The sequence below is a fragment of the Streptomyces sp. NPDC048352 genome, from assembly GCF_040651895.1.
GTDB lineage: Bacteria > Actinomycetota > Actinomycetes > Streptomycetales > Streptomycetaceae > Streptomyces.
Window position 1 is genome coordinate 1 of the sequence record NZ_JBEZKZ010000026.1, and the last position, 57671, is coordinate 57671.

Consider the following 57671-nt stretch of genomic DNA (forward strand, 5'->3'; position numbering starts at 1 on the left):
TCGGACGCGAGCTGCGTCCACTTCTGCGGGGACTCGGCCAGGGTGCGGTTGAGGAGCGTGAGGATGTGGGCGTACTCCTCGGAGTCCGCCGTCGAGGGGTCCGGGGCCGCACCGGCCTTCTCGAACTCGACGCCCTTGTGGACGAGGAGGGTGGCGTCACCACCGTCGTCGAGGATCATGTTCGGGCCGCCGGTGGGAGTGTTCGGCCAGGTCAGCGCCTGCTCCGTGCACCACCAGTACTCCTCCAGCGTCTCGCCCTTCCAGGCGAAGACCGGGACGCCCTGCGGGTCCTCCGGGGTGCCGTTCGGGCCGACGGCGATGGCCGCGGCGGCGTGGTCCTGCGTGGAGAAGATGTTGCAGGAGGCCCAGCGGACGTCGGCGCCCAGGGCGACGAGCGTCTCGATCAGGACGGCCGTCTGCACGGTCATGTGCAGCGAACCGGTGATCCGCGCACCGGCCAGCGGCTGCGTCTGCGCGTACTCCTTGCGGATCGACATCAGACCCGGCATCTCGTGCTCGGCCAGGGTGATCTCCTTGCGGCCGAAGGCGGCAAGGGAAAGGTCGGCGACCTTGAAGTCCATGGGTGCTGCTCCTCATGGGTCGAGAGGTGGGTACGGCTGAGCCGTGCACGGGCATGCCGGTGCACTGAGCACAGTCCGCCGCGGGGCCCTCTCTCCCCTCGGCCGGTCACGAGGACCGCCCGACCGCCATCAGCAGCGACGCCTGACACTGATGACGAATCTACACCGATCGGCGCGGCGGACCCCAGTGGGGACGGGAAGAAGTCGGCTTCGCCGTGACGGCCGCCCGGCGGAGCGTTCGGGGCCTTTCGGACTTCTGATCCGCCCTCGCGTGGTGGACGATGCCGGTGGACCGGATCGTACCCGCGGTCTCGCGGACCCTGCGGCGTGAAGGAGATTCAAGTGACCAGTCCAGCCGGCCCTCCCGGTGACGGCGGTGCGAGCGGGCGCGGGCACCCGAAGCTGCTCGCCGTCACCGCGTGCCCCACGGGGATCGCGCACACCTACATGGCCGCCGAGAAGCTCCAGCAGGCCGCGGCCGAGCTCGGCGTGGGCCTGAAGGTGGAGACCCAGGGCTCCATCGGGGCGGAGAACGTCCTCTCTGACAACGATGTCAGAGAGGCGGACGGGATCATCATCGCCGCCGACACGGAGGTCGACCGCGGGCGCTTCGCCGGCAAGCGGGTCCTGGCCACCTCAGTCGCCGACGGCATCCACAAGCCGAAGGAGCTGATCGAGCGCGTACGGAGCGCGCCGGTGCAGGCGGGCGCGGAGGCCTCCGGCCGTACGGGCGGGGTGGGCGGGGGCGGCCGCGAGCGCAGTGCCGCGTACAAGGCGCTCATGAACGGCGTCTCCCACATGATCCCGTTCGTGGTCGTGGGCGGGCTGCTGCTCGCCGTGTCGATCGCGCTCGGCGGCCACACCACGCCCCAGGGGATCGAGTTCGACAAGGACTCGTTCTGGTTCCACGTCAACGCGCTGGGCGGTCTCGGCTTCAAGCTGATGCTGCCGATCTTCTCCGGCTACATCGCGTACGCGCTGGGAGACCGTCCCGCGCTGGTGCCCGGCATGATCGGCGGCTTCCTCGCCGCCGATGCCGTGAACCTCTACGGCGCGGACGCGAACGCGGGCTTCCTGGGCGCGATCGCGACCGGTTTCCTCGCCGGCTACCTCGTCGTCTGGATCAAGAAGGTGAGGGTCCCCCGGTTCGTCCGGCCGATCATGCCGATCATCGTGATCCCGATCGTGTCGACGCTCACGCTCGGGTTGTTCTACATCTACGTCATCGGGCAGCCCATCTCCTGGGTCTTCACGCACCTGACCGACTGGCTGAACGGGATGACCGGCTCCAGTGTGATCGTGCTCGGCGCCCTGATCGGTCTGATGATCGCCTTCGACATGGGCGGCCCCGTCAACAAGACGGCCTTCCTCGTGGCCGTGGGCCTCATCGGCACCAACGACGCCGTCATGGGCATGGCCGCCGCCGCGATCCCGGTCATGCCGCTCGGCCAGGGCCTCGCCACGCTCCTGCGCCGCGGGCTCTACACCGGGCAGGAGCGGGAGACGGGCGTGGCGGCCCTGTTCATGGGCTTCTTCGGGATCTCCGAGGGCGCCATCCCGTTCGCCGCGGCGCGGCCGGCGCAGGTCATCCCCGCGAACATGCTCGGTGGTGCGGTGGCCGGTGCGGTCGCCGGGCTGTCCGGGGTCGAGGACTCGGTGCCGCACGGTGGTCCGGTCGTCTCGGTCTTCGGCGCCGTCGGCGGGGTGGCGATGTTCTTCGTCGCGATCGGCGTCGGGACGGTGGTGACCGCGCTGACGACCAACGCCCTGATCGGGATCACGGCGCGCCGGGGCCGCGCCGCCGCACCGGTGGGGGCCGGGGTGCGCGCGCCCGTGCCCGCCGCGGCCGGACCCGCCGCCGCCGCGGACGAGGAGCCGGAGGTGCTCTCCGGGTACCTGACCGCCCGGACCGTCAAGACGGAGCTGGCCTCGGGCACCAAGGAGGAGGCGATCCGGGAGATGGCCGGGCTGCTGGCCGCCGCCGGGCACGTCCGGGACGTCGAGGAGCTCGTACGGGTGGCCCTCGCCCGGGAGGCGCAGGGCACGACGGGGCTCGGCGAGTCGATCGCGATCCCGCACGCCAAGACGGACGCGGTGACCCGGCCCACCGTCGGGTTCGCCCGGTCCGGCGGGGGCATCGAGTGGGGCGCGCTGGACGGCACGAAGGCCCGGCTGGTCTTCATGATCGCGGTGCCGGAGGCCTCCGCCGGTGACGAGCACCTGCGGATCCTGGCGCTGCTGTCGCGCAAGCTGATGGACGGCGGCTTCCGCACCCGGCTCCAGTCGGCCCCCGACGGGCCGGCCGTCCTGGAGGTGCTCGGCGAGATCCGCTAGGGGGTGTCCGCACAGTGGCGCCGGCCGCCCGCAGGGCGGGCGGGACGGTGCGGACACCCCCTGGGCCCGCGCAGTGTCCGAATCGGTATGTACGGACTTGGCACACCAGGGCCCCGGCGGCGTCGGCGGCTTCCGCGTCGACCTACGATGCAGGGCAGGTACAGCGGAAGGGACGAAATGGAACACAGGCCAGGACGCGGACGCGGCATCGCGGCGATCGTCCTGCTGGTGCTCGGAGCGGTCATCCTCGTCGGGGTGACGGTGGCGAAGGCCGTGGCCCCGCCGTCGCGCTACACGCAGGGCAAGGCGGTCGGCTGGCACATGGCGCCGACCTACACCGACGGAGAGAGCATCTACCTGGAGCCGGTCGCCAAGGGCGCGCTGCGGCGTGGCGACGTCGTCCTCGCCTCCGTTCCGTGGTCCCTGCACAAGACGCAGATGAACCGGGTCATCGCCGTGGGCGGGGACCGCATCCGCTACAAGCCGAGCAGCAAGATCACCGGCCAGTACCGCCTGGTGCTGAACGGCCTGCCGCTGGACGAGCCGTACCTGGAGCAGTGGAAGAACCCGTCGGCGGTGGGGTTCGACGTGACGGTGCCCAAGGGCTACGTCTTCCTGATGGCCGACAACCGGATGAACTCCGACGGCTCGCAGTACGCGAACAACGGACCGGTCCCGGCGAGCAAGGTCGCCTCCAAGGTCGTGACGTACCCGATGGCGAAGCTGGCCGTGTGGGGGCAGCTGGCCGGTGTCCTGGTGCTGGCCGTGGGCGCGGCGTTCGGGTTCGCCTCCCGGCGGGCGCGCGGGCGGGCGCCGCGGGCGGCGGTCCCGGCTCCCGCGAGGGCCCCGGAGGCCCTGAAGCCGGCCGCCCCCGCCGAGGCGGCCGCGGCCGGGGAGCGCGCGGACGTGCCGTCGTGACGGCGGACGGACGCAGGGCGTACGAAGGCCCCCGCAGCCGGTGAGCTGCGGGGGCCTTCGCGTGCGTCCGGGGCCGGTCAGTGGCCTTCGGCCTTGCCGAGGCCGACGGCCTCGGGGCGGTAGATGTCCGGCTCCAGGTAGATCACGCGGGCGATCGGGACGGCGGCGCGGATGCGGGCCTCGGCGGCGTTGATGGCGTTGGCCACCTCGGACGCGGTGTCGTCGTGCTGCACGGCGATCTTGGCGGCGACGAGGAGTTCCTCGGGGCCGAGGTGCAGGGTGCGCATGTGGATCACGCCGGTGACGGTGTCCCCGTCGACGAGCGCGGCCTTGATCTTCTCGACCTCGGCGGTGCCGGCGGCCTCACCGAGCAGCAGGGACTTCGTCTCCAGGGCGAGCACGATGGCGATGACGATCAGCAGGACACCGATGCACAGGGTGCCGATGCCGTCCCAGACCCCGTTGCCGGTGAGCAGGGCGAGGCCGACGCCGGCGAGGGCGAGGACGAGGCCGACGAGCGCGCCGAGGTCCTCCAGCAGGACCACGGGCAGTTCGGGCGCCTTGGCGCTCTTGATGAACTGGCGCCAGCTCTGGCTGCCGCGGGTCTCGTTGGACTCCTTGATGGCGGTGCGGAAGGAGAAGCCCTCCGCGGCGATCGCGAAGACGAGGACGCCGACGGGCCAGTACCAGGCCTCGATCTCGTGCGGGTCGTGGATCTTCTCGTAGCCCTCGTAGATGGCGAACATGCCGCCGACGGTGAAGAGCACGATGGAGACGAGGAAGGCGTAGATGTAGCGTTCGCGCCCGTACCCGAAGGGGTGTTGGGGGGTCGCCTCGCGCTGGGCCTTCTTCCCGCCGAGGAGCAGCAGGCCCTGGTTTCCGGAGTCGGCCACCGAGTGGACGCTTTCCGCGAGCATCGACGAGGAGCCGCTGAAGAGGAACGCCACGAACTTGGCTACAGCGATGGCGAGGTTCGCGGCAAGTGCCGCCACGATCGCCCTGGTACCGCCCGACGCGCTCATGGGTGCTGGATTCCCTTCCTAGCCACTGACTACGGCCGCACATTGTTGCAGCTGCCCGTGCGGCCGACGTTGAATCAGATGACGACGGTGGCGCGGAAGACGGTACCCGTACCGGACAGTTCGGTCTTTTCGCCTGCCGGGACGAAGACCGACTCGCCGGGGGCCAGGGCGAGTTCGCCGACCCGGGGGGTGCCGGCGGTGCACAGCAGGATCTGCGGGGCGCCGTCGGGGAGGGCGCGGGGGGCGCCGCCGGGGGCCAGGACGTGGCGGGAGAGCCGGAACTCGTCGATCAGGGTCTCGTAGACCTCCTCGCCGTCGCCCTCGGGGCGCAGGACGCCGGGGGCACTCGGCTCGAAGACGACGACCTTGAGCAGCTCGGGGACGTCCACGTGCTTGGGCGTCAGTCCGCAGCGCAGCACGTTGTCGGAGTTGGCCATGAGCTCGACGCCGAGGCCGTCGAGGTAGGCGTGCGGGATGCCGGCGCCGAGGAACATGGCCTCGCCGGGCTGGAGCCGGACGTGGTTGAGGAGCATGGCCGCGATCACGCCCGGGTCGCCCGGGTAGTCGTGGACGAGCCCCGCGTAGGGCGCGTACGGGCCTCCGAGGCGTTCGGCGGCGGCAGCGGCCTCGGCGACCGTGTGGGCCATCTCGGCGCGGTCGGCGGTGAGGACGGCGGTGAGGACCTCGCGCAGGGCCGCTTCTTCGGGGTGGGCGTGCAGCAGGTCGACGTACGGCTTGAGGGAGTCGACGCCGAGCCCGTCGAGGAGGGCCGCGGCCTCCAGCGGCGGGCGGAATCCGCACAGGCCGTCGAAGGGGGTGAGCGCGCAGATCAGTTCGGGCTTGTGGTTGGCGTCCTTGTAGTTGCGGTGGCCCGCGTCGATGGGGACGCCGCGGCGCTCCTCGTCCTCGAAGCCGGCCCTGGCCTGGGCCAGATCGGGGTGGACCTGGAGCGACAGGGGGGCGCCGGCGGCGAGGAGCTTGAGGAGGAACGGCAGGCGGGGGCCGAACTTGGCGACGGTGGCGGAACCGAGCTCGCCCTCGGGGTCGGCGGCGATGACGGCGGCCAAGGTGGTCTCGCCGGCTCCGCGGTCGAGGCGCGAGGGGGCTCCGGGGTGGGCGCCCATCCACATCTCGGCCTGGGGCTCACCGGTCGGCTCGACTCCGAGGAGGGCCGGGATCGCGGTGGTGGATCCCCACGCGTAGGGGCGGATCGTGTTGGTCAGGCGGTCCATCGTCGTCGTCTTCCTGGATCTGGATGTGGTGCGGGCACGGGTGTGTGCCTCAGCTTTGTCCCCGGGCTGCCAGCGCGAGGTAGGCGGTGGCGAAGTCGGTGACGGCGAGGAGTTCGGCGAGCTGTTCCAGCTCGCCGCCCTCCTCCGGTTCGAGCTCGCTGACGGCCGTGTCGTGGCTGAGGGCGAGCTCGCGCGCGGCCGGGGCGGCGGTGAGGCCGCCGGCGGGCCGGTCGCGCAGCAGGACGATGCGGGCGCGCAGGGCCTGGGGATCCTCGACGCGGTCCCGGAAGAAGTCGTCGGGGTCGGCTCCCGCGGCGAAGGAGCCGGCGAGCAGCACCCCGTGGGCGGGCAGCGCCTCGGGGAGGCTGGCGGCGAGCGCGGGGCGTCCGGCCAGCTCGGCGAGGGTGGCGGCGAAGCGGCGGCCGGCGGGGGCCGCCGTGTCGCCCTCGCTCCAGATGAGGGGCAGCGAGTCGGCCAGCTCGGCGGCGAGGGTCTTGGCGGGGTTGGAGTACGTGACGATGGCCGGACCGCAGCGCTCGGCGGTGCGGTCGAGCCGGTCGGCGGCGCGCTGGAGGGCGTCGGGGGCCGCGCTGACCAGGCCGAGCTTGTCGAGGAGGACCAGCAGCGGGGTCAGCAGCGCCCAGAGGGCGCCGGGGCCGGCCGCGGCGGACTCGTCGTAGTCCTGGTACGGGGCCTTGGCCATCGGTACGAGGACCCCGTGCGCGCCGTCCACGGCCTCGCTCAGCGGTGAGCGTTCGGGGGCCACGGCGACCACGGTGCAGCCGCGCCGGTAGGCCTGCTCGGCGAGGACCGCGAGGCCGGGCTCGGTGCCGTCGGTGGTGGCGAGGAGCAGCAGGTCCACCGGGCCCACCCAGCCGGGCAGCGCCCAGCGCAGCGCCCCGGAGGCGTGCGCGACGCCGGTGGGGTGCAGGCGGGTGACCGGGGCGGCGGCTCCGGCGAGGGCGCCCAGCAGGTCGGCGACGCCGGTGGCGGCGGTGCCGGGGCCGGCGATGAGCACGGCGCGGGGGCGCCCGTCGGGGCGCAGGTCCGCGAGGCCGGCCTCGGTGGCGTGCCGGGCCGCGGTGCGGACTCTGGCCCCGGCCTCGGCGGCGCCGCGGAGCAGGCCGCGGCGGTCGGCGCGGGCGAGATCGTCCGGCGCGTCGAGGAGTGACTCGTCGAGCATGGGGGCCTCCGGCGGTGTTGACGGATCCAGGCTGGTCGAGCGGCGGAGCGGGGCCGGGTCAGGCCGGGCGGCGGGCCTCGTCCACGAGGAGCACCGGGATGCCGTCGCGAACCGGGTAGGCGAGGCCGCAGTCCTGGCCGGTGCAGATCAGCTCGGGTGCGGTCTCGTCCGCCGAGTTGTCCTGGAGGGGAGCGTGGCAGGCGGGGCAGGCGAGGATCTCCAGCAGGCCGGCTTCGAGCGGCATGGGGCGGTTCCCTTCGGGGATGCGGATCGCGGGTCGCGGATTGGGCGAGGTCAGCGTACCGCCGAGTCACCTGCGGTGCGGCTCGAAGGGGGGCGGGCGCCGCCCGTCGGCCTGGGCCGCCCTGCCGGGCGGGGTTCCCCCGGTCCGGGTGCGGGTCGGTTGCGGGGGCTCTGCCCCCGGACCCCCGCGCCTCACACGCCGGCGGGGCTGGATTGCGAGGCGGCGGGGCCGGGGCCCCGGGGCGGGCCCCGGAACCCCGTGACCGCCGGCCGGGCGTTACGCGCGGACGAGGGCGAGGACCTCGTCGCGGATCTTGGCCAGGGTGGCCTCGTCGCGGGCCTCCACGTTGAGGCGCAGGAGCGGCTCGGTGTTGGAGGGGCGCAGGTTGAACCACCAGTCGGCGGCGGAGACCGTGAGGCCGTCCAGCTCGTCGAAGGTGACGCCGTCCTGGCCGGCGTACGCGGCCTTGACCTCGGCGGTGCGGGCGGCCTGGTCGGCGACGGTCGAGTTGATCTCGCCGGAGCCCACGTAGCGGTCGTACTCGGCGACCAGCTCGGACAGGGTGCCCTGCTGCCCGCCGAGGGCGGCGAGGACGTGGAGCGCGGCGAGCATGCCGGTGTCCGCGTTCCAGAAGTCCTTGAAGTAGTAGTGCGCGGAGTGCTCGCCGCCGAAGATGGCGCCGGAGGCGGCCATCTCGGCCTTGATGAAGGAGTGGCCCACGCGGGTGCGGACGGGGGTGCCGCCGTTCTCGCGGACGACCTCGGGCACCGACCACGAGGTGATCAGGTTGTGGATGATCGTGCCGCTGCCGCCGTGGCGGGCCAGCTCGCGGGCCGCGACCAGGGCGGTGATGGCGGACGGGGAGACGCCCTCGCCGCGCTCGTCGACGACGAAGCAGCGGTCGGCGTCGCCGTCGAAGGCGAGGCCGAGGTCGGCGCCCTCGGCGAGGACGCGCGCCTGGAGGTCGACGATGTTCTTCGGGTCGAGCGGGTTGGCCTCGTGGTTCGGGAAGGTGCCGTCCAGCTCGAAGTACATGGGGACGAGGTCCAGCGGGAGGCCCTCGAAGACGGTCGGGACGGTGTGGCCGCCCATGCCGTTGCCCGCGTCGACGACGACCTTCAGCGGGCGGATCGCGGTGAGGTCGACCAGGCCCTTGAGGTGCTCGGCGTAGCCGGTGAGGGTGTCCTGCTCGGTGATGGTGCCCGGGACGGTGCCGGCGGGGATCTCCGGGGCGCCCTCGTCGGTCCACTTCTCGGCGAGCTCGCGGATCGTGGCGAGGCCGGTGTCCTGGCCGACCGGGGCGGCGCCGGCGCGGCACAGCTTGATGCCGTTGTACTGGGCCGGGTTGTGCGACGCCGTGAACATGGCGCCGGGCAGGTCCAGCTTGCCGGAGGCGTAGTACAGCTGGTCGGTGGAGCACAGGCCGATGAGGGTGACGTCGACGCCGCGGGCGGCCGCGCCCCGGGCGAAGGCGGCCGACAGGCCGGGCGAGGAGGGCCGCATGTCGTGACCGACCACGATCGCCGTGGCGCCGGTGACCTCGACGAACGCAGCACCGAACAGTTCTGCCAGGGGCTCGTCCCACTCGTCCGGTACGACGCCCCGTACGTCGTACGCCTTGACGATGTTCGAAAGATCTGCGGCCACTGCCTGCCCTCCTGAAGGTCCTGTGCGGTGAAGCAAACCTACCCTGTACGGAGAGCGGCTTTTCAGACGATCCGCGTGTCAGGAATCGGGCGAACGCAGGACCCGCAGGTGTCCACGGCGGGTCTCGCCGGCCACCGGGGCCCCCGGCCCGCCCCCGCCGGCCTCGGCGGCGCGCTCGGGCGGACGGGCCGCCTCGCGGACCGCGTTGGCCAGGGCTTCGAGGTCGTCGCCGCTGGGGCGCGACGGGCCGGAACCGTCCGACAGGCGCACGACCTCCCAGCCGCGCGGGGCGGTCAGGCGCTCGGAGTGCTCGGCGCACAGGTCATAGCAGTGGGGTTCGGCGTAGGTGGCGAGCGGGCCGAGAACTGCGGTCGAGTCGGCGTAGACGTACGTCAGTGTGGCGACGGCAGGGCGGCCGCACGCGGTGCGCGAACAGCGACGTACAAGGCTCACGACGTTGGACGGTACCGCACTCTTGACCGGGCCGCGACGACTCTCCCCCCGGCCGCTCCCCCGTGTCGTACTCCGCCCGTGTGGTGCGGCGGGTGACGAAGAGGGGCATCGAGTCCGTAATGCGGCCCGATCTTGGCCGGATCGTTCGGGCGGTGTCACCGCGGCGACACCGGGTCGTGACCGTATCGGGTCCTGCCACGGGTCCCGGGCTACGCTGCGGGGGTGACGGACAGTGCGCTTCCCCCCCGCCCCGCGGCTCCCGCCGCGGCCCCTTCCGAGCCGCGGCCGCGGCGGCGCGACCGGCACGGCCGGGGGATGCGCGGGCCGCTGGCCCCGCCGCAGGTGCCGCTGGCCGCGAGCCGGGCCGAGCTGTTCGGGGACCTCGTACGGGATTCCGTGGAGCGGCTGGAGCGGCGCTGGCCGCAGCTGGCCGAGGTGGAGTTCGTGATCGCGGACGTGCCGGGGCCGCCGGGCGGTCCGGACGCCGGATGGAACGACGAGGCGGTCCCGCTGGGCGGCCTGGTGGAGGCCCGGGACGGGAAGCCGGCGCGGATCGTGGTGTTCCGGCGGCCGGTGGAGATCCGGGCGAAGACGCGGGACGAGCGGGCGCTGCTGGTGCACGAGATCGTCGTGGAGCAGGTCGCGGACCTGCTCGGGCTGTCACCGGAGACGGTGGACCCCCGGTACGGGCAGGACTGACCGGGTACCGGGGCGCCCGCCGGGCGGCTTCAGCGGAGCAGGATCGAGGGGTCCTCGACGGCCCGGGGCACCGAGACCGTGGAGCGGTCGTCGGTGAAGGCCTGGACGGTGAACATCGGGATCCCGTCGTGCGGCAGGGTCAGCGTGCGGGCCGCGTGGACGGGGCCGCCGGAGAGGGTCTCGATCGTCAGGGCGTACGGGCCCTTGCCGCCCGAGGGGGCCGGCGCCGGTACCACCGCGCGGGTGGTGCCCGCCTTGACGGTGATCTCCTGGACGGCCGGCTGACCGCCCTCGGTGCCGGCGGAGGCGGTGACGCGGACCGTGGCGTCGGCGCCCGAGGCGGTGAGGGTGAGGGCGGTGGCCTTGTCGTCGGCCCGGTTGTCGGCGACGGTGGCCCGCTCGCCGACAGGGGCGCTCGCCGGGACGAAGCCCAGTTCCTGCTTGGGGGCGGTGCCGCGGACCACGCGCAGGGCCGCGACCACGGGTACGGCCTTCCCCGGGTCGGCCGGGGCCAGCAGCAGGGAGCCGGCCTCGCCACGGGTGACGTCGCCCAGGTCCAGGCCGGCGGTCATGCCGGCCTTCACGTGGAGGCGCTCCTTGCCGGCCGGGGTGAGGCGCCCGCCCGGGCCGGACAGCCGCACGGTGAGGTCGGCGTCGTCCTCGCCGGGCGCGAAGGCGACCAGCCGTACGGAGGTGGCGTCGGCCGGGATGCCGGGCAGCACCAGGGTGTCCGCCGGGCCGGCGGAGGCCGGCAGCCAGTCGGTGCCGACGCCGTCCTCGGCGGCCTGGGCGGAGGCGCCGACCCGGCCCGAGCCCGTGGTGACGTGCGCGGTGACGTCCGTGAGCCGGCTGTCGGGGAACAGGGTGGACAGCGACACCTTGGCGGTGGACCGGGCGTCGACCCGGAACACGGCGGCGACGGCCCCCGGCTTGTCCTTGACCAGCCCGTCGGGGCCGTAGAGCTTGATGTCCACCTCGGCGACGGTGTCGTCCGGGTTGGTGAGGTGGATGTAGTCCTGGCGGCCCTTGGCGGTGCTGACGCCGGGGAACCAGAAGTCGGTGCCGGGCACCGTGCAGGAGAGCCCGAGCAGGCCCCGGGTGTGGCCGACCGCGACCTTGGTGGTCTGCTGGGCGGTCCAGCCGGGGGCCAGCGCGCCCTCGGCGGCGCCCGTCAGCCCCGGCGCCTCCGCGCCGGAGGCGGTGGCGGAGACGGGCTTGCCGGGTTCCCTGGGCTCCAGGACCGCCTTGCCCTCCCTGGTGGCGAGGCGGGCCGTGCCCGCGCCGCCGCCCTTGCCGGGGGTGAGGGAGGTGTACGTGGTCTCGGCGATGTCCGACGAGCTGGGCTCCGGGCACACCAGCACGGACCGCTCCACCGGCCTGCGGGCGGCGTCCGCCCGGCCGGCGCCGCCGGCCGGGGTGGCGGCGGGGGCGGTGAGGAAGGCCAGGCCGGTGACGGCCGCCAGCGCCGCCGTCACGGCCGCGAGCGTCAGGGGGGCGCGCTGCTTCACTGCTGGTGGCTCCCGTCCGGACGCGGGGCGTGCTGTCCGTAGGTGTCGTACTGCTGGTCGTACTCGTACGGGTGGGGCTGCTGTTGCTGGGGGAAGGGGGGCTGCTCCCCGGGGTGGTAGGGGGCGGCGTACGGGCCGTACGCGTCGTACGGCGGCTCCTGGTGCTGCTGCTGTCCGTACGGGTGGGGCTCCTGGTAGGCGTACGACTCCTCCCCGTACACCTGCTGCGCCGGGATCTGCGCGTACGGGTCCACGACCGCCTCGGCGGCGGCGGTCTCGGGCTCCGGCGCGGCGGGCGCGGCCGGCCGGCGGGCACGGCGGCCCCGGCCCGGCTCGCCGGGGCGCTCCCCGAGGGGGGCTTCGGGGGCGGTCTCCTCGGGGAGGTCGTCGTCGAGGCGGGCACGGCGGCCCGGCAGGGCCATCACCAGCAGCACCAGGGCGAGGAAGCCCTGCGCCCAGTGCCAGGCGTCGCGGGGCAGCGCGTCCTGGTGGACGACGTCGAGGCGGCCGGCCCCGGCGGGCAGCGCGAACCCCTGCGCCCAGCCGTCGACCGTCTCCGGCGCGAGGGCCTTGCCGTCGAGGGTGGCCCGCCAGCCCGGGTCGGCCCGGTCGGCGAGGCGCAGCGTCCGGCCCTGCGGCCCGGCGGGAACGGCGGCGTGGACCTCCACGGGTCCGGCGTCGACGGTGATCGGCGCCTGGCCCTGCCGGCCGGGGACGATCACCACGCGGGAGGGCAGCCGCTCCACCTCCCACAGGGCGGTGCCGTCGTTCTGGTGACGCTGCTTGAGGCCGGGCGTGGCGTCGAGGATCCGGCGCATGGGGGCGGAGCCGCCGGGCGGGATCATCACGTACCGCACGGCGAAGGCGCTGAGCTGTTCGGACTGGTTGGCGCCGGAGCCGGAGACGAGGCCGGCGACGGCTTGGGCGAGGCGGGGTTCGGGGCCGGCCGCGGCGAGGAGTTCGCCGTCGCCGAGGCGGGCGCCGGAGTCCCGCACCAGGGCGTAGGAGACGGTGGCGGGCGAATCGCCGCCGAGGACCAGGGTGCGGGTGCGGTTGGAGTCGTTGGAGTCCTCCGCGACGATGGCGGGGACCTGGACCGGATCGCGCCGCCGAAGCGGTCCGTCGGCCCCGGCCGCCGCCCAGGAGGCGGCGAGGAGCAGGGGGCCGACGGCGGCGGCGAGGGCGGTCAGGGCGGCCAGCGGCTGGCGCCAGCCGAAGCTGCGGGCGGCGACGCGTTCCTTGGCGCCGTCCGCGCCGAGCACGGCGGCGGCGAGCAGCGCGAGCCCGTACAGGAGGCAGCCGGGGCCGGCCCAGCCGGTGCGGTTGAGCAGCACGGCGAGGAGCAGCCCGGCGAGGGCGGCGGCCCAGGCGGCGCGGACGGCGAACCGCCGGTCGGCGCGCAGCAGGGCGGCCAGGGCGGCGAGCAGGGTGCCGGCGAGGAAGGCGGTGGCGGCGGTGCCGGGCCCGCCGGGGTTCGCGCCGAGGAGGCCGAGGGGGGTGGCGGAGCCGGTGCCGTAGGGCAGTCCGGCCTCGCGCAGGAAGCGGCCGGGGTGGGTGAGCAGGCCGAGCGACCAGGGCGCGAGGACGGTCAGCGGTACGGCGAGGGCGGCGAGCAGGCGGGGGGCGTACGTCTTCCAGCGCGCGCGGCGCGCGAGGAGCGCGGCGGTGCCGAGGACGGCAGCGAGGGGCCACACGACGGGGGTGAAGGCGGTGGCCAGGGTCAGCAGGAGGATGTACGTCCACACCGCGCGCCGGCCGCCGCCCGCTTCGGCGTCGGTGAATCCGCAGGCGGTGACGGCGGAGCGGGCGAGGAGCGGCAGCAGCACGGCGAGGACGGCGGTGCCGAGCCGGCCGCCGGCGAGCGCTCCGGTGACGGCGGGGAGGAAGGCGTACGCGACGGCGGCCCAGGCGCGCAGCAGCCGGGAGGTGACGAGCGGGCGGGAGGCGAAGTAGGCGGTGAGCCCGGCGAGCGGGACCGAGCAGACGAGCAGCAGCGTCAGGGCGGCCTGGGTGGAGCCGAGGAAGAGGGCGGACAGGCCGGCCAGCACGGCGAGGTAGGGGGGCGCGCCGGCGGTGGTGCCGGTGCCGACGGGCTGCCAGTCGACGGTGTAGGCGTGCCAGAGGGCGAGGCCGCCGTCGGGGGCCGGGAGGAGGGCGCCGCCCATCAGGCTGCCGCCGCCGATGAGGGCGCGGCAGGCGACGAGGGAGACCAGGAGCAGGCCGGCGAAGAGGACGGGTGCGGGGTTGCGGGCGATCCGCCGGAGCCGGCCGGGCCGGCCGGGGTCCAGGTAGTCGGCGTCGTCGCCGCCCGGTCCGGATTCGAGGGCTCCGCCGTGCCGGCCGGCGGGGGCGGGGTCGCTGTCGTGGCCGGAGCCGAGGTACGCGGCGAGCTGTTCGGCGCTCGCGCGCAGGGTTGCGCCGGGCGGCGGGAAGAGGGGGCGCAGTTCGGCGGCGGGGACGGCGGGGCGGCGGCGGGCCTTGCGGGCGGCGCGCAGGCGTCCGGGGCGCAGGAGGGTGGCGAGCAGGCCGGTGATCTCGTCCACGGCCTGGCCGGGGGCCTTGCCGACGAGGTAGCCGAGGGTGCGCAGCAGGGTGCCGAGGACCAGGCGCAGCAGGACGTAGGGCAGGGCGCGGCCGGGGGTGTTGGCCAGCATGGTGTGGACGGCGCCGGCCTTGTCGACGCGGTGGGGGCTGACGGCGGAGCGGCCTGCGCAGTCGACGGTGCGGCGTTCGCGGGCGGCGGCTTCGGCGTGGCGCAGGACGGCGTCGGGGGCGACGAGGACGGTGTGGCCCGCGCTGTGGGCGCGCCAGCAGAAGTCGACGTCGTCGCGCATCAGGGGCAGGCGGCGGTCGAAGCCGCCGAGGGCGTCGTGGACGTCGCGGCGCACGAGCATGCCGGCGGTGGAGACGGAGAGGACGGGGCGGACCTGGTCGTGCTGGCCCTGGTCCTGTTCGCGGCGGTCGAGGCCGGTCCAGCGGCGGCCGCTGCGGGCGATGGTGACGCCGGCTTCGAGGAGCTGCTTGCGGTCGTACCAGCCGCGCAGTTTGGGGCCGACGACCGCGGCGTCGGGGTTCTCGTCGGCGACGCGCAGCAGTTCGGCGAGGGCGTCGGGTTCGGGGGCGCTGTCGTCGTGGAGCAGCCACAGCCACTGGACGGGTTCGCCGTGGGGCAGTTCGGGGAGGTCGTAGGTGTCGTCGCGCCAGGTGCGGCTGACGGGGTCCCAGCCGCTGGGGCGCTTGAGGTACGGGAGTTCATCGGGGGTGAGGGTCCCTGCGCTGCGGGCGGCTTCGCCGACGGCGGCGCCGAAGCCGGTGCGGCGGGCGAGGTGCAGGACGCGGTCGTCGCCGAAGGCCTCGGCGAGCAGCCGGGCGGAGTCGTCGGCGCTGCCGGTGTCGGCGGCGACGTGGTTCTGCGCGGGGCGTTCCTGGGCGAGCAGGCCGGCGAGGGTCTCGGGCAGCCAGCGGGCTCCGTCGTGGGCGACGAGGACCGCGGTGACGACGTGCCGGGGGAACTCGGGGGTGCCGGCCGCCTGGTGGGACGCCGTCGAGTTGCTGTGCAGGGACATCGCGGTACTAGCCCTCCGGCCTGGGGGTCCCCCCGGAGGTCCGGGGGAGGATCCGGGGGTGGTGTGCCCTCGGAGGCTGCTGGACAGCGCCCCACACTAACGGCTGGGAAGGGGCGGATCCGCCGCGTCGGGGGAAGGCCTGGAACGCGACGGTCCGCCTCCTGCGGGGAAGGTGCGGGAGGCGGACCGTTTGCTCGGTCTGTTGTGGTGTCCGTTGCTGTTCTTGCTGCTCTGCGACCGTTTCCGACCGGCGTTTCAGACCGCCGGGCGGGGCCGCCCGATCAGACCGCCGCCTTTTTCAGCCTGCGCCGCTCGCGCTCGGACAGACCGCCCCAGATGCCGAATCGCTCGTCGTTGGCGAGGGCGTACTCGAGGCACTCGGAGCGGACCTCGCAGGCGAGGCAGACCTTCTTGGCTTCGCGGGTGGAGCCGCCCTTCTCGGGAAAGAAGGATTCGGGGTCGGTCTGCGCGCACAGTGCGCGCTCCTGCCAACCGAGCTCCTCGTCCGCCTCTTCGACCAGCAGTTCCTGAAACAGCTCGGTCATGTGCGCCCCTCGCTCTGTCTGTGCGTCCCCGTGATGTTGCCGTTACTGATCACCGAGTAACGACACGAGTGAAATTACAAGTGTGTGGCTCCTGTGCAGTCAAGCCGAGATCTGCTATTGGGGCCCTTATTCACTCTGCGGAACCAAGCCTATACAGAAAGTGTTCATATCGCCAAAAATCGTGACACAAGCCACACACTCTCCGTGGTCGCCGCCTTCGTCCGTGGTCGACGCGTCACCCGGTGGAGGGGTTGCGATTCGGCCGAAGATGCAGCGGAGATCACATTCCGATCACGAGTGGCGCCAACGGGTTTGAGGGTGGAATCCCGCATGGCTCGCAGCGGCACATGCCCTGAAGGTCGATGCACAAACCTTTCTCCGGACGGGGTAACCGGATGAGGTGAAACTTGTCTCGCAAACCGGACATTGAGTTGACAGTCCGGCCCCCCTCCCGGTCTCCTTGTCCTCATGTCAGCGCCCGCAGCCGCCACCCGGACCCCCATTCGTGGGTTCCTGCGTGCTGCCCAGGTTCGCTGTTGCTGTTGCAGCTGTTGATGCCCTCGGAGCCCCGGCTCCCCTGAGCACCGGCCCTCCCCCCAGCAACCGCCCCGCACGACTGACATCCGTCGAGGACTCCCCGATGAACAGCGCCCGCGCCACCGCCGTCCCCGCCACCTCCTCCCCGGCCGCTCCCGCCCCGGCCGCCCCGGCCTCCGCCGTCGAGAGCGACCTCCAGATCGCCGGCGACATCCTCGCCGTCCAGCACCTCCTCCAGCCCGCCCGCGAACACCCCGTCACCGTCGCCGAGTTCGCCGGCCTCGCCCGGTCCATCGCCGAGGACCGCGCCGGCTGGGAACACCTCGTCCGCTACGACGCCACCACCCGCTGGTACCACCGCCTGCGCACCGGCCCCGGCTACGAGGTCTGGCTGCTCAGCTGGGTCCCCGGCCAGGGCAGCGGCCTGCACGACCACGGCGGCTCCTCCGGCATCCTCACCGTCCTCGAAGGCGAACTCGTCGAACACACGGCCCACGGCGGACGGCTCAGCCACCGCGCCGGCTCCCAGCGCGTCTTCGCCCCCGGCCACGCCCACGAGGTCGTCAACGACACCCTCGACGGAGCGGTCAGCCTGCACGTCTACTTCCCCGGCCTCACCGAAATGCCGATGCACAGCTGCTCCCCGGCCCGCGGGGAGCGCGTACCGGCCTGACAGACTGCGGTGCATGCGCATTGTTGTTCTGGCCGGCGGCATCGGCGGCGCCCGTTTCCTCCGCGGACTGAAGTCGGCGGTCCCCGACGCGGACATCACGGTCATCGGCAACACCGGTGACGACATCCACCTGTTCGGGCTGAAGGTGTGCCCCGACCTGGACACCGTGATGTACACCCTCGGCGGTGGCATCAACGAGGACCAGGGCTGGGGCCGCACCGACGAGTCCTTCACCGTCAAGGAAGAACTCGCGGCGTACGGGGTCGGACCCTCCTGGTTCGGCCTCGGCGACCGCGACTTCGCCACCCACATCGTCCGTACGCAGATGATCGGCGCGGGCTACCCGCTCAGCGCCGTCACCGAAGCCCTCTGCGACCGCTGGCAGCCCGGCGTCCGGCTGCTGCCCATGTCCGACGACCGCGTCGAGACCCACGTCGCCGTCACCGACCCCGCGACCGGCGAACGCCGGGTCGTCCACTTCCAGGAGTACTGGGTCAAGCTGCGCGCGTCCCTCGACGCCGAAGCCGTCGTACCCGTCGGCGCCGAGCAGGCCAAGCCCGCACCCGGCGTGCTCGAGGCCATCGCCGCCGCCGACGTCATCCTCTTCCCGCCGTCCAACCCCGTCGTCTCCATCGGCACCATCCTCGCGGTGCCCGGCATCCGCGAGGCGCTGGCCGCCGCCCCGGCGCCCGTCGTCGGCCTCTCCCCCATCGTCGGCGGAGCGCCCGTGCGCGGCATGGCCGACAAGGTGCTCGCGGCGGTCGGCGTCGAATCGACGGCCGCCGCCGTCGCCGCCCACTACGGCTCCGGCCTCCTCGACGGCTGGCTCGTGGACACCTCCGACGCCGCGGCCGTCACCGAGGTTGAAGCCGCCGGCATCCCCTGCCGGGCCGTGCCGCTGATGATGACCGACACCCCCGCGACCGCCGCCATGGCCCGCGCGGCCCTGGAACTCGCGGAGGCCGCCGGGTGAACGTCCCCTCCTACGAGGTGCGGGCCGTCCCCGGCATCCCGGAGGTGCGGCCCGGCGACGACCTGGCCCGCCTCATCGCGGACGCCGAGCCCGGCCTGCGCGACGGGGACGTCCTGCTGGTCACCTCGAAGATCGTCTCGAAGGCCGAGGGGCGGATCGTACGGGCCGACTCCCGCGAGGAGGCCATCGACGCCGAGACCGTACGCGTCGTCGCCCGCCGGGGGCCGCTGCGGATCGTCGAGAACCGGCAGGGCCTGGTCATGGCCGCGGCCGGCGTCGACGCCTCCAACACCGAACCCGGCACCGTACTGCTGCTGCCCGAGGACCCCGACGCCTCGGCGGCCGCCCTCCGGTCCGGGCTGCGGGCCGCGCTCTCGGCCGACGTCGGCGTCATCGTCACCGACACCTCCGGCCGGCCCTGGCGCACCGGGCTCACCGACATCGCCATCGGCTCGGCCGGAGTACGCGTCCTGGACGACCTGCGCGGCGGCACGGACACTCACGGCAACCCGCTGAGCGCGACGATAGTGGCGACCGCCGACGAGCTGGCCGCGGCCGGCGACCTCGTCAAGGGCAAGGCCGCCGGGCTGCCGGTGGCCCTCGTACGGGGCCTGCCCCACGTACTCGGCGAAGGCTCCTCGGCGGCCGACCTCGTCCGCTCCCCCGCCGACGACATGTTCCGCCTGGGCACCTCCGAAGCCGTACGGGAAGCCGTCACGCAGCGCCGCACCGTACGCGCCTTCACCGACGAGCCCGTCGACCCGGGCGCGGTACGCCGCGCCGTGGCGGCCGCGGTGACCGCCCCCGCCCCGCACCACACGACGCCCTGGCGGTTCGTCCTGCTGGAGTCGGCCGCCGCACGGCGGGAACTGCTCGACGCGATGCGGGACGCGTGGATCGCCGACCTGCGGCGCGACGGCAAGTCCGAGGAGTCCGTCGCCCGGCGGATCAGGCGCGGGGACGTGCTGCGCAACGCGCCGTACCTGGTCGTGCCCTGCCTGGTCACCGACGGGGCCCACGACTACGGCCACGCCCGGCGGGACGCGGCCGAGCGGGAGATGTTCGTCGTCGCCATGGGTGCCGGCGTGCAGAACCTCCTGGTCGCACTGGCCGGGGAACGGCTCGGGTCGGCGTGGGTGTCCTCGACGATGTTCTGCCGGGACGTCGTGCGCAAGGTGCTCGCGCTGCCGGACGACTGGGACCCGATGGGGGCGGTCGCGGTGGGCCACCCGGCGGCGTCCGCCGCCGAACGGGCGGCCCGGCCGGCGGAGGACTTCATCGAGGTCCGCTGACCCCGGCCCGGCTAGAGGCGGCCGATGTCGGTGCGCGGCATCCGGGGCACCCGGCGGGGCGGAGTGCGGCCCGCCAGCAGCACGAGGCGGGCCGCGCGGTGGCGCTGGCCCTCGTACGGCGCCAGCAGCTCCAGCATCCGGGCGTCGTCGGCGTCGCGCTCGTCCGCCAGGGCGAAGCCGATGATGCCGGGGAGGTGCAGGTCGCCGGTGGTGACGGCGTCGGGCGCGCCGTTGCTGCGCTGGAGGGTCTCGGCGGAGGTCCAGGGGCCGATGCCGGGAACGGCCTCCAGCCGGGCGGCGGCCGGCCCGAGCTCCATGGCGGCAGCCTCCTCCAGGCGGTGGGCCACCCGGGCGGCCCGGACGATGGTGGCCGAGCGCTTCATGTCCACCCCGGCGCGGTGCCAGTCCCAGGAGGGGATCAGCGCCCAGTCCCGGGCGGCGGGCATCACGTACAGCTCCCGCCCCATCGGCCCGGGCGCGGGCTCCCCGTGCCGGCGGAGCAGGCGCCGCCAGGCGCGGTAGGCCTCGTCGGCGGTGACCTTCTGCTCCAGGACGGTCGGGATCAGCGACTCCAGGACCAGCCCGGTGCGGGTCAGGCGCAGGCCGGGGCGGCGGCGGTGGCTGGCGTGCACGAGGCGGTGCCGGGGGACGAAGGCGCCGGGGTCGTCCTCGGCGCCGAGCAGCGCGGGGAGCCCGTCGAGCAGCCAGTCCCGGCCGGGGCCCCACGCCTCGGCGTCCGCCCCCTCGGGGGTGGCGGTGACCCGGAGCGTGGCCGGTCCCTCGGGGGTGCGGGTGGCGCGCCAGACGGAGCCGTCGGGAGTGGTGCGGAACGCGGGGTCGCCCGGGCCGCGGCGGAGCGGGCCGAGGACGAGCCCGAGGTCCACCGGCGCCCCGGCCCGCCAGCTCCGCACGGCGGCGCCCGCCCCTGCGGGACGGGACCGGCCCGCAGGCACAGCGGTGTGGCCGCCGCGGACGGTGGTACGGGTGAGGGGGGTGAAGCGGCCGGCCATGCCTTGAGCGTATCCCGGCCGGGGGGTGGGGGCGGTATGCCCCTGGGCGGCCTCAGGGAGGGTTCGGGGGTTTCCCGTCAGTCCCATCGTCATTCCGGTTCGGGCCGGTCCCTCAAGGGCGCTCCCTTCGGTCGCGTCGCTTCGCGATCGCCTTCGGCGACCCTTGACCGACCAGCCCGCCCCGGAAAGCCGAAAGACTGCCGGGAACCCCCCAAAAGAACGGTCACCAGGGACACGTCCGAGGAGCGGGTCCCTCAGGGACGAGGCGAGGGGTCAGGGGCCACAACCCCCACCGAACAGCGACCAGGGCAGTGCGAGGAAGCGCCCAGGCGCGACAGATCGCTACGTGCTCCTCTTGGTTCGGCGACCGGCGGCCGTCTGGGGCCGATACCCGCACCAGACGTTGATCAGAGGACCGTCCGGCGACGTGATCACTACCCGTACGGCTCGGCGTCAGGACTTGAGGCAGTTGTCGCGGAAGGCTTCGTCGTAAGCGGTCTGGTAGCCGAGACGGTAGCCGTTCTGGTAGGCGAGGATCAGGGTGTCGGGCTTGCTGGGCGGTACGAGGTCCGAGTGCTCGCGCGTCGGAGGGGTGCACTGCTTGGCATCCGTCCTGCCCCATTGCTCGCCGGCCGTCTTCCCTGCGGCGAACATGCTGTCGGGGGTCTGCTGCTGTGGGGGCGGCGCGTCCGGCTTCTTGGGCTGCTCCGGCGGTTTGTTGCATTTGGCCGCGAAGGCCTTGTCGAACCCCGCGTCGTAACCGTTGCGGTAACCCTGGGCCTTGCCGCGCTCGAAGTCGTTCGGGTTCACCGGCGACAGGGGCGGCGGCAGCTTCTGACAGATCGGAGGACTGCCGTTCTTCACGCCCGCGTTGTAGCCCTGGAAGTAGCCCTGCCGACAACCCCGGTGATAGGCGTCGCCAGGACCGAGTCCCAGGAGGTGGCACGGCTCGGGCGCTGCCGAGACCGCGCGGTGGGGCGTGCTGCTCGGCGGTGACGCCGCGAAGCTCGGCGAAACCGCGAGGAGCGACAGAACGGGCGCCGCGAACGCGGCGATGGAGCGGATGGTGTTCCGGGGCATGAGCGCGTTCCCCTTCAGGAGGCAGTCGGCTCCCGAGGCCTCTCATTTTACGCCTGTCACCGCGCCCGCCACTGGCGGGAGGAAACCGAAGCGCATGCCTGTGCGTTGCCGCGCCTACCGCTGCCCGATGGTCCTCTGATCAACGTCTGGTGCGGGTATCGGCCCCAGACGGCCGCCGGTCGCCGAACCAAGAGGAGCACGTAGCGATCTGTCGCGCCTGGGCGCTTCCTCGCACTGCCCTGGTCGCTGTTCGGTGGGGGTCATGGCCCCTGACCCCTCGCCTCGTCCCTGAGGGACCCGCTCCTCGGGCGTGTCCCTGGTGACCGTTCTTTTGGGGGCTTCCCGGCAGTCTTTCGGCTTTCCGGGGCGGGGCGGCCTGTCAAGGGTCGCCGAAGGCGATCACGCAGTGACGCGAGCGCAGCGAGCGCCCTTGACAGGCCGGCCCGCCCCGGAACGACGATGGGACTGACGGGAAACCCCCAAACCCTCCCTGAGGCCGCCCCGCCGAAACCCGCTCCCCCACCCCCCTACCGCCCCTGCAACTTCGCCGATGATGTGCGGGCCGGCGGGAGCTGGTTGTAGAGGCGGCGGCCCGGGCATTCCGTGGCGAAGCCGTCGCGGTGGCCCGAGATGACGTTCAGCCTCACGTTGCGGCCCTTCGGGAAGCGGTTGCCCCCGGCCGACTTGAGCGTCGTCTTCCCCCGCGGGTCCGCCCCGAACAGCCCGAGCTTCCAGGCCGTCAGGCGGGCCACCGCGTTCACCGCCGCGGCCGGCGGGTTGGCGGAGGTGTAGGTGCCGATCACCGCGATGCCCATGCTGTCCGTGTTGAACCCCATGGTGTGCGCGCCCAGCACCGGCTTGGCGACGCCGCCGGCCCGGCCCTCGTAGACCGTCCCGCACTTGTCGACGGCGAAGTTGTAACCGATGTCCCGCCAGCCGCTGCTCACCACGTGGTACCGGTACAGGCTGCGCAGCACCGCCGGGGCGTCCTTGCAGGCGTACTTGTTGCCGGAGGCGGTGTGGTGGACGAAGGCCGCCTTGACCGTGCTCGTGTAGACGAAACCGGGCTCGCGCAGGGACTCGTCCGCGCCCCAGCCGCGCCGGGTGACGATCTTCGGGCGCGGCCCGATGTACGGCCGGGCGGCCGCTTCGATGGCGCTCTCGGCGGCGAAGGCCGCGTCGGCGGTGGAGTCCGCCCTGTTCAGCGCGGGGATTTCCAGAGCGCCGAGGGGGGCGTGCGGGAGGTTGGCGGAGGACGACTCCGAGGTCTCCATGGTCATCGCGGGCAGCGCCACCGCGTCGCCCTTGTCGTCGTCCTCGTGCCCGGCCGCGGGTTCCGCCCCCGGCTCACCCCCCGGCTCACCCCCGGGTTCCGCTCCCTGCCCCGCCGGGCGGGGCACCGCGCGGTCGCCGGCCGCGCCGTTCTTGCCGTCGAGCACCGCAACCGGCTGCTCGGCCCCCGGGTCGACGAGTTCGATCCGCATGCCCGACGGCAGCCGGGACGCGGCCCTGGTGCCGGTGCTCTCGGCCTGGACCCGGACCTCGACCGCGTCCGAGGCCCCGACCCACAGCGGGGCGGTGCTGCCGCGCACGCGTCCCGTGCGCTCCGCCGCGCCGGGGTCGGCGGCGTGTTCTCCGTTGTGGGTCTCGACGTCCTGCCAGCCGGACCAGTGCCGCGTGCCGAGCGCCCGGGTACGGACCTGGACCCGCCCGACGAGCGGCGTACTCACGTCGTCCCAGACGACGCCGACCAGCGAGAACGTCTTGACCTCGCGCGCCGCCAGGCCCCGGGTCTCGGCCAGGTCCGGCGAGGCGCTCATACCGGGCACGCCCGGGATCCGCGCACCGGAGGGCGCCAGCGGCACGAGCGGCAGCGACTGGGTGGAGCCGGCGGGGACCGCCGGGATCGACTCGGCCAGGGCAGGAGTGGGAAGCGCGAGCGGCAGGGCCAGTGCGGCCGCCGTCGCGACGCCGATGGAGGAAGCAATGAATCCGCGCATGGAAGCGATGCTGAACACAGCCACCACGAAGCGCCATCGGAGAACTGACGACCCGTCCGACGACGCGCCGCGCGGCACTCCCCTGGACGGGCGAGCCGCCACCCCCCGTACGGGGGACGGGCCCGCGTACGCTGGGCCGGGTGAACGCCACTGACCGCACCCCTGCCGACCTGCTGCGATCCGCGCTCGCCGCCGATCCGGGCCGCCCCCTCGTCACCTTCTACGACGACGCCACGGGCGAGCGCGTCGAATTGTCCGTCGCCACCTTCGCCAATTGGGTGGCCAAGACCGCGAACCTGCTCCAGGGCGACCTGGGCGCCGAACCGGGTGACCGGCTCGCGCTGCTGCTCCCCGCGCACTGGCAGAGCGCCGTGTGGCTGCTCGCCTGCGCCTCCGTCGGCGTGGTGGCCGAGGTGGGCGGGGATCCCGCCGGTGCCGACCTGGTGGTGAGCGGGCCCGACACGCTGGAGGAGGCCCGCGCCTGCTCCGGCGAGCGCATCGCCCTCGCGCTGCGGCCGCTGGGCGGGCGGTTCCCGCAGCCGCCGGCCGGGTTCGCGGACTACGCGGTGGAGGTGCCGGGGCAGGGGGACCGGTTCGCCCCCTTCGCCCCCGTCGACCCCGACGGTCCGGGCCTGGTGGTCGGCGGCGAGGAGCTGTCGTACGCGGCCGTGGTCGAACGGGCGCGCGAGGACGCGGCGGGGCGCGGCGAAGGCGCCCGGGTGCTGTCGGGCCTCGGCTACGACACCTGGGAGGGGCTGTCGGCCGGTCTGTACGGGGCGCTGGCCTCGGGCGGCTCCGTGGTGCTGTGCCGCCACCTGGACCGGCTGTCGCCGGAGGGGCTGGAGCAGCGCGTGGAGAGCGAGCGCGTCACCCACCGGGCCTGACGGCGCGGCTCCCGCCCCCCGGGGTCCGCTCCACCCCCGCCGCACCACCCCCGCCCGCGCCGCTCCGACCCCGTCTCCGTCCGAAATGTCACCCGCATGGCCCTTGCCGGGCCCCCGCCCCCGGGCCCGGGACGTCACCCGGGGGCAGGATCGGCTCCAGGCCGTGCTCACCCGTACGGCTGGTTGCCGGCAGGGCGAGGGGACTGAACGCCAGTGACGGACAGCGTGGACACGCAGGGCGCCGGTGCGGCCGGAGGCAGTGGGAAGCCTCCGCGCAGCCGCCGGCGACGGCTGCTGCGCTGGATCGGACTGGGGGCCGTACTGCTGGTCCTGGCGGGGACGGCGGCGGGCTGGTGGCTGTACGCCAAGCTCGACGGGAACATCACGGAGGACACCTCCGCCGAGGCCGAGCTGCGGCGTTACGAGCGCGAGCGGCCGGCGAACCTGGCGACCGGCGCGCAGAACATCCTCGTCATCGGTTCGGACACCCGGTCGGGCTCGGCGAACTCGCGCTACGGGAAGGACGCGGGCACCCAGCACTCGGACACCGCGATCCTGCTGCACCTGCCGGCGGACCGCAGGAGCGCCACGGCCGTGTCGATACCGCGGGACCTGATGACGCAGGTCCCGAGCTGCCTGAAGCCGGACGGCTCCCGTACCGGCGAGCAGAAGGCGCAGTTCAACTGGGCCTTCCAGTGGGGCGGGGCCGCCTGCACGATCCGTACGGTCGAGCGGCTCACGGGGATCCGGATCGACCACCACATGGTGCTGGACTTCGGCGGCTTCAAGAAGATGGTCGACGCGGTCGGCGGGGTGGAGGTCTGCCTCAGGCGGCCGGTGGTGGACGGGGAGGCGAAGGTCAGGCTCCCGGCGGGCCGCCAGCTGCTGCGGGGCGAGCAGGCGCTCGGTTTCGTCCGCGCCCGCTACGGCCTGGGCAACGGCAGTGACACCGAACGGATGGAGCGCCAGCAGCAGTTCCTCGGCTCGCTCTGGGAGAAGGTGAGCAGCAACGGGGTGCTGCTGAACCCCCGACGGCTGTACCCGCTGCTGGACGCGGCCACGTCCTCGGTGACCACCGACCCGGGGCTGGCGTCGCTGCGCGGGCTGTACGAACTCGTACGGGGCGTACGGGACATACCGACCGCGCAGGTCAACTTCCTGACCGTGCCGCGCCGCCCGTACGCCGCCGACCCGAACCGGGACGAGCTCGTGGAGCCCGACGCGGCCCGGCTGTTCCTGCAGCTGCGGATGGACCGGCCGCTGACGATCACCCCGCCGGAGCCCGATCCGCTGCCCGATCCGGAGCCGCGTCCGCGGTCCGCGGGGGCTGGTCGGGAGGGCGCCGGATCCGGGACGGGCACGGGGGCCGGGACGGGTTCGGGTGGGCCGTGGGCGAGGGAAAGCGGAAGCCCCGTGACGCCCACGCCGGTCCCCACGTTCACCGGAACGACGGCGGCTACGGCGGACTGCCGGTAAAGCAATCCAAAAGCCGGAGGCACAACCGAGCCGGATGGGCGCTTTGGCCCGTTATGTAGGGAGTGGATTTTGTCACCGGCATGGTTTGGTGCTGACCTGGGCGGATAAGGTGAGCGATCCGGTGCACCGGCCATGAAGAGGCCCTGCACCAGCAGCCGGATCGTTGACCGCGTGCCTGGGGGGAGGCGCGTCGCGAAGCACCGACGGAGGATTCGAGCAACCGTGGATGCGCAAAGCCGTGGGCGGGCGGACGAGATCGACCCCGCAGACCAGTGGGTCCTCAATCCCCGCACTGGCAACTACGAACTGCGACTGGGGCATTCCGCTGCGCAGCAGCACACCGTCGCCTCGCCCCGCAGATCCCGCAGAGCCGCCGCCGACCCCTCCGCGCGGACCGCTCCGTCCCCCGCCGTCCCCAAGCCCCGCCGGGGCGACGGCCCGCCCGGCGGGCGGCGCACCGGCCGCCCGCGCAAGGGCGGGGGCCCGCCCCGGCGCCGCCGGGTCGTGGTGGCGACGGGCGCGACCCTGGCCCTGCTGCTGGTCGGAGGCGGGCTCGGCTCGTACCTCTACTACGAGCACCTGAACGGCAACCTCAAGGTCATCGACACCGGCGGCGCGGGCGGCAGTTTCAAGAAGGACCAGCCGATCAACATCCTGGTCATCGGCACCGACAAGCGCAGCGGCAAGGGCAACGAGGGGTACGGCGACGCGGAGAGCGTCGGCCACGCCGACACCACGATCCTCTTCCACGTCTCCAGGGACCGCACCAACGCGACCGCGCTGTCCATCCCGCGCGACCTGATCACCGACATCCCGGCCTGCCCGACGAAGCAGCCGGACGGTTCGGTGAAGGAGATCGCCGCCACCAAGGGCACCCGCTTCAACAACAGCCTGGGCCAGGAAGGGCGCGACCCGGGCTGCACGATGCGCACGGTCAGGCAGCTCACCGGCATCGAGGTCGACAACTTCATGATGGTCGACTTCAACGCGGTGAAGAACCTGAGCACGGCGGTGGGCGGGGTGCCCGTCTGCGTGGCGAAGGACGTCAGCGACCGCGACTCGAAACTGAACCTGAAGGCGGGCGAGCACCGGCTGCAGGGCGAGCAGGCGCTGGCCTTCGTGCGCACGCGGCACGCCTTCGGCAACGAGAGCGATCTGGACCGGATCAAGACCCAGCAGCAGTTCCTGAGTTCGATGATGCGGGAGATGAAGTCCAAGGAGACGCTGACCAGTCCGAAGAAGTTCTTCTCGCTGGCGGAGGCGGCCACCAAGTCGCTGACGGTGGACCAGGGGCTGGGGTCCATCGGCAAGCTCACCGATCTCGCCGGTGAGCTGAAGGAGATGAACCTCAAGAACATCACCTTCACGACGCTCCCGGTGGTCGACAACCCGAACGAGCCGTCGAACCGGAAGGCGACCGTCGTCCTCAACTCCGGGCAGGCCGAGCCGCTCCTGCAGATGATCCGCGGGGACGTCTCGCTCACCGAGGTCGAGAAGAAGGAGGCGGCCGCCAAGGAAGCGGCCGACGCCGACGCCAAGAGCAGGCAGGACGCGCTGCTCCAGGGCAACCGGGCGCCCGCCGGGGACGTCCGGGTGGACGTGTACAACGGCGGCGGGCCCCCCGGGGCGGCCTCCACCACCCTGACCTGGCTGCAGAACAGCAAGGGCGTGTACAAGGCCAGCAACCACGGCAACGCCTCCGCGCGCCTGGGCAGCACCCAGCTGGAGTTCGCCCCCAACCAGGCCGACCAGGCGCGGGCGCTGGCGGACATGATGGGGTTGTCCGGCGCCGCCCTGAAGATGGGCTCCGTGGACGCGGGCCCGCGCACGCCGATGAAGCTGACGCTGGGCTCCGACTTCAAGGAACCCGGGGCACCGCTCGGCACGCCGGAGACGGCGCAGCAGGCGCCCGAGGGGCTCCAGCGGGTCGAGGCGGACAAGGCGGTCTGCGCGAAGTGAGCGGTCCGCTCCAGGGGCGCGGACGGCTGTTACGGCACCGGCACCGACTCCACGCATCGGCCGACCGCTTTCCGGCGGGCGGCAGCCGGCGGGCCCGGCACCACACCGACCAGTAGTGATCTTGAGGGGGGAACGCGTGAAGCACAGCAGCGTGCGGGGGGAGGGGGCGCCCGACCAGGCCGCCGACGGCATATCCGGCGGCGGCGGGAAGGCCGCCGTCGCGGTTCCCCCGCCACGGGAGGGCTCGGGCACGACCCGGCCCCCCGGCGGTGGGCTTCCGGTCCGGCGGCGCCGCCGCCGGGTGCTGTTCTGGGTGGCGTCCGTGATGGCGTTCCTGATCCTGGGGACGTCTGCGGCCGGGTACCTCTACTACCGTCACCTCGACGGCAACATCCGCAGCGGGCAGCGCCTGAGCGGGGAGAGCGGCGTGGAGAAGACCCACGCCAACGCCAAGGGCCAGCGGCCGCTGAACATCCTGCTGATCGGCTCCGACAGCCGCAACAAGCCGGAGAACGTCGAGCTCGGCGGCAGCCGCGACACCGTGGGGAACCCCCCGCTCGCGGACGTGCAGATGCTGCTGCACGTGTCGGCCGACCGGGAGAACGCCTCCGTGGTGAGCGTCCCGCGCGACACCCGGGTCGAGATACCCGAGTGCACGGACCCGAAGACCGGCGAGAAGTTCAAGAAGACCAGGGCGATGATCAACGAGTCGCTCGGCCGCGGCGGCCCCGGCTGCACGCTGGCGACGTGGGAGAAGCTGACCAACGTCTACATCGACCACTGGATGATGATCGACTTCTCCGGTGTGGTGCAGATGGCCGACGCCGTCGGCGGCGTCCCGGTCTGCGTCAAGGACAACGTCTGGGACCGGCCCCTGGCCACCTCCGGCGGCGGCTCCGGGCTCAAGCTCCAGAAGGGCACGACCCGCGTCAAGGGCGAGCAGGCCCTCCAGTGGCTGCGTACCCGGCACGCGTTCAGCAGCGACCTGGGCCGGGCGCAGGCCCAGCACATGTACATGAACTCGATGATGCGCGAGCTCAAGAGCCAGAACGCGTTCACCGACGTCGGCCGGCTCACGGCGCTGGCCGAGGCGGGCACCAAGGCCCTGGAGGTCTCCGAGGAGATCGGCTCGGTCAAGAAGCTCTACAACCTGGCCATGCAGCTCAAGGACGTCCCCACCAACCGCATCACGATGACGACGATGCCGACCTTCCAGGACCCCGCGGACCGGGACCGGCTCATCGTGAACCCGGCGGACGCCGACAAGCTGTGGGCGATGCTCCGCAAGGACGTGGCCTTCGACAAGAACGGCACCCCGACGGCCCCCGGGAGCCCCTCGGCCTCGGCCCCGGCGCCCGCCCCGGGTGCCTCGCAGCCGGCCGCCGGGGACTCGCAGCCCGCGCAGCCGGGCCAGTCCGCGCAGCCGACGCCGTCGCAGGCGCCCGTGACCACCCCCGACAAGGTCCAGGTCAACGTGGTCAACGGCACCGCCGTCGAGAAGATGCCGCTGGCGCCCCGGCGGGCGAACGCGGTGGCGGAGGCGCTGGTGGCCAAGGGCTTCACGCAGGCCAGGGCGGACAGCGCGCTGACCCCGGAGAAGACCACCGTCGTGCGCTACCCCTCCCCCGACCTCGCGGACGAGGCGCAGAGCGTGGCGGCGGCCATGGGCGTCCCCGCCACCGCGGTGCAGCAGTCGGCGGACGTCTCCCGGATCACCCTGGTCGTCGGCGCCGACTGGCGCGACGGCGCGGTCTACCCGCAGCAGGCGCCGCCGGAGGCCGGTTCCGTACCGGACACGGCCGACGCCCTCAACGGTTCGGACACCGGGGCGTGCATGGAGGTCTACAAGCCGTACCGGTGGTGAGCCGGCCGGGATGAACGCGAAGGGGTGACCCGGTCCGTCAAGGACGGGGTCACCCCTTCCGCCGTACCCGGGGTCCGGGCGGCGTCAGACCTGCGAGCGGTCCCGGCCGGGGACCGGCGGGCGGCGGCTGGCGATGACCTTGCGGGCCAGCGAGCGCGGGCTGGTGAGGAAGCCGAAGCCCCAGGACATGTGCATGGTGGCCAGGGCGAGGGGGATCTGCGCCCGCGCCTTCAACGGCAGCCCCCTGCCCGCCGGGACGGAGCCGACGGTGATCGCCGCGAGGTAGCCCGCCGGGACGGCGAAGGCCCACGGGGTGACGGCCACGCCCGCCACGACACCGGCCGCGATCGCGCAGACGGCGGTCGGCGGGGCCAGGTAGCGCAGGTTGATGGAGCCGGCGTGGTAGCGGGCCACCACGTGGCGCCAGCGGCCGTAGTCCTTGTACTGCTTGGCCAGGGCCCGTACGGAGGGCCGCGGGCGGTACTGGACCTTCAGCTCGGGCGAGAACCAGATGAGCCCGCCCGCCTCGCGGATGCGGAAGTTGAGCTCCCAGTCCTGGGCGCGGATGAACTCCTCGTTGTACCCGCCCTGCTGTTCGAGGGCCTCGCGGCGGAAGACGCCGAGGTAGACGGTCTCGGCCGGGCCGGCCTGGCCGCCGGTGTGGAAGGCCGCGTTGCCGACGCCGATCTTCGAGGTCATCGCGGCGGCGACGGCGTCCTCCCAGGCGTTCTCGCCCTCGGCGTGCATGATGCCGCCGACGTTCTGCGCGCCGGTCTCCTCCAGGAGGCGGACGGCGGTGGCGATGTAGTTCGGGGAGAGCATCCCGTGGCCGTCGACGCGGACGACGATCGGGTGGCTTGAGGCCCTGATCGCGGCGTTGAGGGCGGCGGGGGTCCGTCCGGTGGGGTTCGGGACGGTGCGTACGCGGGCTCGTCCGCCGGAAGCGGTCTCCCGGACGAGTTCGGCGGCGATCTCGTCGGTGCGGTCCGTGGACGGCCCGAGCGCGATCACCACCTCCATCTCGCCTGCGTACTCCTGTCCGAGGATGTGCCGGACGGAGTCACGCAGGTGGCGCTCCTCGTTGAGCACCGGCATGATCACCGAGACTGCGGGCTGCTGGGCGGGCATGTCGTCCTTCACGGTCGGGTACCGGTGTCACGTTACCGCGTACGGGGGAAACGGGTGCGCGGCGGACGAGCGGTACGGACAGCCGCTGATCGTATGGGCCTACTGTTCTGACGAATCTGCCCGATGGGCCGGCCGGTCCGCGCCGTGAGCGGACCGCCTGCTCCGTCCCCGTGCTGTCCCGCGGAGGTGTCCACCGTGCCCCACCCGCACCGCCCCACCCGACCCGCCAGGCCTTCCCAGCCGCAGCGCGCACGGAGCGGCGGTCGCGAGGCCCGGCACCGGAACGGCCGGCCCCGGTGGGGCGTGCGGATCGCGGCCGGGCTGTCGCTCGTGGTGCTGGGTGCCGGGGCCGTGGGGCACGCCGTGATGACCGGGCTGGACACCGGGATCGAACGGGTGGACCCCTTCAAGGACATGAAGAACCGCCCGCAGGCCGGGCACGGGCTGAACCTCCTGCTGGTCGGCACCGACGGGCGGGCGAAGATCAGCCCGGAGGAGAAGCGGGACTACCGGCTCGGCGGGGCGCCCTGCCACTGCACCGACACGATCATGCTGGTGCACCTGTCCGCCGACCGGGAACGCGCCAGCGTGGTCAGCCTCCCCCGCGACAGCTACGCCGAACTCCCCGCGCACCGGGACCCGGTCACCGGCAGGCCGCACCGGCCCCACCCCGTGAAGCTCAACGCGGCGTACGCCGAGGGCGGCCCGAACCTGACCGTGCGCACCGTGGAGCACATGACCCGCGTCAAGATCGACCACTACCTGGAAGTCGACTTCACGAGCTTCATGCGGACCGTCGACGCGATGGGCGGCGTGGAGATCTGCACCGCCAAGGCCCTGCACGACCAGAACACCGGCCTGCACCTGGTGCCCGGCAGCCACCGGCTGAGCGGCGGCCAGGCCCTGCAGTACGTGCGTTCGCGCCATGTCGACGGAGCCTCCGACCTGGGCCGCATGCAGCGCCAGCAGCGGTTCGTGGCCGCCCTGATCAAGCAGGCCACCGGGGGCGGGGTGCTGCTCAACCCGGTGAAGTTCAAGGAGGTCAGCTCCACCCTGCTCGGGTCGGTACGGGCCGACCGGGACTTCGGCTCGGAGCAGATGCTGGCGCTGGGCCGGGCCATGCGCGGCTTCACGCCCTCTTCGTCGGAGTTCGCCTCCGTCCCGGTCGGGGACCCCTCGTACCCCGTCAAGGGGATCGGCTCGACGGTGAAGTGGGACGAGCCGAAGGCCGCCCTGCTCTTCGACGCGCTGCGCCAGGACCGCCCGCTCGCGCCGGCCCGGCCCGGGCAGGGCGGGGCCGGGCAGGACGGGGCCGGGCGGGGCGGGGCCGGGCAGGAGCGGGCCGCCGCCGTGCCGGTGGACGTGCCTCCGCAGCAGATCAGGATCCAGGTGGAGAACGGCAGCCGGATCGACGGGCTCGGCGGCCAGGTGGACGCCGCCCTGCGCGCCACCGGCTTCGACACCACCGGCGCCCCGGGCAACGCCGCCAGCCGCGACGTCCGGCGCACGGTCATCGCGTACGACCCGCGCTGGGACCGCTCCGCCCGCACGGTGGCGGCGGCGCTGCCCGGCAGCGAGCTGCGCGCGGTCGCCGGGCAGGGCCGCACGGTGCTGGTGACGGCCGGCTCGGAGTACCGCAAGGTGGTGCCGGTGCGGCCCGAGGACCCGTACGAGGGCGGGGAGGGCCGGGCCGTCACCGGCGACCAGGTGGTGTGCGGGCCGTAGACCTACTTGACGCGCTCCAGCAGGGAGACGCTCAGGCCGCGCACCGACCGGCTCTCGGCCACCCGGTAGTGGCTCGCCAGCGCCTCGGCCTGGTCCTTCGGGAGCTTGTGGTACGGGTTCTTCGTCCCGCTCCAGGTCACCACCCACACCCGCTGGGTGGAGCCGAGGCACCGCACGGGCTGCTCGCACTCCTTCGGGAACAGGTCGTCGCCGTCGACCGCCGAGCGCTCGGCGAAGACGTCCCTCAGCCGGACGCGGTGCGGCAGGAAGTACTCCACCTGGAAGTCGACCATGTACACCCGGTCCGCGCCGCGCACGGGCACGAACCCGTCGCCGGGCCGGTAGCCCTCGGCGATCACCCGGGCCGCGGCCTCGCCGTCGAGGCCCACCCGGGCCCATTCGGTGCGCATCTGGCGCTGGTCGGGCAGGCCCAGGAGGATCAGCGCGGCCAGGGCGAGCGCCCCGGCCCGGTACGGCCGCAGCGCGGCCAGCCCGGCGGCCGCCAGCACCACCCAGGCGGGGAGGGTGAAGAGCAGGTAGCGGTCCATGAAGTACGAGGTGCTGCCCTGCGAGACCACCCAGGCGGCCGCGATCGGGGCCGCCCCGGCCAGGACGAGCTCCACCGCGGGCCGCCGGCCGCGGCTCCAGGCGAGCGGGAGCAGCACGACCGCGGCGAGGGCGAGCCCGATGGTCGGGGAGCCGAAGAGGTTGCCCCACAGGTCGGCGACGCTCCGCAGGTGCGGGGTCTTGATCCAGCCGATCTGGCGGCCCACCTGCCGCTGCCCGAGCAGCACCAGCGGGATGACGGGGAGCAGGGCGGCCGTCACCGTCACCGCGAAGGCGACGACGGTGCGCCCGCGCCGGTCGTGCCACCAGCGCAGGAGCACGATCAGGGCGTGCGGCAGCAGGAAGAGCAGCGACACGACGTGGAACAGCCCGGCCGCCGCCACGGCGAGGGCGTACGGAGCCCAGCGCCGCGGGGCCGGCCGCTCCAGCGCCCGCAGCAGCAGCCAGGTCGCCGCGCTGACCGCCAGCACGACGAAGGCGTAGGAGCGCGCCTCCTGGCCGTAGCGGGAGACGGCGGGGACGAAGGCGAAGAGCAGACCGGTGAAAACGGCCGTGCGGCGGTCGAAGAGCGTGCGGGCGGTGAGCACGGCGAAGGCGGCGGCGCCGGCCATGGCGAGCGCCGACGGCAGCCGGAGCATGGCGGTGGAGTCCCCGAAGACGGAGACCCAGCCGTGCAGCAGCAGGTAGTAGAGGCCGGAGACGGCGTCGACGTGGCCCAGCATGTCGACCAGCTCGCCGGTACCGCGCGTGGCGGCGTTCCAGCTCGCCAGCTCGTCCCGCCAGGGCTGGGCACCACCGATCCCGAAGCCACTGACGCCCAACGCCAACAGCGCGGCCCACAGCCAGTCGGGCACCGGCAGCCGGCGGGAGGCCCCGCCCCCCTCGTCCGTCCCGGCGCGGCGGCCGGACGGATCGGCCGGGGAGACGGGCAGCGTGCGTGCGGAGGTCATCGGGTGGCGGCGCCTTCTGCGGGGACGGCAGACCGCTCGATGATGACGGCACGGCTGCGTACGGGTGGGTCGGACTTCGGCAGGGCCAGGCCGGGAGCGTCCAGCATCCGCCGCATGAGGGCGGACAGCGGCCGCTCGGCATACCGGTGGACGAGCCAGGAGAGCAGGAGGATGGCGGCGAGCGCGGCCAGGAGGGCCGGCCAGACGCCCATCCCCTGGTCGCGGGCCCAGCGGATCAGGGCGAAGCCGATCTCCTGGTGGAGCAGGTACACGGGGTAGGTGAGCGCGCCGGCGGTGGTGAGCCACTTCCACTGGACGCGGTCGAACGCGCCCATCGCCGCCGCCAGCACGACGCCGTAGGCGAGCAGGCAGAAGACCACCATGAGCGGCCAGCTGAGCGAGTGCATCACGCCGTACTTGAAGCTGTTGGCCGTGCCCAGCAGCTGGTGCTGGGCCACCAGGAAGGAGAACCCGACCGACGCCAGCAGCAGCCAGTTCGCACCGAACCGGTAGATCAGATACATGATCACACCGGCGATGAAGTAGGGCGCGTACTCGGGCATGACGAACAGTTCCACCATCTTCATGTCCGTGCCCCGGACCACGACCGACAGGATCATCCAGATCCCGCAGAAGGTCAGCACGCGACGGTAGGTCAGCCCGAAGGCCACCACGAAGGCGAAGAGCAGGTAGAAGCGCAGCTCGACCCAGAGGGTCCAGTAGACCGGGTCCACCTCGGCCACGCCGAGCGGCTGCTGGAGCATCGTCATGTTGGACAGGAAGTCCGTCAGCGTCAGGTGCGCGCGCGACGGCCTGGCCGTCGCGGCGTAGTTGACCACCAGACCGGTCAGCAGGATCGCGACCCAGTACGCGGGGAAGAGGCGCACCACGCGCGAGGTGAAGTACTGACGGGGCGTCCGGCCCCAGCAGGACATGCAGATGACGAAGCCGCTGATCAGGAAGAACAGCTGGACGCCCAGGAACCCGTAGGCGCTGACTGCGTGCAGCGCCGGCATCAGCTTCTGGGGGGTCCCGCCCCACACCCCGGGGTAGCGGTTGACGCCGACCCAGTGGAAGGCGACCACCATCAGCGCGGCCACCAGCCGCATGCCGTCCAGTGCTCTGAGCCGCGGCCGGCGGGCCGCGGTCGTGTCCGGGCGCGGCGGCACCGTTACTGATCTCGGCTGGGACGGTATGACCTTCGGCATCGTGAGCGCATCTCCGCAGCAGGAAATGGTGAGGGGCACGCCAACGCCCGGGTACGGGCGGTCGGACGTCAGCGGAGGAGTCTACGGGTGGCCGCTGCTGCGGCCGAATGGATCACTCCTCGTCGAGGCCCTCGGCCTGGCGGCGTTCGCGCAGTTCCGTGATCGCCTGGCGCCTGGCGAGGCGGTGGGTGCGGCGGATCTGGGCCTCCTGGTAGCGGCGCTCGTCCTGCTCCGTCTCCGGGATCACCGGCGGGACCTGGCGGGGCTTGCCGTCGGAGTCCACCGCCGTGAAGACGAGGTAGGCGCTGCCGACCTGGGTGGCGGGGGTGGACTCGTTCCAGCGCTCCGCGAGGACCCGTACGCCGATCTCCATCGAGGAGCGGCCCGTCCAGTTGACCTGCGCCCGGACGTGGACCAGGTCGCCGACGCGGACCGGGGCGAGGAAGGCCATCTCGTCCATGGAGGCGGTGACGGCCGGACCGCCGGAGTGGCGCCCGGCGACGGCGCCGGCGGCGTCGTCCACCAGCTTCATGATCACGCCGCCGTGCACGGTGCCGAGGAGGTTGGTGTCATTGGCGGTCATGATGTGGCTGAGGGTGGTCCGGGACGCCGAGATCGGCTTGCCCTCCGGTGCGTCCGCTGCCTCCGGTATCTGTGTCATACAGCCACCTTAAGTGGGCCGGGGAGGCATCAGCTCTGCAACAGCCACGGAACGAAGACCCGACCGGGGTGTCGTGTGACACTCCCGGCCAGGCATCCTTGTCCGCATGAGCGACTGGGACGGGTGGAACGGCGAGCGCGACGCACGCGGCCGCCGCGATGACGGGTACGGGCGCGGCAGCGGGCAGCCGCAGCCGGACGGGGCGCAGCGGATGCGCCACGTCCAGCGGCAGCCCCAGCAGCGGCAGCCCCAGCGGCCGGCCCGGCCGCCGGTCCCGCCGCAGTCCCCGCCGCCGGGCGCCCGCCCGGGGTACGGGGTGCCGCCGCAGCAGGCACAGGGCCCCGACGCCGCATACGACAGCGGCTACAACACCGGCCAGGTCTACGGCCGGCCCGCCGGACCGGGCGGCCCCGGCGGCCCCGGCGGCCCCGGGCAGCGCCCGCCGGCCGGGCCCGGACGGCCGCAGGGCCCCGCGCCCGACTGGCGCAGGCGGATCAAGGTCGGCTCGATCGCGGTGGTCTCCGTCCTGCTGGTCACCGGTATCGGCACCTACTTCTGGGCCGACTCCCAGGTCCGCCGCGAGGTCGACCTGTCGAAGGTCGTCGAGCGCCCGAAGGAAGGCGACTGCACGACCTACCTGATCGTGGGCTCCGACAGCCGCGAGGGGATGTCCGACGAGGAGAAGAAGAAGCTCCACACGGGCTCCGCCGACGGCAAGCGCACCGACTCGATGATGATCCTGGCGAAGTGCTCCAGCGGGAACACCATGATCTCCCTGCCCCGCGACTCGGACGTGGAGATCCCCTCCTTCGTCGGCTCCCAGTCGGGCAAGAAGTTCCCCGCCCAGGGGCGCCGGGTCAAGCTCAACGCCGCCTACGCCGAGGACGGGCCGGAGCTGCTGGTGCGCACGGTGGAGTTCAACACCGGCCTGCGCATCGACCACTACGCCGAGATCGGCTTCGCCGGCTTCGCGAACATCGTGGACGCCCTCGGCGGGGTCGAGCTCGACATCGAACAGGCCTTCAAGGACGAGAAGTCGGGCGCCGACTTCAAGGCGGGCCGCCAGACCCTCAACGGCGAACAGTCGCTGGCCTTCGTACGGACCCGGTACGCGTTCGCGGAGTCGGACCTGCAACGGACGAAGAACCAGCAGAAGTTCCTCGGCGCGCTCGCGAGCCAGGCCGCCACCCCGGGCACCGTCCTGAACCCCTTCTCCCTGTACCCGGTGATGGGCGCCGGCCTGGACACGCTGATCGTGGACAAGGACATGGGGCTGTGGGACATGGGGGAGATGTTCTTCGCGATGAAGGGCATCAACGGCGGCGACGGCGTCTCGATGAACATGCCCATCTCCGGGCAGAGGGGCGGCAATCTCGTCTGGGACAAGGCCAAGGTGCAGCAGCTGGTCAAGCAGATCCAGAAGGACGAGAAGGTCACCGTCAAGGGACAGTGATCCGGCCGCTGAACGGGTGAGGACCCGGCGTCCGCTCCGTCGGAGCCTGTGGACAGTGCGATGGTTTTCTCGTAAGACTGTTGCGGCCCAGACGCCGGGAGGAGAACGCGGATGGGCCCGTGTTCCGGCGCGGCCGTAAAGAATTCGGGCACGCGTCCGTCTGCCCGTGGAGCGTCCATGTCCCTGCATCCGTCCCCGCGCGTCCTCGAAGAGCGGCGGGAGGACGGCGACCGTTCCCTTGCCCTGCGCCCCCTGCCCGCACGGCCGCCGGTCCCGCCGGGTGCCGCGAGGCCCCGGCTGCGCGTCCTGGACGGGCTGCGGATCCTCGCGGCGGTGCTGGTCCTGGTGCACCACTACACCCGTCAGGAACTGTGGGGGCGCGACGCCTTCGGGTGGCTGACCGTGGTGGGCCGGTACAGCTGGACGGGCGTGGAGCTGTTCTTCATGATCAGCGGCTTCGTCATCTGCATGTCGGCCTGGGGGCGGCCGCTCGGCAGCTACCTGCGCAGCCGGATCATCCGGCTGGGGCCCGCGTACTGGTTCTGCGTCCTGGCCACCATGGGGGTGCTGCTGGCCGTCGGGAAGCCCTTCGGCGGCGCCGGGCCCGGGCTGAGCCAGATCCTGACGAACCTGACGATGGTGCAGACACCGCTGGGCAGCGCCCCGCTGGACATGTCGTACTGGACGCTGTGGTCCGAGGTCCGCTTCTACCTGATCTTCGCCGTGGTGGCGTGGACGGGTCTGACGTACCGCAAGGTGCTGAACTTCTGCTGGGTGTGGACGGTCGCCTCGCTGCTCGCCCCCGGTTCCGGGCTGCCGGTGCTGGACGTGCTGGCGAACCCCACCTATTCCCCGCTGTTCGTCTCCGGCATCTGCTTCTACCTGATCCGCCGCGAGGGGGCGCGCGCGGGCGAGCCGTGGGCGCTGCTGGTGTTCTCGTGGCTGCTGATGCAGCGGTGGCTGAACGACATCGTCCATTGGAACACCGTCAAGGGCGACCGGCTGTCCTGGGAGATGTGCCTGCTGGTGATCACCCTGTGCTACGTGGTGATGGCCGCCGTGGCCCTGGGGTGGCTGGACCGGATCGACTGGCGCTGGCTGTCGGTCGCCGGGGCCATGTCGTACCCGCTGTACCTGCTGCACCAGCAGATCGGGGTGACCCTGCTGAAGCAGTGGAGCCGGGACGTCGAGCCGTGGACGCTGCTGCTGTCGGCGATGGCGGTGATGCTGCTGGCGTCGTGGCTGGTCCAGCGGTTCGTGGAGCGGCCGGCGGCGGGCCGGCTGAAGCGCTTCCTGGAGGCCCGTCCGGCGCCGCGGTCCGTGCGGAACACCGCCGCGTAGCGGAAGGGGCACCCCCGAGGGGGTGCCCCTTCCGCCGTTCCGTGACGACTACTTGCCGGCGCGGGCGCGCAGCTTCCACGGCATCGCGATGGACTCCAGCTGGACGGCCAGGTTCATCTTCGACTCGCCGACGGTGCGGTCCTCGAAGTGGATCGGGACCTCCATCACCGGGAAGCCGCGGCGCAGGGCCTTGTACTTCATCTCCACCTGGAAGCTGTAGCCGGCGCTGCCGATCGAGGCGAGGTCGATCGCCTTCAGCGCGGCGGCGCTCCACAGGTTGAAGCCGCCGGTGATGTCGCGGACGCGGGTGCCCAGGATGGTGCTGGCGTACGCGTTGGCCCAGCGGGAGAGCAGCTTGCGGTGCGCGCCCCAGGCGTCGGAGAGGGTGCCGCCGGGCACGTAGCGGGAGCCGACGACGAGGCCGGCGCCGGTGGAGCGGGCGACGCCCAGCATCTCGGCGATCTTGCCGGCGGGGTGGGAGCCGTCGGCGTCCATCTGGAGCACGTACTCGGCGCCGTCCTCGACGGCCTGGGCCATGCCGGCCGCGTAGGCGCGGCCGAGGCCGTCCTTGGCGGTGCGGTGCAGGACGGACATGCGGGGCTTGCCGTCCTCGGTGACGAAGCCCTCGGCGAGCTCGTCGGCGATCTTGCCGGTGCCGTCGGGCGAGGAGTCGTCGACGACCAGCAGGCGCAGGCCCGGCTGGTCGAGACCCATGAGCAGCTCCACCATGCCCGGCAGGTTGCCCGCCTCGTTGTAGGTGGGCATGACCACGGTGAGCGGCGTGTCCGCCCAGGTGTCGGGGAGCTTGGTGGTCGCGACGTCGGTCGCACGGGGAGTCTGCTGCTCGCCTATCACAGGTTGTGCCTCACTGAAGTTGGTCACCGGTCGGAGGAGAAACGGACGGCGGCGTCCGGCAGTTCAGCCTCGCACCACACCCGCACCCCTGCGCGAAGTTCGTTGTCAGCCCCCACGACGGCACCGTCACCGATGACCGCGCCCGTCACCACGGTGCGCGTCCCCACCGAGGCGCCGGCGCCGATGAGGCTGGAGCTCACCACCGTGTCCGCGCCGAGGATCGCACCGTCCAGCACGATGGAGCCCTGGACGACAGCGCCCGATTCGATCCGGGCGCCGGCACCGACAACGGTACCGCCCGAGAGCTTGGCGCCGTCCGCCACCTGGGCACCGGGGAGGACGAGGGCCTCACCGCGCGGGCCGGGGACGGCCGGGGAGGCGACGATGCCGCGTACGAGGTCGGCGGAGGCCTGTACGAAGGACTCGGGCTTGCCGAGGTCCAGCCAGTAGGTGTCCTCGGTGACGCCGTGCAGCTTGGCGCCGGAGGCGAGCAGGCCGGGGAAGGTCTCGCGCTCGACGGATACCGGCCGGCCGGCCGGGATGGAGTCGATCACGCTGCGGCGGAAGACGTAGCAGCCGGCGTTGATCTGGTCGGTGATGATCTCCTCGGGGGTCTGGGGCTTCTCGGTGAAGGCCAGCACCCGCCCCTCGGAGTCGGTGGGGACCAGGCCGAAGGCGCGCGGGTCCTCGACCCGCACGAGGTGCAGGGAGACGTCGGCGTCGGCCGCCTGGTGGGACTCGACCAGGCCGGCGATGTCCAGGCCGGTGAGGATGTCGCCGTTGAAGACGAGGACCGGGGAGTCCGGACCGCCCGTCAGGCGCTCGGCGGCGTTGCGGATGGCGCCGCCCGTGCCCAGCGGTTCGTCCTCGACGACGTACTCGAGGGTGATGCCGAAGTCGGATCCGTCGCCGAAGTAGGGCTCGAAGACCTCGGCGAGGTAGCAGGTGGCCATCACGATGTGCGTGACACCGGCGGCGGCGGCCCTGGCTATCTGGTGGGCGAGGAACGGGACGCCCGCTGCCGGAACCATCGGCTTGGGGGTGTTCACCGTCACGGGGCGCAGTCGCGTCCCCTGCCCGCCGACCAGCAGGATCGCTTCCGTCATTTTGTTCTCTCCCCAACCGGTTCAGGCGTACGAAGCTTCAAAGTTAGCCCATGCCGCGCAGTGCAAAGCCCGGAGGCGGCCCGCCCGGCTCCCCTGCGGCAACGTTCCGGTTACGGCGCCCGCCCCGCCTCGCGGGCGCGCGGGGCCGCGCCCGTCCCCTTTATATGCAGGGCGTCCGCGACGCGCCGCCGAAACCCCCTGCTCAGCAACGGACCTTCCCGCACCGCCTCCACCGCCGCGCCCGTCGCCGCGCGGCACGGCGGCGGCCGTCCCCCGCCCCGGGAGCACCGGCCCCGCCGGGCGGCCGCCGGACCGCGGGACCCGCCCGCTGGATCGGAATCGTTACAAAGGAACGCTCCGTAATCCCCGGTGGCGGGCGGCGGGCGGCCGGCGACGGGTACGCGGCAGGCCCCCGGCGCGTGCCGGGGGCCTGCCGGGGAACGGCGTGTCAGGCCGGGGGTTACGGCAGGTTGCGGGCCATGACGATCCGCTGGACCTGGTTCGTGCCTTCGTAGATCTGGGTGATCTTGGCGTCGCGCATCATGCGCTCGACCGGGTAGTCGCGGGTGTAGCCGTAGCCGCCGAGGAGCTGGACGGCGTCCGTGGTGACCTCCATCGCGACGTCGGAGGCGAAGCACTTGGCGGCGGCGCCGAAGAAGGTGAGGTCGGCGTCGACGCGTTCCGACTTGGCGGCGGCCGCGTAGGTCAGCTGGCGGGCGGCCTCGATCTTCATGGCCATGTCCGCGAGCATGAACTGGACGCCCTGGAAGTCGCCGATCGGCTTGCCGAACTGCTTGCGCTCCTGGACGTAGCCCTTGGCGTAGTCCAGGGCGCCCTGGGCGATGCCGAGGGCCTGGGCGGCGATGGTGATGCGGGTGTGGTCGAGGGTCTTCATCGCGGTGGCGAATCCGGTGCCCTCGGCGCCGATCATGCGGTCGGCCGGGATGCGGACGTTGTCGAGGTAGACCTCGCGCGTCGGGGAGCCCTTGATGCCGAGCTTCTTCTCGGGGGCGCCGAAGGAGACGCCCTCGTCGGTCTTCTCGACCACGAACGCGGAGATGCCCTTGGAGCGCTTCTCCGGGTCGGTGACGGCCATGACCGTGTAGTAGTCGGAGACGCCCGCGTTGGTGATCCAGCGCTTGACGCCGTTGAGCACCCAGAAGTCGCCGTCGCGCACCGCGCGGGTCTTCATGCCGGCCGCGTCGGAGCCGGCGTCCGGCTCGGAGAGGCAGTACGAGAACATCGCGTCGCCCTTGGCCAGCGGGCCGAGGTACTTGGCCTTGAGCTCCTCCGAGCCGGAGAGGATCACCGGGAGGGAGCCGAGCTTGTTGACCGCCGGGATGAGGGAGGAGGAGGCGCAGACGCGGGCCACCTCCTCGATCACGATGACGGTGGCGAGGGCGTCGGCGCCGGCGCCGCCGTAGGTCTCGGGCACGTGGACGGCGTGCAGGTCGTTGGCGACCAGGGCGTCGAGGGCCTCCTGCGGGAAGCGGGCCTCCTCGTCGACCGCGGCCGCGAACGGGAGGATCTTCGCCTCGCAGAGCGCGCGGACCGACTCGCGGAGCATGTCGTGCTCCTCGGCCGGGCGGTACAGGTCGAAGTCGGCAGAACCCGCCAAGATCTCTCACTCCCCAGGGTGCGGCGCCGGGTGGGGCGCCGACAGCTGTGTGTCGCCGCCGTGCGCTCGGCGCCGGATGCTAACTACCGTTAAGTAACCCAAAGTCTAGTTCCCGGCGTCCGCGCAGCGATATGCGGCGCGTACGTGAGCTGCGTGACAGCCGGACCCTCGGTGGAACGTCCCCGCGGACCGGCGCGACTATGCTCGGGGACCGCAAACGGCCCCGCACCTCTGGAGCATCGATGGCCCTCCTGAAGATCACCGTGATCGGTACCGGCTACCTGGGCGCCACCCACGCCGCTGCCATGGCGGAGCTCGGCTTCGAGGTGCTGGGGCTGGACGTGGTGCCGGAGAAGATCGAGATGCTGGCGGCCGGCCGGGTCCCCATGTACGAGCCGGGGCTGGAGGAACTGCTCGCCAAGCACGTGGCGGGGCTGCCCGGGTCCACCGGGCGGCTGCGGTTCACGCAGTCGTGGGAGGAGGTCGGGGAGTTCGGCGACGTGCACTTCGTGTGCGTGAACACCCCGCAGCGGCACGGTGAGTACGCCTGCGACATGTCGTACGTGGACTCCGCCGTCGAGTCGCTGGCCCCGCACCTGACCCGGCCCGCCCTGGTGGTCGGCAAGTCGACGGTGCCGGTGGGCTCGGCCGAGCGGCTCGCGGCGAAGCTGGCGGCGCTGGCCCCGGCGGGCGCGGACGTGGAGCTGGCGTGGAACCCGGAGTTCCTGCGCGAGGGCTTCGCCGTGCAGGACACCCTGCACCCGGACCGGATCGTCATCGGCGTCCGGGGCGAGCGCGCCGAGAAGCTGCTGCGGGAGGTGTACGAGACCCCGATGTCGGAGGGCACCCCGCTGGTGGTGACCGACTTCCCGACGGCGGAGCTGGTCAAGACGGCCGCCAACTCCTTCCTGGCGACGAAGATCTCGTTCATCAACGCCATGGCGGAGGTCTGCGAGGCCGCCGGCGGTGACGTGGTCAAGCTGGCGGAGGCCATCGGCTACGACGAGCGGATCGGCGCCAAGTTCCTGCGCGCCGGGATCGGCTTCGGCGGCGGCTGCCTGCCCAAGGACATCCGCGCCTTCATGGCGCGCGCCGGCGAGCTCGGCGCCGACCAGGCGCTGACCTTCCTGCGGGAGGTCGACTCCATCAACATGCGCCGGCGCGGCCACATGGTCGAGCTGGCCCGGGAGGCGGTCGGCGGCTCCTTCCTCGGCAAGCGGGTCGCCGTCCTCGGCGCCACCTTCAAGCCGGACTCGGACGACGTGCGCGACTCCCCCGCGCTGAACGTGGCCGGGCAGATCCACCTCCAGGGCGGCCAGGTCACCGTCTACGACCCCAAGGGCATGGACAACGCCCGCCGTATCTTCCCGACGCTCGGCTACGCCGACTCGGCGCTGGCGGCGGCGCGTGGCGCCGAGGTCGTCCTGCACCTCACCGAATGGCGCGAGTTCCGCGACCTCGACCCGGCCGAGCTCGGCGAGGTCGTCACCGACCGCCTCGTCCTCGACGGCCGCAACGCCCTCGACCCGCTGCGCTGGCGCGCGGCCGGCTGGACGTACCGGGCCATGGGGCGGCCGCAGGCGTAGGGGAAATCGCGGGCCCGGCCGGGCCGCGGCGGCGTACACCCCTACCCCTTTTTGATGGGTCTCAGTCAAAGAAGGGGAAAAAACGAATAGGTAGACTTCGCGCCGATGACCACGACCAGCAGCCCTCCGACCAACCCCACCGCATCTGCGACGGCGGCGCCCGCCACGCGTGACCGGCGGGGATCCTTCGAAGCAGCCATGCGAGGACGCGGAGCCCTGCTGGGTATCGCGGGCTTCTGGCTGGCCAGCCGGGCCGCGATGCTCTGGATGCTCGTCAACGACTTCTACAGCTCGAACGTCGTCCGAGTAGAGATCACCGCGACCTACCACAACTGGTACGACGTCCTCGTCACGTGGACGATGCCGCACAACGACATCATGTGGCAGTACCCCCCGGCAGCCGCGGCGATCTTCCTCTCGCCCGACCTGCTCCCCTTCCTCACCTACTTCCAGGCCTTCGTCGCGCTGACCGTCCTCTGCGACGGCGTGCTCCTCGTCGGCCTGATACGGGCCGCCCGCCGCAACGACGGCAGCATGGGCGGCGCCGTGCTGTGGCTCGTCACGCTGCCGATGCTCATGGCGACCCCCTTCGCGCGCTACGACATCCAGGTCACCCTGCTCGCCGTCGCCTCCCTGCTGTGCCTGCGCTACCGCCCCCGCCTCGGCGGCGTGATCGCCGGCGTCGGCGCCATGGTCAAGGTGTGGCCGCTGCTCACCCTGCTCGGCACCCCGCGCGGCAAGTCCACGCGGGACGCCTTCGTCGCGGCGGCGCTGTCCTGCGCCGCGCTGCTCGCCGTCTTCGCGGCGCTGTTCCGCGACACGCTCGGCTTCCTCGGCAACCAGGGCGACCGCGGCGTCCAGGTCGAGTCCCTCGGCGGCTCGGCCCTGATGGCGGCCCGCCTCGTCGGCCTGTGGCCCGGCAAGATCAACTTCCAGTACGGCGCCTTCGAGTACGTCGGCCCGTACGTGTCGAGCATCGCGCGGGCCTCGCTCGGCCTGACCGTCATCGGTTTCCTGCTGCTCCTGCTGTGGCGGGTCAAGGCCAACCGCTGGTCGAACGCGACGCCCTTCGACGCCGCGCTCTGCGCCATCATGGTCTTCACCGTCACCAGCCGGGTCATCAGCCCGCAGTACATGATCTGGCTGCTCGGCCTCGCCGCCGTCTGCCTCACCTCCCGGCACACCACCCAGCGTCCCGTCGCCTGGCTGCTGGTGGCCGCCACCGTCCTGACCACGCTGGTCTTCCCGGTCTGGTACGGCTCCGACATCCTCACCAACACCACGCTCGGCACGGTCCTGCTGTGCGCGCGCAACGGCCTCCTGCTGTACGCCACGGTGTGGTCCGGGATCCGGCTGTGGAAGGCGACCGTCCTGCCGAAGCGGGCCCTGGCCGCCCGCTGACGCGTACGCCGCTGTGGCGCCTCGGCGCTACGGCGTCCTGCGGTGCTGTGCGGCGCGCGCGGTGAACTCCGCGTCGCGCAGCACCCGCAGGGCGTTGCCCCAGGTCAGCAGGGCGAGGTCGGTCTGCGACCAGCCCCGCTCCAGCAGCTCCGCGATCAGGAGCGGATAGCCCGAGGCGTCCGCCAGGCCCGCCGGCCGGGGCGCTCCCCGTTCGGTGCCGAAGCCGGCGCCGATGCCGACGCCCTCCGGGCCGGCGATGGCCCGGACGTGCTCCAGGTGGTCGGCCACCGCGTGCAGGGAGTCCCCCGTCCGCGCGGCGTCGAAGGTGACCATCGCCAGTCCGTTCGCCGCCCGCAGCGCGAGCAGCACCTCGTCGGTGACGTTCCCCGGGTGCGGGTTGAGCGCGGCGGCCCCCGTGTTCGAGACGATCACCGGCGCCTTGGAGGCCGCCGCGAGCTGGCAGGCCGCGGCCGGCGGGCAGCCCGTCAGGTCCAGCAGCATCGCCAGCCGGTTCACCTCCTTGACCACCTCGTGGCCGAAGGCCGTCAGCCCCTCCTCGGCCCAGGGGGCGCCCGCGGGCGCGATGATGCGGACGCCCAGTGCGTGGAAGGCCCGCAGCGCGCCGAGGGAATCGGTGAGGGCGCTGCCCGGCACGGGGCCCAGGAACGAGGCGATCTGGCCCCGGTTGCGGGCGTCGACCATGTCGTCGGCGCTCAGCGCGAGGTGCAGGCTGTCGGAGTAGCGCCGCATCAGGGCCTGGGCCACGTCGATCTGTTCGAGGGTGTCGGACACCACCTGGCCGGGGGCGGCACCGGACGCGGCCCCGCCCGGCCGCCCCGAGGGCACGAGCAGCGTCCAGAACTGGGCGCCCACTCCCCCGGCGCGCAGCCGGGGGATGTCGGTGTCGACGCACCCGTCCGGGGTGTCGATGTCGTGGTACGGGCTCTGGCGCAGGGTCCAGACGAGGGTGTTGCACCCGTCCGCGACGGGATGCTCGGCGAGCAGCTCGGCCGCCCGGTCCAGGGCGCCGCCCACGGAGGCGGGGGCTGGGACGTCTTCGGCTCCGACGCCCGGGGAGTGCGGTTCATCCTGCAGGTCGGCCATGGCGTTGGCTCCGGTCTCGGCGGCAGCAGGGAGAGATGGAGCCACCGTGACACGCGGGGCGCCGGGGCCGCCCGGCAGGTGTGGCGTTCGGGTGGCGCCCCGGCCACCAGGCGCCCGCCGGGCTTTCCCGGCCGGGCCGCGGAGGCGGAACCGCCGCCGGGCCCGGGGGGCGTCGTCAGAGGTGGGCGTTGGACGGGCCCCGGGTCGCCGAGAGGTCCCGGGCCGCCGCCTCCGCGTCCCGCAGTACCCGTACCGCGTTCGACCAGGTGAGCTTCGCCAGGTCCGCCCGCGACCAGCCGCGCCCGATGAGCTCCGCGATCAGGTTCGGGTAGCCCGAGACGTCGTCCAGTCCGGCCGGGGTGAAGGCGGTGCCGTCGAAGTCGCCGCCGATGCCGACGTGGTCGACGCCGGCCACCTCGCGCATGTGGTCCAGGTGGTCGGCGACGGTGGCGGCGGTCGCCACCGGGCGCGGGTGCGCCGCTTCGAACGCCCGGTGCAGGGCCATCGCCTCGGGGGTGGTGTCGAGGTGGTGGAAGCCGTGCGCGCGCAGGTTCTCGTCCGCGGCGAGGGTCCACTCGACGGCCGCGGGCAGGATGAACTTGGGCACGAAGGTGGCCATCGCCACGCCGCCGTTGCCGGACAGCCGCTCCAGCACGTCGTCGGGGACGTTGCGCGGGTGGTCGCAGACCGCACGCGCCGAGGAGTGCGAGAAGATCACCGGCGCCCGCGACACGTCGAGGGCGTCGCGCATCGTCGTCGGGGCGACGTGCGAGAGGTCCACGAGCATGCCGATGCGGTTCATCTCGCGGACGACCTCGCGGCCGAAGTCCGTGAGGCCGCCGTGCCGGGGTTCGTCGGTCGCCGAGTCCGCCCAGTCGATGGTGTCGTTGTGGGTGAGCGTCATGTACCGCACGCCCAGGCGGTGCAGGGCGCGCAGGGTGGCGAGCGAGTTGTTGATGGAGTGCCCGCCCTCGGCGCCCATCAGGGAGGCGATCCGGCCTTCGGCGCGGGCCGCCTCCATGTCGTCCGCCGTCAGCGCCCGCACCAGGTCACCCGGGTAACGGGCGATCAGCTGGCCGACGGCGTCCATCTGCTCCAGGGTGGCGCTGACCGCCTCGTCGCCGCTGTAGTCGGAGCGCACGTAGACCGACCAGAACTGCGCGCCGACCCCGCCGGCGCGCAGCCGGGGCAGGTCGGTGTGCAGGTGGTCCGACTGGTCGGCGGCGAGGTCGCGCCGGTCGAGGTCGTAGCGGACCTGCTGGCGCAGCGCCCAGGGAAGGTCGTTGTGGCCGTCGACGACCGGGTACTCGGCGAGCAGCTCCCTGGCCCGCGCCAGCAGGTCCGCCGCGCTCACTTGCCGAACCCGAAGGAGTCCGCGCCCGCGACCTTCGTACGCAGCCGCTTGCCCTTCTCGGTGGCCTGGTCGTTCAGCTCCTGCTGGAACTCGCGCATCCGGCCGAGCAGCTCCGGGTCGTGCGCGGCCAGCATCCGTACGGCCAGCAGGCCCGCGTTGCGCGCTCCGGCGACGGAGACGGTGGCGACGGGAACCCCGGCGGGCATCTGGACGATCGACAGCAGCGAGTCCATGCCGTCGAGGTACTTCAGCGGCACGGGGACGCCGATGACGGGCAGCGGGGTGACGGAGGCGAGCATCCCGGGCAGGTGGGCGGCTCCGCCCGCGCCCGCGATGATCGCCTTCAGGCCCCGCCCGGCCGCCTGCTCGCCGTACGCGACCATCTCGCGCGGCATCCGGTGCGCGGAGACGACGTCGACCTCGTAGGGGATCTCGAACTCGTCCAGCGCCTTGGCGGCGGCCTCCATGACGGGCCAGTCGGAGTCCGAGCCCATGACGATGCCTACGACGGGGGAGGTGCTCATTCGGTGATCGTTCCTCTGAGGTAGCCGGCTGCGTGACGTGCGCGCTCCAGCACATCGTCCAGGTCGTCGCCGTAGGTGTTGACGTGGCCGACCTTGCGGCCGTGTTTCACGTCCTTGCCGTACATGTGGATCTTCACCTGCGGGTCGTGGGCCATGCAGTGCAGGTACCCCGCGTACATGTCGGGGTAGTCCCCGCCGAGTACGTTCGCCATGACCGTCCAGCGGGCCCGGGGGCGCGGGTCGCCCAGGGGGAGGTCCAGGACCGCGCGGAGGTGGTTGGCGAACTGGGAGGTGACCGCACCGTCCTGGGTCCAGTGGCCGCTGTTGTGCGGGCGCATGGCCAGTTCGTTGACGAGGATGCGGCCGTCGGTGGTCTCGAACAGCTCCACGGCCAGGTGGCCGGTCACGCCGAGTTCCCCGGCGATGCGCAGGGCCAGGGCCTGGGCCTCGCCGGCGAGGGCTTCGGAGAGGTCGGGCGCGGGGGCGATCACCGTGTCGCAGACCCCGTCCACCTGGATGGACTCGACGACGGGGTAGGCCACCGCCTGGCCGTGCGGGGAGCGGACGATGTTGGCCGCGAGCTCGCGGACGTAGTCCACCTTCTCCTCGGCGAGGACGGGGACGCCCGCCTTGAAGGGGGCCGCCGCGTCCTCGGGGGTGCGGACGAACCACACCCCCTTGCCGTCGTACCCGCCGCGCACCGTCTTGAGGATGACGGGGAAACCGCCGACCTCGTCCGCGAAGGCCGCCACGTCCGCCGGATCGCTCACGATCCGGTGGCGGGGGCTGGGCGCGCCGATCTCGTCGAGCTTGGCGCGCATCACCCCCTTGTCCTGGGCGTGCACCAACGCGTCGGGCCCCGGCCGGACGGGGATGCCGTCCGACTCCAGGGCCCGGAGGTGCTCGGTGGGTACGTGCTCGTGGTCGAAGGTGACCACGTCGCAGCCGCGCGCGAAGGCGCGCAGCGTCTCCAGGTCGCGATAGTCGCCGATGACGACATCGCTCACGACCTGGGCCGCCGAGTCCTGTGGGGTGTCACTGAGGATCTTGAATCTGATGCCGAGGGGGATACCCGCCTCGTGGGTCATGCGGGCGAGCTGTCCGCCGCCGACCATGCCGACTACCGGGAACGTCACGCCTCCAGGGTATCCGCCGGTATTCCGCCATCCGGACGGGACCCTGGCGCGGACCCGCCGGAGGGTGCCGGCGGCCTCGTGTGCCGTGCGTCGCAGGGGGTGCCGGGGCGCGGACTCCCGCCGCGGGGGACACTTAGCATGGTGGGGTTGACGAGATCGGGTGACGGCCCCGCCGCGGGGACCACGACGACGGACAGGGACTGAGCCATCACATGAGCACGCCGAACGCAATGCCGCTGTCCGAGCGCCTCCGCGGTCTGGCCCGGGAGGTCGTCAAGTTCGGAGCGGTCGGCGGGGCGGGCGTCCTCGTCAACTTCGGCGTCTTCAACCTGCTGCGGAGCACGACCGACCTGCAGACGGTGCGTGCGAACGTCATAGCCATCGTGGTGGCCATCGTCACGAACTACGTGGGCTTCCGCTACTTCACCTACCGGGACCGCGACCTCGGCAGCCGCCGCCGCGAGATGATCCTCTTCGTGCTGTTCAGCCTGATCGGCATGGTCATCGAGAGCGGTGTGCTCTACGTGGCCACCTACGGCTTCGGCCTGGACAGCTCGCTGCAGAACAACGTCTTCAAGTTCCTCGGCATGGCGGTGGCCACCGTCTTCCGGTTCTGGTCCTACCGGAGCTGGGTCTTCAAGGCGCTGCCCACGCCGGCGGCGCCCTCGCTGGTGGTCGAGCAGCGTGACGGGCACGACCTGCCCCTCACCCCCCGCACCCCGGAGCCCGCGGGCAACTGAGCGGCCTGCGGGCTGAGCGGCCTCCGGGTTACCGGACCGTCCGCTCCGGCTCCGCCGGTTCGGGGGCGGTACGGCTGAGGAACAGTGCGAACACCGGCGGCTGGCCCTGGAGGAGCTCCAGGCGGCCGCCGTCGGCTTCCGCGAGGTCCCGGGCCACGGCCAGGCCGATCCCGGTGGAGTTGCGGCCGCTGATGGTCCGCTCGAAGATCCGGTTGCCGAGGTCGGGCGGGACGCCGGGGCCCTCGTCGGTGACCTCCAGCACGGCCTGGTTCCCGGTGACGCGGGTGCGCAGGGCGACCGTGCCGCCGCCGTGCATCAGCGCGTTCTCCACGAGGGTCGCCAGGACCTGCGAGACCGCCCCCGGCGTGCCGACGGCCCGCATGCCGGTCTTCCCGGAGCGGACGATGGCCCGTCCGGCGCTGCGGTAGGCCGGCCGCCACTCCTCCACCTGCTGCTTGACGACCTCGTCCAGGTCGAAGGGGACCGCCGAGCCGGTCCGCGGGTCCCGCGAGTTCGTCAGCAGCCGCTGGACCACGTCCGTGAGCCGCTCCACCTGGGTGAGGGCGATGCTCGCCTCCTCGCGCACGGTCTCCAGGTCCTCGGTGACCGTGATCTCCTCCAGCCGCATCGACAGGGCGGTGAGGGGGGTGCGCAGCTGGTGCGAGGCGTCGGCGGCCAGCCGCCGCTCGGCGGTCAGCATGCGGGCGATCCGCTCCGCGCTGGAGTCCAGTACGTCGGCGACCCGGTCCAGCTCGGGGACCCCGTACCGCTTGTGCCGGGGCCGCGGGTCGCCCGACCCCAGCCGCTCGGCGGTCTCGGCGAGGTCGGTGAGCGGGGACGCCAGCCGGTTGGCCTGGCGTACGGCGAGCAGGACGGCCGCCACGACGGCCAGCAGCGCCACCGCGCCGACCACCGCCAGGGTGCGCCCGACCTCCTTGGTGACGGTGGCCCGGGACGCCTCGACGACCACGAACATGCCCTGCTCCCCGCGTGCGGTGCCGCGCAGGACGCTGTCGTCGATCCGGTCGCCGACCTCGACGGCCGGCCGGCCGGGGAGGGTGACGCGGGCGTACGTGCCGAGGTCGAGCTGCTCGGCGAGCGCGCCCGCGTCGACGGGCTTGTGCTCCAGGGCGTCCGCCTCGACGGTGCCGAGCAGCCGCAGCGCCTCGGAGCCGATCCGGTCCTGGGCGCTGCTGGTGATGGTCCGGGTCTCCACGATGACGAGGGAGACCCCGAACACGGCGATCACGACGAGCACCACGGCGAGCGTGGAGTTGATGAGGCGGCGGCGCATGCCTTAGAGGATGCCTCAGTCGCGCGGGGGTCAGCTCTTCTCGAAGCGGAAGCCGACGCCGCGGACGGTGGCGATGTAGCGGGGGTTGGCCGCGTCGTCGCCCAGCTTCTTGCGCAGCCAGGAGATGTGCATGTCGAGGGTCTTGGTGGAGGACCACCAGGTGGTGTCCCAGACCTCGCGCATCAGCTGGTCGCGGGTGACGACGCGGCCGGCGTCGCGGACCAGGACGCGCAGCAGGTCGAACTCCTTGGCGGTGAGCTGGAGCTCCTCCTCCCCCATCCACGCGCGGTGCGATTCGACGTCGATGCGCACGCCGTGGGTGGCGGGGGCCTGGCCCGCCTCGGTGGCGCCGCGCCGCAGCAGGGCCCGTACGCGGGCCAGCAGCTCGGCGAGGCGGAAGGGCTTGGTCACGTAGTCGTCGGCGCCCGCGTCGAGGCCGACCACCGTGTCGACCTCGTCGGCCCGGGCGGTGAGTACCAGGATCGGGAAGCCGTGACCCTCGGCGCGCAGGCGCCGGGCCACCTCCAGGCCGTCCATGCCGGGCAGGCCGAGATCCAGGACGACGAGGTCGACGCCGCCCTGCAGTCCGGCGTCCAGGGCGGTGGGGCCGTCCTCCCGGACCTCGACCTCGTAACCCTCCCGGCGCAGGGCGCGGGCGAGGGGTTCCGAGATGGATGCGTCGTCCTCGGCGAGCAGTACACGCGTCATGTGGGTGATGGTAGTCCGCGGCGGCTGAAAGCAGGCGCTTGCCCGCAGACCCCTCTCGAACTGGGGTTATGAACTACTACCCGCCTTCGAACATGACAGATCGGTTCCCGTTGGGCCTGTGATCCATCTCTCAAGGCCTTCCATATGCGGCGGTGTCCTGTCGTATGGTGGCGAGACGCCTGATGCACTACCCAGGGGATCTTTGTGCCGAAATCCGCGCCAAAGACCTCAAATTCTGCTCTGGTCGGTTCGATCCGGCCCAGATGACAGTGAATGACCTATGGGCCGGGCCCGGCGCGCGAGGCGCGCTGGGCGTGGATCCCGGTTGTGGATGTTCCCTGCCCCCTCCTCCAGGTCGAGGGCAGACCCCTGGGCGTGGGGTGGGACACCCACCGCCGGTGCCGGCCACCCCCCCACCGGGCGCAGTTCCGCTCACGAAGCGAAGCGTCCCGAGCAAGCAAGGATCGACCATGGCTTCCAGCCTGACGAAGGAACCGGCGACTCCGTCCGCCGAGAAGACCTTCTTCGGACACCCCCGTGGCCTGGCCACTCTCTTCATGACCGAGATGTGGGAGCGCTTCAGCTTCTACGGCATGAAGGCCCTCCTCCTCGTCTACCTGCTCTCCGGTGGCCCGGACGCCAAGAAGGGCAGCCTGGCCGGCGGCATCGGGATGGACGAGGGCACGGCGATCACCGTGTTCTCCATCTACGTCTCCATGGTCTACCTGCTCGCCCTGCCCGGCGGGTGGCTCGGCGACCGCGTCTGGGGCCCCCGCAAGACGGTGACGATCGCGGCCGTGACGATCATGTCCGGTCACATCATCCTCGCCCTGCCGGGCGGCTCGACGTTCTTCGTCGGCCTGGCCCTCGTGGCCCTCGGCTCGGGTCTGCTCAAGGCCAACATCTCCACGATGGTCGGCCAGCTGTACAAGGACGCGAACGACCCGCGCCGTGACGGCGGCTTCACGATCTTCTACATGGGCATCAACGCCGGTGCCTTCTTCGCGCCGCTGATCATCGGAACCGTCGGCCAGAAGGTCAACTGGCACCTCGGCTTCGCGCTCGCCGCGGTCGGCATGGGCATCGGCCTCGTCGCCTTCCTGCTGGGCACCAAGAACCTGAACCCGGTCAGCTCCGTCGTCCCGAAGCCGCTGTCGGCCGAGGAGCGCACCTCCTGGATCGGCAAGATCGTCGCCGTGGTCGCGGCCGTCGCGGTGTTCTACACCGCCGTGGGCATGGCCGGCATGTTCACCAAGGCGTGGGCGACCATCCCCCTGACCCTGATCGGTCTGATCGTCCCGGCCGGTGTGCTGGTCCGCATCAAGCGGGACAAGGACCTGAACCGCGACGAGCAGTCGAAGATGACCGGCTACATCTGGTTCTTCGTCGCCGCCGCCGTCTTCTGGATGATCTACGACCAGGGCGCCTCGACCGTCCAGTCCTTCGGGGAGACCAAGGCTGCCGGAGCGCTGCTCGGCTTCGAGTTCCCCTCGTCCTGGTACCAGTCCCTGAACCCGGTCTTCATCATGGCCCTGGCCCCGGTCTTCGCCTGGATCTGGGTGTGGCTGAACCGCAAGGGCAACGAGCCGTCGACGGTCGGCAAGTTCGCCGCGGGCCTGTTCTTCGTCGGTGTGTCGTTCTTCTTCTTCCTGGTGCCGATCGGCCTGGCCGCGAACGGACAGTCGGTGAGCCCCATGTGGCTCGTCGGCATCTACCTGATCCAGACCGTCGGCGAGCTCTGCCTCTCCCCGGTCGGCCTGTCGGTCACCACGAAGATGGCACCGGCCAAGTACGCCTCGCAGATGATGGGCGTGTGGTTCCTCGCGGTCACCGCGGGCGACTCCGTCACCAGCCTGCTGTCCGACCCGGCCGTCTTCGGCATCGACCTCAACGGCACCTCCGCGGTGGCCATCGAGGCCACCCTGGCCGTCCTGGCCGCGGCCGCGGTCTTCATGTACCGCAAGAAGGTCAAGACGCTCATGGGTGACGTGCGCTGACGCACCCACCCGCACGAGGGGCGGCTCGACACACCGGAAGGTGTGCCGAGCCGCCCCTTTTGTTTCCCCGAAGGAGTGAGTGCCGCGGAGAACGTCAGTTGCCGCGCATCTCCGACGTGAATCCGACCAGGAACGATTTGAATCCGCAGCCGACCTTGGCGGGCGATCCCGTCGTCGCCCACGCGCTGCGGTAGGTGCGGCGCACCACGTGCTCGCGGGCCCCCTGCACGGTGTCGCAGGTGATGACCGCACGGTGCCTGGCGCCGGAAGGGAAGCCTCCCGTGCAGCGGGAGGTGGCGTTCGGCCGCCCGGCGCCGTCCATGTCGGCCGTGGTCTTGCACTTCCCGCTGTTCGCGGCCGACGCGGAGGGCGCACCGAGCGCTCCCAGTACGCAGAGGGCGACGAGCCCGACTGCGGCGTACCTGAATGTCATGTCTCTTCCCCGCTGTCCCTGTGCACCGGACGTATCGATCGACTCTCGGAGCCTGGCACAGAAACGGCCGCGCGCCCTCCGGGTGCGGAGGGGCGCGCGGCAGGTCGCGAGGGAAACGACGGGTTACCTCGTACCGCGCAGGCGGCGCCAGGGGGTGAAGGCGAAGACCGCGCCGCCGAGCAGGATCACCGTGCCGGCGACCAGCGTGAGGGCCTGGAGGCCGCCCTCGTCGTCGGCGCCGGTCTCGGCGAGGCCGCCCGCGGCGCCGGAGGTGCCCGAGGCCGCGGAGCCGGAGGAGGTGGAGCCCGAGCCGCCCGGCTGGGCGGCGGTGTCGAGCTCCAGGGAGACGCCGCTGCTGGCCGCCTTGCAGGGCACGTTGATCGGGGTCGAGCCCGGGGCCATCGTGACGTCGATCGTCAGCTGGTCCGGGCTCAGCGTCACCTTGCCCGTCTTGCCGGGCTTGTAGGTGCCGGTCATGTCGCTGAGGCTGACCGGGGCCTTGTCGGGGATCGGCTCCGCGTTGGCGGGGCCGGTGACCTTGACCGAGCCGCTGTCGGCGCCGCCGAGCTTGATGTCCATGGAGGGCTTGAGGGCCCCGGCGGGCAGGGCCATGGGCGCGGCCATGGCTCCCTTGGCGGTCTTGACCGTGAGGTCGTAGCCGCCGCCGGCGTTCTTCTTGGCGTTGACGGTGACCGGGGTCTTGATGCCGCCGGGGACCACCGCGCCGCAGTCGTAGGCCACCTCGACCGCCTTGCCGGGGAAGTCGGTCTGGCCGCCGCTGCCGCCGGTGGTGGAGCCGGTCGTGGAACCGGTGGTCGCGCCGCCGGTCGTGGCGCCCCCGGTGGTCGCGCCCCCGGTGGTCGCGCCGCCCGTCGTCGTGCCCCCGGTGGTCGCGCCGCCGGTGGTCGTGCCGCCCGTCGTCGCGCCGCCGGTCGTGGAGCCGCCCGTCGTGGAGCCGCCGTCCGACACGTCGATGGTCGCCCCGCCCTTCACCTCGCCCACCGGGGCGCATTTGGTGACGAAGGTGCCGAAGGGGAAGGTCACCGCGACCTCGTACCTGCCGGGGGTCAGGGTGATCTTCCCGGCCTTGGTCAGCTTCACCTTGCCCTTCATGGTGGACATGACCATGGGGGCCTTCTTGGGGATCTCCGGGTTCTTCTTCTCCCCGACGACCTTGGCCTCCCCTCCCCCGCCCCCGACGGTGAGCCAGCCGGTGGGCTGGACCGAGTCCTTGGGGATCACCATCAGGTCGGTGTTGTTCGAGGCCGGCTTCACCGTCTCCCACGACACGTCGACCTCGTCACCGACCTTGGCCGTGGCCGGCGCGGTGATCCTGGCGGTGGTCTCGCCCTCCACCGGATCGCCGCCGCCGGCCGGCGGTACGCACTTGACCTTGAACGTGGCTTCGGCCGCCTGGGCGGGGGAAGCCGCCACGGCGATACCCGCGCCGCTGAGCAGCAGCGCGACCACGGCCGCGCTCGCCCTCCGTTGGGTCTTCACGATGGTCCCTTCGTCGTCGGACTGTGATCGGACGGTGCGGATGTCTGTGGGGGCCGCGGTGCGGGTTCCGGTTCCGGATCCGGCGGTGCGAACCAGGGCAGGACCTGTGTCGGGGCGTCGGGGGCCCGTACCGCGCGGAGCCGCGGCAGGCGGGCCGTCACCGCCGACGCCGCGGAGGCCGCCGAGCCGTCGGCCGGGGCCGCCCCGGCGCTGCGGTGGCGGCCGGACACCGCACCGGCGCGGGGGCGGACCCTGTCGACGACGGCCATGCCGGCCCGGAAGAGCGCCGTCGGGACCACCACCAGCAGCAGCCCCCAGAACAGCAGCACCCCGTACGGGCGGTCCACGCCCCAGGGCTGGGCGGCCAGGACCGTGTCCCCGTACTTGAGGGAGACCGTGTAGTCGCCGTGGGCGCCCGCCGGCAGGGCCACGTCCAGCGCGACCTCCGCCGTGCCCCCGGGCGGGATGGAGCCCTTCCAGCGGGCCTCCTCCCACACCGGGGCGAAGACCCCGTGCGCGGTGCCGAGCTGGAAGACGGGGTCCTTGACCGGGGCCGAGCCGAGGTTGCCGAGGGTGGCGGTGAACTTCCGGCCGGGCGGGGCGCCGAACCAGGTCAGCACCCCGTCCTCGCCCCTGAGGCGGACCCCGCTCAGCATCGCGAGCCGGGCGGTGCCGGATTCGGCGGGCAGCTCCGCCACCGGATGGCCGGTGATCTTCAGCGGGAGGGCCACGGTGGACTGGTCCCCGTTGACGGAGGTCACGGTGACCACGCAGGGGCAGGGCTTGGGCGGTTCCGCGACCGGCAGCCTCGCGGTGAAGCCGCCGTCGCCGGCGACCGCGACGGCGACCCCGTCGGCGTTGGCGCAGCTGTTGGTGCCGCCGATCATGTTCTGGCCGCAGACCAGCAGCATGACGAGCGTCTTCGCCCGCCAGCCGGTGCCGGTGACCGTGATCTCGGTGCCCTTGGCCGCCTCCTGGAGGGAGAGCGCCGCGGCGGGCTTCCCCTCGGCGGCGGTCGCGGGGGCGGCCGCCGGCAGCAGCGCGAGCAGGGTGAGGGCGAGCGCCGTCAGGGCCGCGCCGAGGAGGGGTGCCGGCTTCGCGCCAGCCGTGCGGCTCACCTGGTGGCTCCCGTCAGCTCGTGCCGGTCGTCCTTCTCGTGCGCCCGCTCGCCTTCCGGGGTCCGGGCCGGCGGGCGCGCGTACGGCTCCGCGCGCCGGGAGCGCCGGGAGCGCCGGGAGCGCCGGGCCCGTACGAGGAGCAGCGCGGCGGCCGCCGTCCCGCCGAGGGCGGTCAGGGCGCCGCCGGCCAGGGCCGCTCCCCCGCCGGGCACCGGCCACGCCGAGGCGGTGGCGGTGGCCGGGGCCGCGCCGGGGGCCGTGGCGGTGAGGGTGACGGTGAGCCGGCCGAAGGCGGGCGCGCCGGGCCACGGCTTGCTCAGCCGGGCCCGCCGGCCGGGCAGCAGTTCGAGGGGCAGGGCGCGGGCGGGCAGGGTGCGGGGCCCGCCGAAGGTGCCCCCGGCGCGCAGGGCGAGTTCGGGGGTGAGGGTGACGTTGCCCCGGTTGACCAGGGTGTAGTCGACGGTGGTGGCCGCGCCGTGGCCGC

47 protein-coding genes (1 of these 47 running past the window's edge) are annotated in these 57671 nt (G+C 72.9%); 17 read left to right on the forward strand and 30 right to left on the reverse strand.

The window, feature by feature from the left end; translation table 11 throughout:
• Positions 1-581, reverse strand: a 581-nt coding sequence (locus AB0D45_RS16005; RefSeq protein ID WP_362459096.1) for an adenosylhomocysteinase, incomplete at its 3' end; no start/stop codon positions are given.
• 342 nt (positions 582-923) lie between these two features.
• On the opposite strand from AB0D45_RS16005, the gene AB0D45_RS16010 reads away from it, so the two are divergent.
• Positions 924-2915, forward strand: a complete 1992-nt coding sequence (locus AB0D45_RS16010) for a fructose-specific PTS transporter subunit EIIC (RefSeq protein ID WP_362459098.1) — start codon at positions 924-926, stop codon at positions 2913-2915.
• Between the two features lie 177 nt (positions 2916-3092).
• Positions 3093-3833 (forward strand): signal peptidase I, encoded by a 741-nt coding sequence (gene lepB / locus AB0D45_RS16015; RefSeq protein WP_362459100.1) that lies wholly within the window; start codon positions 3093-3095, stop codon positions 3831-3833.
• 77 nt (positions 3834-3910) lie between these two features.
• Here lepB and AB0D45_RS16020 read toward each other — a convergent pair whose 3' ends face one another.
• The 6 genes from AB0D45_RS16020 to AB0D45_RS16045 form a co-directional block, all read right to left on the reverse strand.
• Positions 3911-4855, reverse strand: coding sequence for a cation diffusion facilitator family transporter (locus tag AB0D45_RS16020; RefSeq protein WP_362459103.1), 945 nt, complete (start codon positions 4853-4855; stop codon positions 3911-3913).
• Positions 4856-4929: 74 nt separating this feature from the next.
• On the reverse strand, positions 4930-6087 hold the full coding sequence (manA, locus tag AB0D45_RS16025; RefSeq protein ID WP_362459106.1) for a mannose-6-phosphate isomerase, class I: 1158 nt from the start codon (positions 6085-6087) through the stop codon (positions 4930-4932).
• Positions 6088-6136: 49 nt separating this feature from the next.
• A complete protein-coding gene (locus tag AB0D45_RS16030; RefSeq protein ID WP_362459109.1) occupies positions 6137-7270 on the reverse strand; it encodes an SIS domain-containing protein in 1134 nt (377 codons plus the stop codon).
• A gap of 58 nt (positions 7271-7328) precedes the next feature.
• Positions 7329-7514, reverse strand: a complete 186-nt coding sequence (locus tag AB0D45_RS16035; protein WP_351829954.1) for a Trm112 family protein — start codon at positions 7512-7514, stop codon at positions 7329-7331.
• A gap of 276 nt (positions 7515-7790) precedes the next feature.
• Positions 7791-9161: a phosphomannomutase/phosphoglucomutase gene (locus AB0D45_RS16040; RefSeq protein ID WP_362459112.1), complete on the reverse strand. Its 1371-nt coding sequence runs from the start codon at positions 9159-9161 to the stop codon at positions 7791-7793.
• A gap of 78 nt (positions 9162-9239) precedes the next feature.
• The gene (locus AB0D45_RS16045; protein WP_361598197.1) at positions 9240-9614 is read right to left on the reverse strand and encodes a DUF3499 domain-containing protein; all 375 of its coding nucleotides are present in this window, start codon (positions 9612-9614) and stop codon (positions 9240-9242) included.
• A 315-nt stretch (positions 9615-9929) separates the two neighbouring features.
• Between AB0D45_RS16045 and AB0D45_RS16050 the strand changes: the two genes are divergently transcribed.
• Positions 9930-10313: a metallopeptidase family protein gene (locus tag AB0D45_RS16050; protein ID WP_361598200.1), complete on the forward strand. Its 384-nt coding sequence runs from the start codon at positions 9930-9932 to the stop codon at positions 10311-10313.
• A gap of 29 nt (positions 10314-10342) precedes the next feature.
• Here the strand turns inward: AB0D45_RS16050 and AB0D45_RS16055 are convergent, their stop codons facing one another.
• The 3 genes from AB0D45_RS16055 to AB0D45_RS16065 form a co-directional block, all read right to left on the reverse strand.
• Complete coding sequence (locus AB0D45_RS16055) at positions 10343-11821, reverse strand: DUF5719 family protein (RefSeq protein ID WP_362459115.1); 1479 nt, start codon at positions 11819-11821, stop codon at positions 10343-10345.
• Positions 11818-15387: a glycosyltransferase gene (locus tag AB0D45_RS16060; RefSeq protein ID WP_362459118.1), complete on the reverse strand. Its 3570-nt coding sequence runs from the start codon at positions 15385-15387 to the stop codon at positions 11818-11820. Before AB0D45_RS16060 ends, AB0D45_RS16055 begins: the two co-directional genes overlap by 4 nt.
• Positions 15388-15668: 281 nt before the next feature.
• Positions 15669-15932, reverse strand: coding sequence for a WhiB family transcriptional regulator (locus tag AB0D45_RS16065; RefSeq protein WP_003983763.1), 264 nt, complete (start codon positions 15930-15932; stop codon positions 15669-15671).
• A gap of 640 nt (positions 15933-16572) precedes the next feature.
• Here AB0D45_RS16065 and AB0D45_RS16070 point away from each other — a divergent pair.
• From AB0D45_RS16070 to AB0D45_RS16080, 3 genes are read left to right on the forward strand one after another with little or no spacing between them, the layout of a single operon-like run.
• On the forward strand, positions 16573-17142 hold the full coding sequence (locus tag AB0D45_RS16070) for a cysteine dioxygenase family protein (RefSeq protein WP_362459121.1): 570 nt from the start codon (positions 16573-16575) through the stop codon (positions 17140-17142).
• Positions 17143-17155: 13 nt separating this feature from the next.
• On the forward strand, positions 17156-18115 hold the full coding sequence (gene cofD, locus AB0D45_RS16075; RefSeq protein WP_362459123.1) for a 2-phospho-L-lactate transferase: 960 nt from the start codon (positions 17156-17158) through the stop codon (positions 18113-18115).
• Entirely contained in the window at positions 18112-19407 is a 1296-nt protein-coding gene (locus AB0D45_RS16080) for a coenzyme F420-0:L-glutamate ligase (protein ID WP_362459126.1), read from the forward strand. The genes cofD and AB0D45_RS16080 overlap by 4 nt, the downstream gene beginning before the upstream one ends.
• Positions 19408-19418: 11 nt before the next feature.
• Here the strand turns inward: AB0D45_RS16080 and AB0D45_RS16085 are convergent, their stop codons facing one another.
• The 3 genes from AB0D45_RS16085 to AB0D45_RS16095 form a co-directional block, all read right to left on the reverse strand.
• Entirely contained in the window at positions 19419-20417 is a 999-nt protein-coding gene (locus AB0D45_RS16085) for a DNA-3-methyladenine glycosylase 2 family protein (RefSeq protein WP_362459129.1), read from the reverse strand.
• A 453-nt stretch (positions 20418-20870) separates the two neighbouring features.
• Positions 20871-21497, reverse strand: a complete 627-nt coding sequence (locus tag AB0D45_RS16090; protein WP_362459132.1) for a hypothetical protein — start codon at positions 21495-21497, stop codon at positions 20871-20873.
• 527 nt (positions 21498-22024) lie between these two features.
• Positions 22025-23497 (reverse strand): peptidoglycan recognition protein, encoded by a 1473-nt coding sequence (locus AB0D45_RS16095; protein ID WP_362459135.1) that lies wholly within the window; start codon positions 23495-23497, stop codon positions 22025-22027.
• A 140-nt stretch (positions 23498-23637) separates the two neighbouring features.
• Between AB0D45_RS16095 and AB0D45_RS16100 the strand changes: the two genes are divergently transcribed.
• The 4 genes from AB0D45_RS16100 to AB0D45_RS16115 all read left to right on the forward strand — a co-directional run bounded on the left by AB0D45_RS16100 (position 23638) and on the right by AB0D45_RS16115 (position 29680).
• Positions 23638-24381: a TIGR03089 family protein gene (locus AB0D45_RS16100; RefSeq protein WP_361598227.1), complete on the forward strand. Its 744-nt coding sequence runs from the start codon at positions 23638-23640 to the stop codon at positions 24379-24381.
• Positions 24382-24594: 213 nt separating this feature from the next.
• On the forward strand, positions 24595-25857 hold the full coding sequence (locus AB0D45_RS16105; RefSeq protein WP_361598230.1) for an LCP family protein: 1263 nt from the start codon (positions 24595-24597) through the stop codon (positions 25855-25857).
• A gap of 222 nt (positions 25858-26079) precedes the next feature.
• Positions 26080-27816: an LCP family protein gene (locus AB0D45_RS16110; protein WP_362459139.1), complete on the forward strand. Its 1737-nt coding sequence runs from the start codon at positions 26080-26082 to the stop codon at positions 27814-27816.
• 325 nt (positions 27817-28141) lie between these two features.
• On the forward strand, positions 28142-29680 hold the full coding sequence (locus tag AB0D45_RS16115; protein WP_362459216.1) for an LCP family protein: 1539 nt from the start codon (positions 28142-28144) through the stop codon (positions 29678-29680).
• Between the two features lie 84 nt (positions 29681-29764).
• On the opposite strand, the gene AB0D45_RS16120 is transcribed toward AB0D45_RS16115, so the two are convergent.
• Positions 29765-30808 carry a glycosyltransferase family 2 protein gene (locus AB0D45_RS16120; protein WP_362459142.1) on the reverse strand — a complete coding sequence of 348 codons (1044 nt, stop codon included), beginning with the start codon at positions 30806-30808 and terminating at the stop codon, positions 29765-29767.
• A gap of 303 nt (positions 30809-31111) precedes the next feature.
• Between AB0D45_RS16120 and AB0D45_RS16125 the strand changes: the two genes are divergently transcribed.
• On the forward strand, positions 31112-32533 hold the full coding sequence (locus tag AB0D45_RS16125) for an LCP family protein (protein WP_362459145.1): 1422 nt from the start codon (positions 31112-31114) through the stop codon (positions 32531-32533).
• A 2-nt stretch (positions 32534-32535) separates the two neighbouring features.
• On the opposite strand, the gene AB0D45_RS16130 is transcribed toward AB0D45_RS16125, so the two are convergent.
• From AB0D45_RS16130 to AB0D45_RS16140, 3 genes are all read right to left on the reverse strand, one after another.
• Positions 32536-34050 carry a glycosyltransferase family 39 protein gene (locus AB0D45_RS16130; RefSeq protein ID WP_362459148.1) on the reverse strand — a complete coding sequence of 505 codons (1515 nt, stop codon included), beginning with the start codon at positions 34048-34050 and terminating at the stop codon, positions 32536-32538.
• Complete coding sequence (locus AB0D45_RS16135) at positions 34047-35258, reverse strand: acyltransferase (RefSeq protein WP_362459150.1); 1212 nt, start codon at positions 35256-35258, stop codon at positions 34047-34049. The genes AB0D45_RS16130 and AB0D45_RS16135 overlap by 4 nt, the downstream gene beginning before the upstream one ends.
• A 112-nt stretch (positions 35259-35370) precedes the next feature.
• Entirely contained in the window at positions 35371-35919 is a 549-nt protein-coding gene (locus tag AB0D45_RS16140) for an acyl-CoA thioesterase (RefSeq protein ID WP_361598248.1), read from the reverse strand.
• Between the two features lie 106 nt (positions 35920-36025).
• Here AB0D45_RS16140 and AB0D45_RS16145 point away from each other — a divergent pair, with 106 nt between their 5' ends.
• On the forward strand, positions 36026-37372 hold the full coding sequence (locus AB0D45_RS16145) for an LCP family protein (RefSeq protein WP_362459153.1): 1347 nt from the start codon (positions 36026-36028) through the stop codon (positions 37370-37372).
• Between the two features lie 177 nt (positions 37373-37549).
• Complete coding sequence (locus AB0D45_RS16150) at positions 37550-38713, forward strand: acyltransferase (protein WP_362459156.1); 1164 nt, start codon at positions 37550-37552, stop codon at positions 38711-38713.
• A 48-nt stretch (positions 38714-38761) separates the two neighbouring features.
• Here the strand turns inward: AB0D45_RS16150 and AB0D45_RS16155 are convergent, their stop codons facing one another.
• From AB0D45_RS16155 to AB0D45_RS16165, 3 genes are all read right to left on the reverse strand, one after another.
• A complete protein-coding gene (locus AB0D45_RS16155; protein ID WP_361598304.1) occupies positions 38762-39478 on the reverse strand; it encodes a polyprenol monophosphomannose synthase in 717 nt (238 codons plus the stop codon).
• A gap of 113 nt (positions 39479-39591) precedes the next feature.
• Complete coding sequence (locus AB0D45_RS16160; RefSeq protein WP_362459159.1) at positions 39592-40674, reverse strand: NDP-sugar synthase; 1083 nt, start codon at positions 40672-40674, stop codon at positions 39592-39594.
• Positions 40675-41134: 460 nt separating this feature from the next.
• Positions 41135-42292 (reverse strand): acyl-CoA dehydrogenase family protein, encoded by a 1158-nt coding sequence (locus AB0D45_RS16165; RefSeq protein ID WP_361598260.1) that lies wholly within the window; start codon positions 42290-42292, stop codon positions 41135-41137.
• A 242-nt stretch (positions 42293-42534) separates the two neighbouring features.
• On the opposite strand from AB0D45_RS16165, the gene AB0D45_RS16170 reads away from it, so the two are divergent.
• Entirely contained in the window at positions 42535-43878 is a 1344-nt protein-coding gene (locus tag AB0D45_RS16170; RefSeq protein WP_361598263.1) for a UDP-glucose/GDP-mannose dehydrogenase family protein, read from the forward strand.
• A 198-nt stretch (positions 43879-44076) separates the two neighbouring features.
• The gene (locus AB0D45_RS16175; protein WP_361598266.1) at positions 44077-45279 is read left to right on the forward strand and encodes a glycosyltransferase family 87 protein; all 1203 of its coding nucleotides are present in this window, start codon (positions 44077-44079) and stop codon (positions 45277-45279) included.
• 27 nt (positions 45280-45306) lie between these two features.
• Here AB0D45_RS16175 and AB0D45_RS16180 read toward each other — a convergent pair whose 3' ends face one another.
• The 4 genes from AB0D45_RS16180 to AB0D45_RS16195 all read right to left on the reverse strand — a co-directional run bounded on the left by AB0D45_RS16180 (position 45307) and on the right by AB0D45_RS16195 (position 49397).
• Entirely contained in the window at positions 45307-46383 is a 1077-nt protein-coding gene (locus tag AB0D45_RS16180; RefSeq protein WP_361598269.1) for a membrane dipeptidase, read from the reverse strand.
• A gap of 175 nt (positions 46384-46558) precedes the next feature.
• Positions 46559-47737 (reverse strand): dipeptidase, encoded by a 1179-nt coding sequence (locus AB0D45_RS16185; RefSeq protein ID WP_362459164.1) that lies wholly within the window; start codon positions 47735-47737, stop codon positions 46559-46561.
• Positions 47734-48261, reverse strand: coding sequence for a 5-(carboxyamino)imidazole ribonucleotide mutase (gene purE, locus AB0D45_RS16190; protein ID WP_361598275.1), 528 nt, complete (start codon positions 48259-48261; stop codon positions 47734-47736). The genes AB0D45_RS16185 and purE overlap by 4 nt, the downstream gene beginning before the upstream one ends.
• The gene (locus tag AB0D45_RS16195) at positions 48258-49397 is read right to left on the reverse strand and encodes a 5-(carboxyamino)imidazole ribonucleotide synthase (protein ID WP_361598278.1); all 1140 of its coding nucleotides are present in this window, start codon (positions 49395-49397) and stop codon (positions 48258-48260) included. Before AB0D45_RS16195 ends, purE begins: the two co-directional genes overlap by 4 nt.
• 212 nt (positions 49398-49609) lie before the next feature.
• Here AB0D45_RS16195 and AB0D45_RS16200 point away from each other — a divergent pair, with 212 nt between their 5' ends.
• On the forward strand, positions 49610-50137 hold the full coding sequence (locus AB0D45_RS16200) for a GtrA family protein (protein ID WP_362459168.1): 528 nt from the start codon (positions 49610-49612) through the stop codon (positions 50135-50137).
• Positions 50138-50165: 28 nt separating this feature from the next.
• Here the strand turns inward: AB0D45_RS16200 and AB0D45_RS16205 are convergent, their stop codons facing one another.
• Positions 50166-51431, reverse strand: coding sequence for an ATP-binding protein (locus tag AB0D45_RS16205; protein ID WP_362459171.1), 1266 nt, complete (start codon positions 51429-51431; stop codon positions 50166-50168).
• 30 nt (positions 51432-51461) lie between these two features.
• Positions 51462-52139, reverse strand: coding sequence for a response regulator transcription factor (locus tag AB0D45_RS16210; RefSeq protein WP_361598287.1), 678 nt, complete (start codon positions 52137-52139; stop codon positions 51462-51464).
• Positions 52140-52609: 470 nt separating this feature from the next.
• On the opposite strand from AB0D45_RS16210, the gene AB0D45_RS16215 reads away from it, so the two are divergent.
• Positions 52610-54136, forward strand: a complete 1527-nt coding sequence (locus tag AB0D45_RS16215) for an oligopeptide:H+ symporter (RefSeq protein WP_362459174.1) — start codon at positions 52610-52612, stop codon at positions 54134-54136.
• A 94-nt stretch (positions 54137-54230) separates the two neighbouring features.
• On the opposite strand, the gene AB0D45_RS16220 is transcribed toward AB0D45_RS16215, so the two are convergent.
• The 4 genes from AB0D45_RS16220 to AB0D45_RS16235 all read right to left on the reverse strand — a co-directional run.
• Positions 54231-54569: a hypothetical protein gene (locus AB0D45_RS16220; protein ID WP_362459177.1), complete on the reverse strand. Its 339-nt coding sequence runs from the start codon at positions 54567-54569 to the stop codon at positions 54231-54233.
• A 123-nt stretch (positions 54570-54692) separates the two neighbouring features.
• Positions 54693-56069, reverse strand: coding sequence for a hypothetical protein (locus AB0D45_RS16225; protein ID WP_362459179.1), 1377 nt, complete (start codon positions 56067-56069; stop codon positions 54693-54695).
• Positions 56066-57187: a neocarzinostatin apoprotein domain-containing protein gene (locus AB0D45_RS16230; protein ID WP_362459182.1), complete on the reverse strand. Its 1122-nt coding sequence runs from the start codon at positions 57185-57187 to the stop codon at positions 56066-56068. Before AB0D45_RS16230 ends, AB0D45_RS16225 begins: the two co-directional genes overlap by 4 nt.
• Positions 57184-57671, reverse strand: the 3' end of a protein-coding gene (locus AB0D45_RS16235) for a hypothetical protein (protein WP_362459184.1). 529 nt of this gene lie beyond the right edge of the window; only the last 488 of its 1017 coding nucleotides appear in the window; its start codon lies beyond the right edge, outside the window — the gene reads right to left on this strand; it ends in the stop codon at positions 57184-57186. The genes AB0D45_RS16230 and AB0D45_RS16235 overlap by 4 nt, the downstream gene beginning before the upstream one ends.

Coding starts and splice junctions, on each gene's coding strand:
- AB0D45_RS16115 (WP_362459216.1), top strand. CDS start 28,142: ATGGCGTTCCTGATCCTGGGGACGTCTGCGGCCGGGTACCTCTACTAC.
- AB0D45_RS16205 (WP_362459171.1), bottom strand. CDS start 51,431: ATGCGCCGCCGCCTCATCAACTCCACGCTCGCCGTGGTGCTCGTCGTG.
- purE (WP_361598275.1), bottom strand. CDS start 48,261: ATGAGCACCTCCCCCGTCGTAGGCATCGTCATGGGCTCGGACTCCGAC.
- AB0D45_RS16020 (WP_362459103.1), bottom strand. CDS start 4,855: ATGAGCGCGTCGGGCGGTACCAGGGCGATCGTGGCGGCACTTGCCGCG.
- manA (WP_362459106.1), bottom strand. CDS start 6,087: ATGGACCGCCTGACCAACACGATCCGCCCCTACGCGTGGGGATCCACC.
- AB0D45_RS16170 (WP_361598263.1), top strand. CDS start 42,535: ATGGCCCTCCTGAAGATCACCGTGATCGGTACCGGCTACCTGGGCGCC.
- AB0D45_RS16175 (WP_361598266.1), top strand. CDS start 44,077: ATGCGAGGACGCGGAGCCCTGCTGGGTATCGCGGGCTTCTGGCTGGCC.
- AB0D45_RS16030 (WP_362459109.1), bottom strand. CDS start 7,270: ATGCTCGACGAGTCACTCCTCGACGCGCCGGACGATCTCGCCCGCGCC.
- AB0D45_RS16070 (WP_362459121.1), top strand. CDS start 16,573: ATGAACAGCGCCCGCGCCACCGCCGTCCCCGCCACCTCCTCCCCGGCC.
- AB0D45_RS16180 (WP_361598269.1), bottom strand. CDS start 46,383: ATGGCCGACCTGCAGGATGAACCGCACTCCCCGGGCGTCGGAGCCGAA.
- AB0D45_RS16220 (WP_362459177.1), bottom strand. CDS start 54,569: ATGACATTCAGGTACGCCGCAGTCGGGCTCGTCGCCCTCTGCGTACTG.
- AB0D45_RS16050 (WP_361598200.1), top strand. CDS start 9,930: ATGCGCGGGCCGCTGGCCCCGCCGCAGGTGCCGCTGGCCGCGAGCCGG.
- AB0D45_RS16150 (WP_362459156.1), top strand. CDS start 37,550: ATGTCCCTGCATCCGTCCCCGCGCGTCCTCGAAGAGCGGCGGGAGGAC.
- AB0D45_RS16155 (WP_361598304.1), bottom strand. CDS start 39,478: ATGCCCACCTACAACGAGGCGGGCAACCTGCCGGGCATGGTGGAGCTG.
- AB0D45_RS16095 (WP_362459135.1), bottom strand. CDS start 23,497: ATGCGCGGATTCATTGCTTCCTCCATCGGCGTCGCGACGGCGGCCGCA.
- AB0D45_RS16135 (WP_362459150.1), bottom strand. CDS start 35,258: ATGCCGAAGGTCATACCGTCCCAGCCGAGATCAGTAACGGTGCCGCCG.
- AB0D45_RS16085 (WP_362459129.1), bottom strand. CDS start 20,417: ATGGCCGGCCGCTTCACCCCCCTCACCCGTACCACCGTCCGCGGCGGC.
- AB0D45_RS16065 (WP_003983763.1), bottom strand. CDS start 15,932: ATGACCGAGCTGTTTCAGGAACTGCTGGTCGAAGAGGCGGACGAGGAG.
- cofD (WP_362459123.1), top strand. CDS start 17,156: ATGCGCATTGTTGTTCTGGCCGGCGGCATCGGCGGCGCCCGTTTCCTC.
- AB0D45_RS16120 (WP_362459142.1), bottom strand. CDS start 30,808: ATGCCCGCCCAGCAGCCCGCAGTCTCGGTGATCATGCCGGTGCTCAAC.
- AB0D45_RS16160 (WP_362459159.1), bottom strand. CDS start 40,674: ATGACGGAAGCGATCCTGCTGGTCGGCGGGCAGGGGACGCGACTGCGC.
- AB0D45_RS16130 (WP_362459148.1), bottom strand. CDS start 34,050: ATGACCTCCGCACGCACGCTGCCCGTCTCCCCGGCCGATCCGTCCGGC.
- AB0D45_RS16035 (WP_351829954.1), bottom strand. CDS start 7,514: ATGCCGCTCGAAGCCGGCCTGCTGGAGATCCTCGCCTGCCCCGCCTGC.
- AB0D45_RS16140 (WP_361598248.1), bottom strand. CDS start 35,919: ATGACACAGATACCGGAGGCAGCGGACGCACCGGAGGGCAAGCCGATC.
- AB0D45_RS16060 (WP_362459118.1), bottom strand. CDS start 15,387: ATGTCCCTGCACAGCAACTCGACGGCGTCCCACCAGGCGGCCGGCACC.
- AB0D45_RS16215 (WP_362459174.1), top strand. CDS start 52,610: ATGGCTTCCAGCCTGACGAAGGAACCGGCGACTCCGTCCGCCGAGAAG.
- AB0D45_RS16145 (WP_362459153.1), top strand. CDS start 36,026: ATGAGCGACTGGGACGGGTGGAACGGCGAGCGCGACGCACGCGGCCGC.
- AB0D45_RS16200 (WP_362459168.1), top strand. CDS start 49,610: ATGAGCACGCCGAACGCAATGCCGCTGTCCGAGCGCCTCCGCGGTCTG.
- lepB (WP_362459100.1), top strand. CDS start 3,093: ATGGAACACAGGCCAGGACGCGGACGCGGCATCGCGGCGATCGTCCTG.
- AB0D45_RS16210 (WP_361598287.1), bottom strand. CDS start 52,139: ATGACGCGTGTACTGCTCGCCGAGGACGACGCATCCATCTCGGAACCC.
- AB0D45_RS16090 (WP_362459132.1), bottom strand. CDS start 21,497: ATGCCCCGGAACACCATCCGCTCCATCGCCGCGTTCGCGGCGCCCGTT.